Raw genomic sequence first — 57671 nt, 5'->3', positions numbered from 1 at the left:
GTGGTGCGATTATCACAAATTCTAGCGCAAAGGCAACGGTTGAGATTGAGGGCTTTGGGTATGATACAAATGGCAACAAAACTGCCACAAAAGAAAATACCATAATCCACGCAAGTGTGGGCAAAGCTGATTCTACAAGTCAAGCAAACCAAACAAATATCGACATTGTGTATAGTGGGGATAGAAGTGCGACAAATTCCCCCTTCCTTGCGGAGGGGGATAGAGGGGGTGGGTCAAATCCTAAAAACGCGAAATCTACCCTCCCCCAAACACCCCTCGTGCTAAGGGAGGAAGCATATCTAATCTTTGATGGTAATATCAACACACAGGGTAAAATGACTATAACTAACGGCAATGTAGCACTTCAAGGGCACGCCACTACTCACGCTACCATTAGCAATGACAAAATCCGTAGCCAAGTGGAAAATGCCGAGAATGGCACTCAAAAGGGAATGCCTAGCTATATGGATTTAAGCAAGCCCTCACACTTAGAGCAGCCTGATTGGGATAATCGCAGTTTTATATTTGGCAGCGGAATCAATCTAGCAAATTCAAATCTCACGCTCGGACGAAATGTGAGCCTAGAATCTAGCATTTCGCTAGATTCTAGCTCTAGCGTGGTATTTGGTGGTGGTGTCTTGCATTTTGTTGATAATTTGGATAGCAAAAATGTCATAGGTAATGGCTTTACCTATCAGCAAAGGGTAGAGAGTGGGAGTATCGGCACAGAGCAAGAAAAAATCGCAAATCACACGATAAGCTATCGCGGCAAGATTAGTGCAAATGGTGGCACGATAAATTCAAGCATTTTGGATTTTAATGCGAGTTTGGATTTGAAAAATAATGCAAAACTTAGGGCAGAATATTTGACTTTGAGCGATAAAGATTCGGTTTCATTAGCAAGTGGTGCAAGTGCAACGATACAAAATCTTATTTTAAAAAATGTGAGTGATATATCCCAAATCTTTCAAAACTCTAGCAGTGGCGAAAAACTTAAGGTAGAAAAATCATTTCGTTTTTATGATGTAAGTAGTTTTGATTTAAGCAAATTAGATTTGGCGCATATTGATAAAAGTGTAAATTACGATATTGTGGGTGTTAAATCTAGCATTACGGGCACGAATAGCACATTAAGCGCAAATGTTTGGCTAGAGGGTGGGAATCTAAGCCTAAAAAGCCTTACGCTAAAAAAGATAGATGATTCAACGATTAAAAATAAAATATATTTGCAGGGTGCTGAAAATAGCATAGCACAGCTAAAAATAAATGATAGCTTAAAAGTTGGCGATACTAATGGCTTGATAGAGGCAGGTTTGTCATTGTGGGATAATAGCATACTTGATACGCCGATGATTGAATTTAATAGCGTAGCAAATGGCACTTTTTTACTTGATAGTAAGGCAGAGATTAAAAACACAGCAAATGCCAACAAAACACAACTTAAAGGGGTAGATTCAACAATAGATATTTATATAGGTGGAAGCAAAGAATTTGACATAAATGCAAGTAGCACGAGCGATAAGCAAACAATAATCACGCTATTTGGCTTTGTGCCAGAGGATAAATCTACTCAAACTACGCCAAATCCGACATTTAGTGGCAAAATCACAGCAAGTGGCACAAGTAAGGTAGAGAGTTTGCTAGATAATATCACTGCAAGTGTGGATTTAAGTGGTAGTGCAAACCTTGTAGCAGAAAATATCACGCTTGATTCTACGCATAATTTGATTTCTATAAGCGATAGTGCAAGACTTAGTGCTGATACAATCACAGCAAAAAGCGTATCAAATCTTACGCTACAACAAAACGGTGGGGTGGCAAATGTTGGAGAATTTATCTTTGATAGTAGCACTACAAATCTAGTAGGAAATCTAATCGGCAGGAATATCAAGCTAAAATCTAGCACAATAAAAACGACAGATTTGACTTTTTGGCACAATGCGACACTTAGCCTTGATAATGATTCAAAACTAGAAGTAAAAAATCTAAATGTAGAAAACACAAATCTTACGCTAGATTTTGCAAACCATAGAGCAAGCGCGGAAAATCTAGCAAATATTACTTTAAGCAATGGTGCAAATCTAGCTATCAATTCGTGGGATTTTGGGAATGCTACAAACTTCAAAAGTGATGAAAAATCTCGCATAGATTTTGCAAATCTAGCCTATACCCAAAGCCCAAACACCGCGCCTAAAAATATCCAATCAAACACCACGATAAGTGGCACGCTTTTGCTTAGCAAAGTCGGTGCAAGTCTAAATAGTAACGATAGATTTGAAACCCTAACTTTCAAAAATCAAAATCTAACTCTTGGGGAAAATTCAAGCATAAGTGTGGCGTTTGATGATAGTGTAAAAAAGGGTGCAAATAACATAACGCTAGATAAATATTTCACACTTATAAGTGCGGGAAGTGTGAGTGATAATAGGGCTGATAAACGCATAGATTTTCGCTTCGCTCAAGGCGCAACGCCACTTTTTGTCGTAAGTAAATTTTATGAAAATAAGCTACTTGTGAAATTTTTGGAATCAAATCCCCGTAGCTTTGCCGAGCTAAGCAAGCATATTTCTAGCACACACACTAAGACACTTCTAGCCCTCACAGAGCATAATCCAAATGATGAAAATATCGACAAAGCTGCTAGCACAGAGGAATACTCCGCGCTAGAATCCACCCTAGCAAGCTATGAGGAGGCTATGCGTGAGATTGCCACACAATCAAGTGGGGAAAACCTAAGCGCGATTTTGCAAAACAATGATTTAAGCATTAAGATGCGGATTTTACAAGTGCGCTCAAAAACGCAAAATCTAGCCACACAAAAGCCACAAAATCTGCAAAAATTAAGGCTTGCCTCTGCTTTGTCATACTCAAGCGCAAACTCCACAAAAGCCACCGCTTACACAAGCCCAAATACCCCACAAAGCGACTATGATGACATATCTTTGCTGCTAGGAGTAGCACCAAAATCACCTCCCACACTTAGCCTAAATCCTTACCAAAATAGCGCGTGGGCTAGCGCACTTGGTGGATATGCGGGCACTTTGGGACTAAATCTAGCATTTTATGGCTCTAGCGTGGGATATGATAGGATAGTTGGTAGCACACTTTTGGGCGTAATGGCTAGCTTTGGTGGCTCACATTTGCTTCAAAAAAAGTCCAAGCAAAGCGGAATCATCGCTGGTGGTGGCGCATATTTGCATACGCATTTTGGCAAAAGTGAATTCCAATCAAGCCTATCTTTTGCATATAGCTCACTAGAATCAAGTGCATTTGGTGATAATATCAAAAGCTCGGTATTTGGGGGATTTTGGAGTAATTATTATAAATACAATATCACACTTATAGATGGAAATATCCTAAAGCCACTAGGCACGATTGGACTAGGGATTAGCAAGGCTAGTGATTGGCGTGGAGCGGAGTTTCGCGGTGGTGGATTTGACGATATGTTTGCTCATATCGGTGCGGGGCTAGAGTATGTGATTTTTGGCAAAAATGGATTTTATACACTTGGGCTTGTAGGAGTGCAAAAGCTACATTCTCAAGCAAAAGCACAAGTAAGCTTTGCAAACGCTAGCACGATGCTAGATTTTGTGGTAAATAACAACGCCTTTGAAGTGCAAGGCTACTTCATCGGCTCACACACCATAAAAGAGCGTCTAAACATAGAATACGCAATCCATATAAATGGCGATACTCGCAGATACTATGGCACAAAGGGAAGCGTGGGATTTCGCTATGCTTTTTAGAATCCCTGCGATGATGTTGCAAACCACTAGCGATAAAAATGCAAAGTCAAAAATATCTCAAAACATATAAGCCTACTAAAGAGTGAAATCTCGCTATAATTCTGCCTTAAGTTTTGCACAAAAAAGATTTTAGATTTTATTTGAAAGGATTGCTATGTCTTATACTTTTTCTCAAGCAAAAGAGATTTTTTACAAGCCTTTTATGGAGCTACTTTATGAAGCGCACAAAATCCACCTAGAGCACTTCAGTCCAAGCGTCATTCAAACAAGCACTCTGCTAAGCATAAAGACAGGTGCGTGTAGTGAGAACTGCGCTTATTGTGCACAGTCAAGCCACTACAAAACAGGCGTAGCAAAAGAAAAATTTATGGATAGAGAGGAAATCATCTCGCTTGCAAAGCAAGCCAAACAAGCAGGAAGCTCAAGATTTTGTATGGGGGCAAGTGGGAGAAGCCCAAGTGAAGAGGAGCTAGAGGAAGTCTGCCAAATCGTGCGTGAAATCAAAGAGCTAGGACTAGAAACCTGCGCTACTTTGGGGCTACTCTCAAGCAAGCAGGCAAGCAAGCTAAAAGAAGCTGGGCTAGATTTTTATAATCACAATGTCGATACTTCGCAGGAATTTTACAGTCAAATCATCTCTACGCGCTCATTTGAGGATAGGCTAGGCACGCTAAAAAATGTCCGCGAAGCAGGGCTAAAGCTATGTGTGGGTGGCATACTTGGTATGGGAGAAAGCAATGATGATAGAATCAAAATGCTACTTTTGCTTTCCCAGCTAGAAACCCCACCTGAATCCGTGCCGATAAATCAGCTAGTAAAAATCCCTGGCACACCTCTAGCAGACACGCCCGAAGTGGATAAATTTGACTTTGTCCGCACTATCGCTTTGGCTAGAATCCTTATGCCAACTTCTTATGTGCGACTATCTGCGGGGCGAAAGGCGATGAGTGAGGAACTACAAGCGTTGTGCTTTTTTGCGGGTGCAAACTCGGTGTTTTATGGGGACAAACTCCTAACTGCAGCAAATGCCACACCAAGCAATGATGATATGCTTTTTGAAAGGCTTAATTTGCAAAGAGAGGAGTTTCTAGAGATGAAAGCATAGGCTTGATAAGTGTGGCTATATATTTAGGTGTAGCAAAATCTAGCTTAAGTGATTTTGTTTTGAAGCACTACAAAGGCTTTGAGCGCGAAATAAAAAAATGTTTCAAATGAAGTTTTTAGAGAAGCACCTCGTTTGCTATTACACTTCTTTGAATCGTGCTTGTGATGATAGATAGCAAAAATTAAGCATTTTTGCTATACAATACTATTTTTTGACTATCTTTTGCTCGTTGCGTTTGGATTTGTCGTATTTGGGCGTGTCATATTTGCGTATCATATTTTGTTTGCACCACTAGCATAGTAAGCGCAAAAAATCTAAAATCCACAAACTTCACTTAAGGATAATTCGTGCAAAGTTTTTCAGATATTTTACTAGCATTGCAAGACTTTTGGAAAAGGCAAGGTTGCGTGATTTTGCAACCCTATGATATTCCTGCTGGAGCTGGGACTTTTCACCCTGCGACACTTTTGCGCAGCCTAGATTCTAGGCCGTGGAGTGTGGCTTATGTCGCTCCATCTCGCCGTCCCACAGATGGACGCTATGGGGAGAATCCAAACCGATTGGGCAGCTACTATCAATTTCAAGTGCTTATAAAACCAAGCCCTAGCAATATCCAAGAGCTGTATTTGGACTCGCTAAGCACGCTAGGCATTGATAGGACAAAGCACGACATTCGATTTATTGAGGATAATTGGGAATCTCCCACACTTGGTGCGTGGGGGCTAGGCTGGGAAGTGTGGCTAGATGGTATGGAGGTTACGCAATTTACTTATTTTCAGCAAGTGGGTGGGTTGCCCTGTGAGCCTGTCGCGGTAGAAATCACTTATGGTGTGGAGCGATTAGCTATGTATATCCAAGAGGTAGAATCTATCTTTGATATTGCGTGGAATTGTGAGGGTGCAAGCTATGCTGATGTGCATTTGCAAGGCGAGTATGAGTTCTCACGCTATCATTTTGAGGTGGCAGATAGTGCTATGCTTTTTAGCTCGTTTGATAGCGCACAAGGTGAGGCTAAGAGGTGCTTGGAGGCTAAGCTACCCTTGCCTGCTTATGACTTTGTGATGCTTTCAAGCCATTATTTCAATATCCTTGATGCACGCAAGGCGATTTCTGTGGCGCAAAGACAAAACTATATCCTAAAAATCCGTGAGCTAGCAAAAGCGTGCGCAATGCTATATAAAGAGCAAGAGGGCGAGCGCGAAGAAAGACTAGCGCAAGCAAAATCTAGCACAAAAAATCTCTAAAGACATAAAATGACAAAAACAAAACCACTAGCGCAAGCCAAAATCAAACCTAGTAAAATCTCGCTTGACAAAGCCCCGCTTGGCGAAATATCACTTGGGGAAGTCTATGAGATTTTGGATAGTATTAGCCCATTTAGCTTGCAAGAGTCTTGGGATAATAGCGGGATAAATCTAGGACATTCTAGCCAAAAAATCACACAAATCTTTCTCGCACTTGAAGCAGATTTGCAAATCGCACAAAATCTACCTCCAAATAGCTTGCTTATCACTCATCACCCGCTTATATTTTCCCCGCTTAAGTCATTTGACCCCACAGACTATCCTGCCAAAATCCTGCAAATCCTTATCCAAAAAAACTGCGCCCTAATCGCGATGCACACAAACTTTGATAAAACACATTTAAATGAATATTTTGCAAAAGAGATTTTGGGATTTGACTCACCCTCTTTGTGTAGCGATAATCTTAGTAGGTTTTGTGCTTTGCCACCCACTCCCATAGCCTCCCTAGCCCAAAGGGTAAAATCTAGCCTATCTCTAAAATCCCTCACTTACAGCGCACCAAATGAGGATTTTTTAGTCTCTCAAGTGTATTTTGTCTGCGGAAGCGGGGCTAGCTTTTGGCACAAAATCGCACAAGGACAAATAAGCCAAATACCACAAGAAAAAGAAGCAAAAGATGAGAAGTCTTCGCAAGCAAATTCTACCACCACTAGAGGAGGCGTAGCAGAGCAAAACACTAAGGGCGGAATCTGCCTAATTACTAGCGATATAAAATACCACGATGCAATGAGCGCAAAATGTGCCAATATCGCGCTTATTGACGCTACACATTACGCTAGTGAGCGACATTTTGCTCCTCTCTTGCACAATAATTTGCACAATAATTTGCAAATTAAGCACCTTAATTGTATAATGCTTGAGAATTTTTCCCCATTTTCTTACATTTGAAAGGAACACGATGAACAAAAATCTAACACAGCTTATCGCTATCGCTCAAATCGATAAAGAAGCAGACGCACTAGACCCTGTAATGCAAGATAAACAATCTGTGCTTGACAAACTCCTAGCCCAAAAAGCAAAGCAAGAAGCTAGACTTCGCGCACTAGATGAAATGCAAGAAGAAGCTAGGCTTACTATTGCGCGAAATGAGGGCATTATCCAAGCTAATTCCCAAAAAATCGAGGACATTCAGCAACGACTAATCGAGCCTCGCTCTGATAGAGAAGCGCGGACTTTGAGTATAGAGGAGGATTTGGCAAAGGAGCAGATTCGACACTCCAATAACGAAATCACTAGACTAAATAAAGAGCTAGAATCTAGAGATGCGCAGATAAGCGAGATAAATAGCGAGATTGAGACGCTTAAGACAAGTATCCAAACAACTAAAGAAATCTGTGAGAAAGAAATCTCTCAAATCAAAGCCCAACAACAAGAGATTTTTAAGAAAAAAGAAGTCTTTATCGCTGCTATTGACAATAAAGTCATCACATTTTATGAGAAAATCCGCCGATGGGCAAAAAACACAAGCGTAGTCCCTGTCAAAAAGCAGGCTTGCGGTGGTTGCTTTATCCGCTTAAATGACAAACTTTACTCTGATATTTTGCAAAGTAGTGAGATTATCAGCTGTCCGCATTGTGGGAGAATCCTCTATATCACACAAGATAGTGCTCTAGAGCCCACAGAGCCAAAAGAGAAAAAATCAAAAGGGACGAAAAAAGAAAAAGAAGCCTAAAAGGGCAGAGATTAGGCACAAGATAAGCAAAATCAAGTCAAAAATCATAAAATACTTTAAGGCGTGCTAGATTTCTAAATTAAAGGGATAGCGATGAGTTTTTTGCGACTTATAGGCTATGTCATCATTGTTATCGTGTTTAATCTAGCGGGGCTTGTGTTTGTGTGTTTTTTGGAGTCTAGGCGTGTGCAGCGTGAGGGTGGTAGCAGTTTTTTAGCAAGTCTATGGCACGCATTGGTTGGCTTACTAAAATTTATCATCGCCATAGCACTTATTGCCATAGCGATTTACTCATTTAAATATTGGAATAGCACAGAATCAAAAGACGCAAAGCCCACGCAAGCAAGTAAATCCACACAAAAGCCAAAACCTGCACAAAAATCAAATAAAGAAAATAAAACTCCACTTGACCCGCTTGAGAAGCTAAGCTCAAGCGAGCTTAGAGCTATGTGGGAAATAAACGCGCACGACCCAGAACTACGACAAAAAATCGATAATATTCTAAATAATAGAGCAAGAAAATAAGTAAAAAAAATGACAGGAAAATAAGTAGCAAAAGAAGTAAATCCAGACTTTTACTACTTTTAGACAAGCTAAAATCCAATCGCTAAGGGGTGTAAATTGCGTTTTATCTACTTTGTTGCTTGCTTTAGTTTATATATCATAAGCCTACCTCTACTTGTCATTACAAGTTTTAAACACAAGCATAGAGTATCGATTCCGCGTAGATTTTTTCCATTTGTATTCCCGCTCTTGCGTGCTTTTGGCAAAAAAACATATAGTGGATTTTGCAAGGATTTCTCTCCACAAATGTGGCTACACGCCTGCTCTTATGGCGAAGTAAAATCCCTGCAATTTATTATGTCGCATCTTTTAGACACAAATCAAGCGCAAAGTAAAGATTTCGCACAAAGCAAACAAAAAGATTCTAAGGATTGTGCCCAGCCTTTGCCAAGCCTATCAAACTCAATGCACTTGCCACATTCCCAAAACTCCCCACATCCCCCAAGCCCGACAATCTCGCCACACAAAAACTTGCAAATCCTGCTTACCACCATAACGCACACAGGCTACACCCTAGCAAAAGAAACTTATGCTGGCTACCCAAATGTCCGTGTGGAGTTTTTGCCTTTTGAAATCTTTTTGCCCTTTTATGCCAAGCGATTTTTTATTGATTCTAGCAAAATCTCTTGCCTAAAGCTACTTTGCGTATTTGAAGCTGAACTATGGCTAGGACTTTTTTCTCTAGCCAAATGCCTAAACTCCCACACAATGCTACTAAATGCTAGAATCTCATCTCGCTCCTACCCTCGTTATAAACGATTTAGCTTTTTTTATCGCCATATCTTTGCCCTTGTTGATAGTGTATTTGCTCAAAGCGATGAGGACAAATCCCGCTTAGAATCGCTAGGGGCGAAAAATATCCAAGCCATAGGAAATCTAAAGGCATATAATCCACCTACTATTACCAAAAATTATGACAAGCCAAAAGGCACTCTATTTCTCGCAGCCTCCACGCATAATGGCGAAGAAGAGCTTATCATTGATGCCTTTTTATCTGCCTTTGGCAAAGAGCGTTTTGGCAAAAAAGGTGATATATTTTTAGCCATTATCCCGCGACACCCAGAGCGATTTGGCGAAGTGGCAAAACTCATAGAATCCAAAAATCTAGCTTTTTCCTGCCTATCTCAAGGCTGTGAAAAGGCTTTTTGTGAAAGAATCTTGCTTATTGACACGCTAGGCGAGCTTAACAACTTCTATGCCATAGCAGATATAAGCATTTTGGGTGGTAGCTTTGCCAAAGAGGGTGGGCACAATCCCCTAGAACCAGCGCATTTCCAAAATGTGCTAATAAGTGGTGAGCATATTTTCAATCAAAAAGCACTTTTTGCTATGGTGCAAAATGCCTATATCATCAAGCAAGATGAGTTAGAATCTACCCTAAAAAACTACAAAAATCTAGCCAAAAGCTACATTGATAGCACGCACTCAAATTTGCCTCAACTGCTAGAATCTATTGATAAACATTTGGCATAGACATTAAAAAATCTTAAAGACAAAAAAATGCAAAAATCAAAACACACAAAAATAAAAAAAGCACAGCCCAAAAAAACACCCAAAGCCCCCAAAAAAACCCAAAATGCCACAACAAACAAAATAGCTAATACAAATCAATCCACCCAAAAAGCCTACAAACTCCTAAGCGAAAGCCTTAGCATTTCGCATAGCAAAGCAAAATCCCTAATCGATAGAGGGCTTGTAAGTGCTGATGGCAAAAAACTAACGCTAGCTAGAGTCCCCCTGCCAAAAGGCGTAAGATTTAGCATAAGGCAAGTCCAAGAAGTGCGGATTATCCACAAAGATGAGGATATAATGTGTGTGGATAAACCTGCGTTTATGGATAGCTATGAGGTAGAGAGAGAGTGCCAAGATAAGCAAGGCAAAGAATGGAAGCTACTCCATAGGCTAGATAAAGAAACAAGTGGTTGCTTGCTGCTAGTCAAGGAAAATAGTGATTTTGCCAAAAAGGCATTAGATGAGTTTGTCAAAAATCGTGTCTATAAACTTTATAATGCCCTAGTGAGTGGAATCATAAATGATGAGCAAGAAATCTCCCTGCCACTGCTTATCCACAAAGGCAAATCTGCAAAAACAATAGCTATCTCACAAAGCGCGGCGCAAAAAGCAAAAAACGCAAAATCTGCCACCACGCACATAGCACCCAGATTTATTCAAGGCAAAAAAACTCTCCTAGATGTGAGAATCCTAACAGGGCGCACTCATCAAATCCGCGCACACCTACAAGCCATAGGACACCCACTCATAGGCGACACGCTCTATGGCGGGCTAAATGCTTCAAGACTTATGCTTCACGCAAGTGAGATAAGGATTTTTGAATATGTTTTTACCTCAAAGTTGCCTAGTGAATTTGACTTTAGAAGCTAGCTTTGAGGGGCTAGAGCGTTGCTTAGAGCAGCTTTTGGGGCAAATATTTGGGCGAGAGGGAAGCCTAAAAAGAGATGATACATATCAGCTACTTTGGGAGCTAGGAAGCAATGTGCTAAAATATGGCATAAAAACAAAACCTAGCGCAAAAATAGACATAAATTCTAGCAAAAAATATGGCAAGAATCTTATCGCTAAATCTAGGCAAAATCTAGATTCTACCAAAATCTATATGCGAGCATTTGTCTGCGATGAGTTTATACAAATATCGCTACACTATCTTGTAGGCAAAAATCTAGCAAGCCTAAAAAGTAGCCAAAATAACAATGCCTTAGCCACAATCTTAGCCCCGATACAAATGCTACAAGTCCCACGAGTGTATGCCTTGCACTATGATGAGCTAAAATCTGCCAAAAATCTGCCTACAAAAAATTTATCTGCAAAGAAGCTGCCTGCCAAAAATCTATCAGCAAAATCAAACGACTTAGATTGCCAAAATCTCTTAGGCAACAAAGTCATTGCCTATCTTGTGGATAAAATCTGCTATGATACGCCCAAAATCTTTTTGCCAAACGCGAGAGAGCGGACACTGCGCGTAAGGCTAAAGCCCCTAAATCCAAAAATAACCAAAGGAACAAACGCGTGGTAAGTGTCGTGCTAAAAGATGAGAGGCTTTATATCTGCTGGGTGGGGAGAGTAAAGACAAATGAGGAATTTTTGCTTTTCAAATCCCAAGTCAATGGTGCGCTTGAAAAATTTATCGACAATCCACACACCCCGCCGATGCCAAAAAGCAAAGATAGCATAAAAAAAGACACTCAACCCCAAAATATCCAAAAATACAACTCTTTTAGACTTATGCTTGTGGATGCATATCCGTTTAACACCCACGCGCTAGGCTTTATCCTAAAGCTAAAGCAAAACAACAAATACGAGTTTGAAATCGCTACTGACCACTATCGCTTGCTAAGTATGCTAGAAAATATTGAGTTTGACAAAATCTTTGCTATTAGCATTGATAGCGACCCTAGACTTACCACAAAGGGCAAAGTCCTAGATTCTGTGATGAGCTAGATAAAATCTAGCCAAAAATATAAAAACACAAAATCAATAATCTAGCAAATCACATTTGCAATTCACATTTAAGGAGTATTTTTGGAATCGCATTTAAGTTTTTGGAATAGCATCTATTCGCAGTTTGACCCTGTGGCTTTTTCGCTTTTTGGGCTAAAGGTGCATTGGTATGGTATCGCTTATGCGTGTGCGCTTATTTTGGCGTTTTTTATTGCCAAATTTTTTATTCGCCATTTTCCGCAGAGATTTTCCATAGCACAAACTATGATTGATAGCTACTTTTTGTGGGCAGAAGCGGGTGTGATTTTGGGTGCTAGGCTTGGCTATGTGCTTATTTATGACCCAAATAGATTTTATTATTTGGCAAACCCTTTAGAGATTTTTAGCCCCTTTGATAGCTATGGCAATTTTGTAGGCATTAGCGGTATGAGCTTCCACGGTGGTGCGGTGGGATTTCTTTTTATGTCGTGGCTTTTTTGTAGATTTAAAAAACAAAGTTTTTTGCAGCTAATGGACTTACTAGCGATAAGTGTCCCGCTTGCATATATTTTTGGCAGAGTTGGCAATTTCTTAAACCAAGAGCTATATGGCAGAATCGTGCCAGATAATGATAGCTTCGGGCAAGTAGTGGGAATCCTAGTAAATGGCGAGCTGCGCTACCCAAGCCAGCTTTTGGAGAGCTTTTTAGAGGGATTTGTGCTTTTTATCGTGGTGGCGATTTGTGCTAGATTTTTGCACAAAAATGGCGCACTTATCGCGGTGTATGGCATAGGCTATGGTGTGGCGAGATTTGTAGCGGAGTATTGGAGGGAGCCAGACTCGCAAATGGGGCTTTATTTTGTCATTGATGGTGTGTTTGGTGGGCTTAGTATGGGGCAGATTTTATCTAGCCTTATGATACTTGCGGGCTGTGGGATTTTGGGCTATGTATATCTGCTTGATAACTCCCAAAAATCATCAAAATCCTCAAAAATCGCCAAACGCGCACAAAATCACAAGACATAATTTGACAAAAACTTAATATTTCTTTAATATTTCTAAAGATACCGCTTTTGTAAGCAAATAATATGAAATTTTCAAAACTTAAGCAAATTTTGTGAATGATTTTTGTGCAATCATAAAATATACTTAAGTTTATGCGTGCTACAATAGCACGGCTTAAATGATAAAATCTTAATTCTAGCGAAGCCAAAAAGGAGCAAAATGCACGCCAAAAGTCCACAAGTAGTAGAAATCGCACTATCAAATTTAGATGAACGATACAAACTCAACTATGTCGCCAAGCAAGCCTGCGGAAGCGTGTGGTATGAGTCCAAAAAAACAGTTATGCTAGCTACCGTAGCGGTGGATTATGAGGCTAGGCAAGAGGATTTTTTGCCCCTCACAGTGCAGTATATACACAAGTCTTACGCCATAGGTAAAATCCCGGGTGGGTTTATGAAGCGTGAGGGCAAGCCAAGTGAGTTTGAGATTTTAACCTCTAGGCTTATTGACCGCACACTTCGACCGCTTTTTCCCAAAGGCTATTATTATCCCACACAAATTACGATTTTCGCGCTAAGCTATGAGGGGGAGAGTGATTTGCAGGTATGTGCTTTGCACGCTGCGGCAAATGCTTTGCTCGTATCTGGATTAGAGTTTGTCCCTGCTGTAAGTGGCGTGCGCGTAGGCAGGATAGAAAATAAATTTGTGATAAACCCCACAAACACCCAAATGCAAGAATCCACGCTTGATTTGTTTGTATCAGGCAGTGGGCAAGATATACTGATGATAGAAATGAAAGGCAAAAAACAAGCTAGTGATTCTACCAAAAACCCTTACATTGATGAGGATTCTCTATGCCAAGCTATCACACTAGCACAAGGCGCAATCACAAAAGACTGCACCCAATATGAAAAACTCATAAAACCACACAAATCACCTACCCTAAACCTCCCACTAAAGCCTATCATATCAAATGAACCTCTATATAACCTCATCGCCAAAGACTACGCAAAGCCCGTGCTAGAAGCGATAAAGGCGATGAGCAAATCCGAGCGAAGTAGCGATATAGAATCTATCGCTAAACAAATCTTAGAGTCCAAAATATCACAAGATTCTAGCGAGCAAGAAATAAAAGAACTCCAATCCTCCATAAAAGAAATGCTAAATCTCTACAAAAAAAATGAAGTGCGAAAAATGATACTAGAATCTAGCCTAAGAGCTGATGGCAGGGGACTAAAGCAAGTGCGAAATATCAGCATTGAGACAAATATTTTGCCTTGTGTGCACGCTAGTGCGCTATTTACTCGTGGGGAGACTCAAGCACTTGTTACTTGCACGCTAGGAAGCGAAAATGATGCGCAAATCCTTGATGACTTTAGCGGAGTAAATGCAACAAATCAAACCACAAGCCCCGCTACAAACGCTCCTGTGAAAGAAAAATTTAGCTTTCATTATAATTTCCCTAGCTTCAGCGTGGGCGAAGCAAGTATGATAGGTGGCGTAGGCAGGCGAGAGCTAGGACACGGAAATCTTGCCAAAAAAGCCCTAGAATCTAGCCTCCCCACAAGCCACACAAATCGCCAAACTATCCGTCTAGTCTCTGAAATCCTAGAATCAAATGGAAGCTCATCTATGGCAAGTGTATGTGGTGGCTCTCTTGCACTTCGTGCGTGCGGGATAGAAAACGAGCTAGTAGCAGGTGTGGCTATGGGACTTGTGTGTGAGAACTCTAGCAATGAGGTGACAAAAGAATCCAAAAAAAGCTCTAGCAAAGATTCCAAATGCCAAAAATACGCGATTTTGACAGACATAATGGGACTAGAAGACCACGATGGAGATATGGATTTCAAAGTAGCAGGGAGTGCCAAAGGCATAAGTGCTATGCAAATGGATATAAAGCTAGGTGGGCTAGATTTTGGGATTTTAAAAGAAGCGTTGTATCAGGCAAAAGAAGCTAGGGAGCATATTTTAGGCATTATGGAGGAGGCTTGCAAAAATATCAAAATCCAAGATGAGATTTTGCCAAAAAGTGAAGTCTTTGCCGTGCCAAGTGCCAAAATCGCAGACATCATCGGGCAAGGTGGCAAAACCATAAAAGATATAACCGAGCGGTTTGGCGTGAGTATTGATATTTTTAGAGACAAAGGCGAAATCCAAATAAACGCCCTAGATTCTAGTGCTATCCACAATGCACGCGCCTTTATCCTCGCCCTCATCGCCCCTCAAGAGACTTATCAAAATGGCGAAGTGTTTGATGGTGTGATAAAAAGTGTGGCGGATTTTGGGCTGTTTATCGAGCTACCAAGAGGTGGAGATGGCTTGATACACATCAGCAAACTTCCACGCGAAAATGCGCCACTAAAAGAGCGATACACTCAAGGGCAGATTCTCAAATGCGTGGTTGTAGAAACTTTTCGAGGTAAAATCGGGCTAGCTTTAGCGTAATTTTAACTTTGTTTTGGCATAATTACTCCGCACATTCTAAAGCACGAGTAGGGGATAAATCCGAAAGGCTAGAAAGGAGAAAAGAATGAAAGCACTTGGAATTTTGTTTTTTGGACTTGTAGGTTTTGCGTTCGCTGGCGAGAGTGTGTTTAGCGGTAGTGATTTATCACTACTTATGGCACTATCAGTCGCAGGCGGTGTTGTAGGACTTGGTATCGCTGCACTTGGTGGTGCTATCGGTATGGGAAATGCTGCTGCTGCTACTATATCAGGCACTGCGCGAAATCCCGGCATCGGTGGTAAGCTACTAGGAACGATGTTTATCGCTCTAGCACTTATTGAAGCGCAAGTTATCTACACGCTTGTTTTTGCGATTATCGCTATTTATGGTAACCCATTCTTACCAGAATCAGGCGCAATCGTAAATGCCTTTAAAGCATTGCTAAGCTAGTGCTTTTTGCCCACCTTTTTTGGATTCTTATTTAGATTATCTAAATTTAGATTTCCTAAAAAGGTGGGTTTTTTATTTTTATAGTTTTTTGCTTTAGTTTTATTTTTGGGATTTTGATTTTTGATACGCGCTGGTGGTGGAATTGGTAGACACGCCATCTTGAGGGGGTGGTGGGGCAACTCGTGCGAGTTCAAGTCTCGCTCAGCGCACCATTTTGACTTGTGTCGTAAAAAATGTGGATTTTATGTTCTTTTTTGACTGTGTTATTGTGCTAAATGCCGAAGTGGTGAAACTGGTAGACGCGCTAGACTCAAAATCTAGTAGGGGCAACCCTGTGTCGGTTCAAGTCCGACCTTCGGCACCATAAAAATAGCAATATACAAACTTCTTTTATACCTCTTAAACTCCTTATATTTTAGATTGGCTTTAAGGATTGCTAAATGACTTCTATTGATTCTGCGGATTCTATGATTTCTCTACGCAAAATTTCAAAAACCTATCCAAACGGATTTTGCGCGATTAAGCCACTTGATTTGGAAGTGGCAAAGGGTGATATTATGGGAATCATAGGATATTCGGGTGCTGGCAAATCAACCCTTATCCGCCTAATAAATCGCTTAGAGAACCCAAGTAGTGGCGAGGTTTTCATAAATGGTGAAAATATCCTCACACTCTCTCAAGCCAAGCTACAAAAAAAACGCCAAAAAATCGGTATGATTTTTCAGCATTTCAATCTTTTGTCCTCTCGCTCCGTGTATGGCAATGTCGCATTTGCACTTGAAATCGCTAAGTGGGATAAGAAAAAAATAGATTCTAGGGTAAAAGAGCTACTAGAGATTGTCGGGCTTAGCGATAAGGCGGATTTTTATCCAAGTCAGCTTAGCGGTGGGCAAAAGCAGCGAGTGGCGATAGCTCGCGCCCTTAGCAACCACCCTGATATTTTGCTTTGTGATGAAGCCACGAGTGCACTTGATACCAAGACAACAAAATCTATCTTAGAATTGCTAAAGCGCATTCAAGCGGATTTGGGGCTTACTATCGTGCTTATCACACACCAAATCGAAGTCGTGCGACAAATCTGTAATAAAGCCTGCGTGATGAGTGCGGGGGAGATTATTGAGCGTGGAAGCGTGGAGGAGATTTTTAGCGCACCTAGAAATGAAGTTACGCGCGAACTACTCTCATATATGCCTACTCATCTTTTTGATGCGCAGTTTTTTAGCGGAAGCCTTAGCAATGGAGCAAACTCGCTTATCAAAAATCCAAGCAATGTCTATAAAATCTCCTTTGTGGGCGAGCATATAAATGAGCCTTTGATTTCAGAAATAGTCCAAAAATTTGGCGTAGAAATCAACATTTTAGCAGGCAATATCGAGCCACTTAGCACGACTAAAGTCGGACATTTGCTTGTAGAATTTAGTCAAGATAAGCAAAACGAGCTAGCCATAGACTACCTAAGGCAAAAGGGGTTAATTATACAAAATCTAGAAATCCTACAAACAAGCTAAAACTCGCTCAAATCCACCCCGCTCAATCAACCAAAAAAAGCACAGCAAAAACAAAAGGAAAAAGATACGAATGAAAAAAAAGCCTAAAAAACAAATTTTAGATTTTGCAAACCTTGCATTGATAGATTTTCTAGCAAATGCTTCTGCTAGTTTGGTGTTTAAAAAATCGCTTGCTTTTGTGCGCTTTTTGTTTATTGCGTTTGGGATTTTGGTGCTTTTTAGCCTAAGTGTTGCGCCATTTTTGCGCGATATAAGCACACTTAGCAATATCTGCTATGAGAAGCGATTAGCCACGCTAGAATCTGCCAAAGAGCAAAACTTAGCTAAAGATTCTTTGCAAAATCCCACCAAAGATTCTCCACAAAGGACGCAAGAATCGCCAAAGCATTTTTTGCGCGAAGTTGCTATATCGCTTGATTCTAGTGCACAAAAAATCGATTCTACTTTTGGGGATTATCTAGGCTTAGTTAGTCCATTTATCGCTACATATTTTGGTGGGTTTTTTATAGATTCTAGTGAGGCAGATTATCTAGAATCTGCTCTAGATGATTCTAGCCAAAATCTACAAAACCTAATCACGCAAAAACTCATCTACAACTACACGCAGATTTCACAGCCCACTTATGACACGCTTTATATGGTTAGCATTTCCACCCTCATTGCTGTGATTTTTGGGCTACCTTTGGGGGTGCTACTTTGCCTAACAAAAAGGGGGCGGATTTTTTCCTGCCAAAGTCTAAATGCTATCATCGGCTCGGTTGTAAATATTATCCGCTCTTTTCCTTTTATCATTTTGATTATCTTGCTTTTGCCACTATCTCGCCTTATTGTAGGGACTAGCATTGGCGCAAGTGCAGCGATTATCCCACTATCCATAGCGGCGATTCCTTTCATCGCTAGGCTATTTGAGGGGGGACTAGATGAAGTAGATAAAGGACTTATAGAGGCTAGCCTAAGTCTTGGTGCGTCAAAACTTGGCGTGATAAAAATGATGATAGCTGAAGCACTGCCTAGCATTTGCAATGCCGTAGTCATCACTATCATCGGGCTTATTGGCTACTCGGCTATGGGCGGTGCTGTTGGAGCTGGCGGACTTGGCGATACAGCGATACGACTAGGATTTCAAGGCTATCAGCCTGATATTTTGTTTAGCACTGTGATTGTCATCATTATCCTTGTGCAATGTGTGCAGGGCATAGGGGATTCTCTAGTAGCTCGTTTGCGAAAGTATCGCTAAGGCGTATTATGCAAAATCTTATCCGCAATTTTTCTATCATCGCACATATCGACCACGGCAAAAGCACGCTAGCAGATAGAATCCTCCAAGTTTGTGGCGCAGTAAGTGAGAGGGAAATGCACTCTCAAATGATGGATACAATGGATATAGAGCAAGAGCGCGGTATCACCATAAAAGCCCAAAGTGTTCGCTTAAATTACGCACACAAAGGCAAAACTTACACGCTCAATCTCATTGACACGCCCGGGCATGTGGATTTTAGCTATGAGGTTTCGCGCTCGCTTAGCTCGTGTGAGGGGGCTTTGCTCGTGGTTGATGCCACGCAGGGCGTAGAGGCGCAAACTATCGCAAATGTCTATGTCGCGCTTGATAACAACCTAGAGATTTTGCCCGTGATAAATAAAATCGACTTGCCCGCCGCAGACGCGCTAAAGGTAAGCATAGAGATTGAGGAGAGCATAGGGCTAGATTGTGCTAATGCCTTGCAAGTGAGTGCCAAAAGTGGCTTAGGCGTGCAAAATCTCATAGAAACCATAATAGAGAAAATCCCCCCGCCAAATGGAGATGAGGGCGCACCCACAAAGGCGTTAATCTATGATTCGTGGTTTGATAACTATCTTGGTGCGCTAGCCCTTGTGCGGCTAAAAGATGGCAATATCGCGCAAGGAAGCGAGGTGCTGATAATGAGCACGGGCAAAAAATACGAAGTGCTAAGCCTATACTACCCCCACCCTGTGCAAAAAATCCCAACAAAGCAAATCTCTTGTGGGGAAATCGGTATCGTGTGCTTGGGGCTAAAGTCGCTAGAAGATTTGCGCGTGGGTGATACTATCACGGATGCAAAAACGCCCACAAAAGAGCCAATAGAGGGCTTTATGCCTGCTAAGCCCTTTGTCTTTGCGGGGCTTTACCCCATAGAAACGGATAAATTTGAGGAATTGCGAGACGCGCTAAACAAACTCGCGCTTAATGACTCCGCACTAAGCTATGAGCCTGAAACCTCTGTGGCGTTGGGATTTGGATTTCGCGTGGGGTTTTTGGGACTGCTACATATGGAGGTGGTAAAGGAGCGATTGGAGCGGGAATTTGGCTTAAGCCTCATAGCTACTGCGCCAACGGTGGTGTATGAGGTGCATTGCACAGACGGAAATGTGCTTAATGTCCAAAATCCAAGCGAACTACCCGAAGTGCAAAAAATCGCGCTTATCAAAGAGCCCTATGTGCGGGCAAATATCATCACGCCTAGCGAGTTTGTCGGCAATATCATCACGCTACTTTCAAACCGCCGTGGCGTGCAAGAAAAAATGGACTACATAACCCAAAACCGCGTGCTACTCCAATACGCCCTGCCAAGCAATGAAATCGTAATGGACTTTTATGACAAGCTAAAATCTTGCACGAAAGGCTATGCGAGCTTTGATTATGAGCCCATAGAATCTAGAGAGGGGGATTTGGTGCGCTTAGACATTCGTGTGGCAAATGAGATAGTCGATGCGCTCTCAATCATCGTAGATAGGAGCAAAGCGCAAGAAAAGGGACGCGCACTTGTAGAAGCGATGAAAGGGCTAATCCCAAGACAGCTTTTTGAAGTGGCAATCCAAGCGAGCATAGGTAGCAAAATCATCGCACGAGAAACAGTAAAATCTATGGGCAAAAATGTAACGGCAAAGTGCTATGGAGGGGACATAACGCGCAAGCGAAAGCTCCTAGAAAAGCAAAAAGAGGGGAAAAAGCGAATGAAAGCTATCGGTAAGGTGGATTTGCCCCAAGAGGCATTCTTAGCGGTGCTTAAGATTGATTAGGCGGGGGTTTATAAGGTGGTTGGTGGTTAAAGGTGGTTAAAGGCTTCTTTACTTTACAAGTCCAAATAAGTCTAAAAAGTTTATAAAAAGTTTGCAAAATCAACCACACAAAATCAGTTTTTGATTTTGTGGGTTTTAAGCTATTTGGTAAAAAGCGCGAAAGTATGGAAAGATAAGATTTTTATCTTTCCATTAAAACTATTTTACGAAAGCTATTTTTTCCAAAACTCAATCACTTGGGATTTGTCTTGACGCTTTTTGCTGTGGTGTGGTTCGCTCGCTTTGTATCCAAGAGAGAGGACTACTGCTACGCCAAAGGGCTTTTTGATACCTAAAAACTCCTCGACTTTATCACGCTCAAATCCGCCAATCGCACAAGAATCAATGCCTCTAAAAATCGCGGCGTTCATCATTTGCATTAGCGGGAGGTAGCATTGGGTTTGGCTAAAGTGGAAAATCTCCTCATCGCTTAGCTTATCCGCCCAGCTTGTATAAACACCCAAAATCTGCTCAAAATGCGCATCATCAGTGGCAAATCGCCTTACCTGCGCCCTAGCAAACTCATCTTTGCTTTTTAAGTCCATTCGCCCTAAGATGACAATGTTGTAGCTTGCGGTGGCGACATTTTCTTGATTGTAGCAGCATTTTGCTAGCTGCGCGCTATACTCATTGCCCACCACGATGAATTTCCACGGCTCAAAGCCATAGCCACTAGGGGCAAGTCGCCCTGCCTCTAAGATGAAATCTAAATCCTTGCTTGAAATTGCTTTGTCGCTAAATTTTTTGCACGCGTGTCGTGCGTTTAGAGATTCTTCAAAAGTCATTTTTGCTCCTTTTTAACCTTTTGGGTCAGAATTTAAAAACGCAATGATAATGAAGTTTTGGTAAATTTTGCTCACACAAATAAATAAAAATTATTAAATAGTATTTTTATATCAAAATGTGCCAAACACAAGAAGTAACAAGGTGTGATAAAATCCCTAAAAACACACTTCAAAAATTTTGCAAAATACCCAAAAAGCGATAAAATACCACATACACAATCTTAAATCTCGCATAAGGAAAATCTCGCATTATGGATATAAAAAAACGGCTTATCGCTTATTTTGTCCCTCGCTTTGGGTTTTTTCTCACTTGGATTCTCTATGCGCTAAACAAAAATCGATTTTTTTTGCACGAAAATCTAGCAAATGATAATGTAGTCATCTGTTTTTGGCACGGAGAAATGCTGATGATGCCTTTTCTTTATCGCAAATTGCGCTCTAAGCCAAACACGCATAATGTCCATATCATCAGCTCAAGCCATTTTGATGGTGGGCTTATAGCTTCTATGTGTGAGCTCTTTGGTATGAAAACCATTCGTGGAAGCACGGATTCTGGTGGTAAGCGCGGTGGCGTGCTAGCCCTAATGCAATCCATAAAAGCCCTAAAAAGCGGTGCAGATATAGGCATAGCAATGGATGGACCACGCGGACCGTATCATCATATCGCTGATGGGCTGATAATGATGGCACAAAAAAGCGGAAAAAAAATCAATTTATGTCGTATCGTGCCTAGCCGATACTATGAGTTTAAAACTTGGGACAGATTTTGCTTGCCTCTTCCTTTTGGAGAGATATGCTATTATGGATTTGAGGGATTTAGGCTTGATTCTAGCCTAAGCATTGAAGAGGCAAGGCAAATCCTGCAAGACAAAGTCGCCAAAATTGATAAAATTTTGCAAGACAAGAGTCAATTTAGCCTAAATCTTTCTTAAGTCAAATCTTTAAAACCGTGCCAAAATAAATTTTGTGATAAGAGGCTTTAGCAAAATAGCAAAACACTAAAAAACCTCCAAAAAGGACACCAAATGGGATTGATACACTCACTTGTCTCGCCATTTTTTAGCAAAGTTTTTATATCTATAAATGTTGATGCGCTCTCTTGTGCTATCAAAGTCGTGCGCGTAAAAAAGGGGCGCACCATAGAATCTTTTGTGCGAGAGTTTAAAACGGGAGAAAACAAAATCCCAATGGACGCGGTAAAAATCGTGCGCAAATATCGCCGAAAATATCCTTTCACTTACATAAGCGTGCTACTTAAATCCCTCGCACAAGGTGTGGTAATCCAAAAAAATGGCAAGGATTTTTTCCTAGCGAATGTCCGCCCACAAGAATGCGAAATCATTACCGTTGGCACTTGTCGCGTGTTTGCCAAAAAAGCGTTGCTAAGGGATTATTTGCGAAAATATGACATTGTAAATGGTGTGGATTTTGTGTTTTCGCCATTTTTGCTTATCGCAGCAAATTCGCTAAGCTATCCCACACTTGGTAATAATCTATATGTGCTTTTGCAAAGGAGCAATATCGCTTTAATGGTTATCAATAGGCAGCAGATTTTGTTTTCTGGATTTTTTTTGGCACAGAGTGAGATAAGTGCGCTAAATCGCGAAGAACAGCAACGCCCGACCTTGCATTTGCGCAATTTTGAAGATTTCTCGCTTGATGATGACTTTGATAATTTTGAAAAAATGGAGAGCGAAACTTCTATGGAAAATCTCCAAACTGATATGTTTATCCCAAATCTTGAGGAGAAAAAAATCAACTATGATGATATGCCCCGCGCTATTGTCATAAGCAAAGTATTGCTTGATGGCATAAAAGAGTATTATCAAAATCCATTTTATAACGGCGAATTTATCGATAGAATCATATTTTTGGATGCGTGCAAGCTAAGTGATGAGGCTTATGACTTCATCACAAAAGAAGTGATGATAGAATCTGTGAAGCGCGATTTTGACTTGCCGACTTTGCTTGTGAATTTTGCCATAAGAGAACTTGGGCGAGAAGAATAAACCAAGCAAGGCAGAATTAAGGAGAAAAGAGCAATGAGGATTAGTTTTGTCCGTCCCAAGATAAAATATATCATCGCCAAAGTAACCAAGATTTGGTGGTTTTATTTTTTGGTTACTGCTTTTATCCTCGTAGCGTTTTATATGTTTCTAAAGCAAGAAATCATCAATTCCAATATCCGCACAGAGGAATACAGAGAAAATCAAAAAATCTTGCGGGCTCGCATAGGGCTCACTGATGAATACTTCGAGCGACTTGTATTTGAAGCTACTTTGGTGCATAATCGAGCAGATAAAAACAATATCCGCCGCGATAAGCTAGCAGACTTGCTTCATCTAATCCCTGATAAAATCACACTGCATTCTGTGGAGCTAGATGAAAACTCCCTGACTTTAAAAGGCGTAACCCCTTCTAAAGAGTTTTTTTATTTTGCTTTGCAAGACCCACTAAAAGCGAATTTTGGACGCTCAAATGTGAGCTTTTATGCGCTCTCAAATGGCTGGTATGAGTTTATATCTATTAGCACAAGTGTCCCATTGCCAAGCCAAAGCACCCAAGTAGCCGCCCCATAAACGCGACATAAAGGATAAAAATGCCACCCAAAAAATTCCCTCCCAAGCAATCAAAGCAAGAAATATCACAAAGCTTTAGCCCCGACCTTGTTATTAGGAATCTTATCTTTACGACATTGTATGTGATAGGGATTTTGTGGTTTTTTAGTAGCTATATTCTCCCTACAATGAAATCTTTTAAATCCCAATACATTATCGAGCGCAAAGAAAGGCTTATCTATGAGGAAATCGCTAGAGGATATAGCGCAGCAAAACAGCGACTTGATGACTTTGCAAACCTCAACACAAACGCTCTATCCAAACTCCAAAATGCCGACCCACAAGCAGAGACAAAAGCACTTGTTGCGAAATTTTTGACTATAAAAGAAATGCGCAGAGTAAGCCAAAGTGAGATTCCAAATGAGGGCACAAGAAGCATAACCTTTGCTTTTAAAACACAAACAAAAAGCGTGGATAACATTTGGAAGCTCATTGACAAGCTTGACTCTCTTAGCTCAAGTGCGGTGATAAACCTCCCCATACAGATAAAAAAAGTCAGTATGCAATCTCAAGTCTATGACATTCTTTTGCACATAGAAGTGAGACAAAATACATTTATACCAAATGATGAGACAAAAGCAATCCTCCAAGAGATAAAAGCCCAAAGTCGCTACTAAAGCCAAATAGTGCGTTTATCTCACATATTTGGCGCATACTTGACACACAAAGACAAAGCATAAGGACAAAGATTTTGAAAAAAAGATTTTACTCCGCTTTTTTTAAGTCCATTCATCAAGCACGAGAGAACAACTACAAGGCAAAAGACTTGCTTTTATTTGCCTGCTATGTAGTTATTTTGCTTATCGCGCTACCTAGCTCCATAGAGCATATTTCTAGCTCAAGTGTCGCAGAATCTAGCTCTGTGCTAAATTATATAATGATTGTTTTTGTGCCTTTGGTGCGGTTAGTGGTGGAATTTGGTGCAAATCTTTTGGGGATTTGCGCTCTATTTGTATGTGCGGTTTTGAGTGTGCGCTATAAGATTTTGCAAAACTATGCTCTGCTTTTTGTGCTGTATTTGGCGTGTGCTTATCCTAGCTTCTTGCTTTTGGGTGTTTGGAGTGATATGCCTGCCAATCTTTTAAGCATCGCAAATAGCGATTTTTTGGAATTGTTGCGACTTGTTTTTGTCAAAAAGGCATATTATATGGCGATTTTTATCTATGCTAAGCGCGTGTGCTATGTATTTTTGTTTTTCGCGCTTTTTGATATGGTGTTTTTCGCGCTAAAAAATCATAGCAAGCGTGGTTTTGTCCGCAACATATATCACTCCATACCCAAAATCGTTTGGTGGAATCTACTTTTTTCACTCACCCTTTGTGTGGCTACGATTTTGGCATATTTGCTTTGTGTGGGCGAGCTAGTGTGGCACTCTTGGCTAGGTAGTGTGGCTTTTATATTTGGATTTTAGACTTATAAGGAGATGATATGTGCCTAGCGATATTAAAAATCCCTTGCAAAATCGCTCTATGCGCTTTAGGTGCATTAGTGCTATGCGTGATAAATGCAGAGGCTTATCAAAGCATACTAGGGATAAATGCCTACTCACTCATATCGCAAAAAAAATGGGAAATAGACTCTATGCGAGTAGGAGAGTATGAAATCATTATTCCAAACGACATAGAAAACGCATATCTAGTTTTCAACGGAAGTAGCGTATCAGGCATAGCGGGGTGCAATAATTTTTTTGCTAGCTTTCAAATAGCAGGTGGTGGCAAAATGATAGTAGTAGAGGGAGGAGGGGTTACAAAAAAAGCGTGTGATTCTATGCAGGCAGAGCGGATTGAGGCGATTTTTATCAAAAACTTTATCGGTAAATTTATGGTGCAAGGAAATGATGAATATATCGAGCTTTTGGGAGAATCTGGATTTTCTATCCGCCTATTTCCCTCAATCACACTTGAGCCTTAATCTAGTTTGCATCGCTAGCGTGTGCCTAAAATCACAAATTGCTTATGTGCTTATTTAGCGATTGCGTATTATTGATTCTACGCTACAATATTAGGCATTTGGTTAAAGGCTTTTGGCTATGGCGATTAGGCTTGGCTAACTAGCAAAAATCTACTTACAAAATCCAAAAAGGGGTTGTCATAATGTTGCTTGAAGTGCTAAAATCCAATGACTACGAAGCGATACAAAAAGAAATATCCGTGCGTTTTGCAAAAAATATGGAGTATTTCCAAAAAACCTCGCCCGAGCTTTTTGACGCACTAAAAGAGCCCCCCACAGAATATAACCTCCTCATAAATAAGCAGGGCTTAAATATCATAAACCTCGCCACTAGCGAGCTTTCATATCCATTGGCTGATTCTCTCTCCACTATGGTAAGCGTAAATGAAGCCCTAAGCCTCTCTCCACTCAAAAATGATAAATGGACGATTCACTCTAATGGCATTTTTTTGGACAAAATGGATACGAGCAAATTCCCTATCACAGGGCAAGCGTGCAATGATTTTATAGAGCTATTATTTAAGCACGATGGAATCAAAGAGTATTTTTTAAGCAAAGATTTTATGCCCTCAACTTGCATTTTTGGGCTACTTGGTGGAATGTTTTTGGAGTTTATCATTGAGAGGGGAGTGTTTTTTCACTCACTTTTGATTTTTGAAGAAAACCTTGATATGTTCCGCGTGAGTTGCTACTTCGTGGATTATCCTAGACTTTTTAGTCGCGTAAGTGATGGAGCGTGCTATCTTTTTGTCAAAGACTTGGTAAATCGCTTTTTTATCCGCAACTTTTTTGCTCGCCAAAAAATCACAAATAATTTCTTGCGCGCACAAATCAATCTCTACAAAAGCCCAAAAATAGAATCAGCTATGCAAATCGTAAATGAAGAATACGCTAGCAATGCGCGAGGTTGGGGGAGCTTTGAAGATGAGATGATAGGCATAGAAAACACGCTAAAAAATATCGCCAAACCAAAAAGTCGCAAAGAAAAGCAAAATCTATTTCTTGTAAATCCTAAGCGCGTGGATATGCCTATTTGCGTGGTAGGAAATGGTGCTAGCCTAGATTCTAGCTTGGAGTTTTTGCGCGAAAATCAAGCAAATATGATAATTTTTAGCTGTGGGACAGCGATAAAACCACTAAAAGAAGCGGGAATAGAGCCAGATTTCCAAATCGAAATTGAACGCGTGGATTATCTAGAAAAATATCTCTCCCCAATACTTGGCAAAACCCCTTTGCTGTGTGGAAATATGGTAAATCCTAGTGCGCTAAATCTAGCAAGTGAAAAATATCTATTTATGCGTGGGGGAAGTGCCAGCGGGTATATGTTTAAAAGCCCTTTTGTTATGGAGTTTTGCGCTCCATTTGTGGGAAATGCGGGATTTGCACTTGCTTGTCAGCTAGGGAATGAAGTGCTTATGTGTGGGCTTGATTGTGGCTACATAAAGGGGAGGACTAAGCACGCTAGCAACTCCGCTTATGGCGATGAGGATACAAACTTACCTAGTAATGCTTTGCGCGTGCGAGGGAACTTCGACCACGAAGTGTATAGCGACTCAATCTTTTTGCTATCAAGCCAAATGATAACAAACGCGATAAAAACCCTAAAGCCAAAAATGGTGCTAAATCTAGGTGAGGGTGCTTATATAGAGGGTGCGCGTCCTAGCAAGATAAGTGAATTTAGCTTGAAAAAAAATAAAAAATCAACATTTGTAAAGCAGATAAAGGGCTATTTCAAAGAGGATAAAAAACTTATTTTTAGCGATTTTAGGGAGGATTTTTATCTACAAGAAATACAGGAGTTTAAATCCAAACTTTCAAACGCTCTAAACACCACTATTACCACCAAACAAGAGCTATTTCAGTGGGTGGATATGATATTTGCCATAAACGCCAAAAAGTCGATAAACTCGCCATTTGTTGGGATTCTCTTTGAGGGAAGTCTAGCCCATATCTGCCAAAATCTAATGATAGCGGCACTGCATTTGCCGCATAATGACATTAGCGCGTTTTTTGATGAAGCAAAAGATAGTATCCAAAATGCGTTTGATAAAATGCTACTGCGCTATAAAATGCTCGCCTCAAAGTATCAAAACTAGCTCAAGGGCTATATGCAAGAGTTGCCAAAATTACTTTGTGAAATGGTTGCGTTTTTGCAAAGACAAAATCTACATTTAAGCAGAAGTAGCCGAGATGGGCGCATAAATTCTGCATTTAACGAAGATGAGATTTTTAATCTGCTAGAAGCAAACTTTGCGATAAATCGCCCTAATATGCGCGATTGGGTGGATTTTAGTTTTGAGGTGGAGGGTGCGTTTTATCCTGTCAATATCAAGGTAAGCACCACGCAAACAACGGATAATCTCAACTGCAAACTTGGAATCTACTACGCGCTTACGGGGCAGATTCCGCCTTTTAGCAATGGTGTGGATTGGGAGACTTACTTTCGCACATTACGCGAAAATCTGCAAGAAAATTCCAAAGATTATTACTTTCTCATTGTAAATAAAGAGGATTCGCGTGATATTTTTGCCACCTCACTAAAGAGCCTAAGGCACATTATCCCAAATGGCAATAATTTGCCATTTCAGGCAAAATGGGAGGCGAATCGTGAGATAATACAGCGCGATTTTAATGAGGCAAAGGACTTTTTGCTAGGCACATTTGAAAAGTCGCTAAAACTCCGTGCAGACGCATATCTATCATACAAAAGGTATTTTTGTGAATCGTGATTTAGAGCTTGACATTACGCATTTAGGGCAGGTTTTTACCCCGCAACATATCGTTAGCGATATGCTTAGTCTTGTGCGAAGCGTGAAGCGCGAGCAAAATCCGCGATTTTTAGAGCCAAGCTGTGGCAATGGGGCGTTTTGGCAAAATCTGCCAAGCAACAAAGTCGGCATAGAGATTGACACAAACGCGCTTAAGCAAGTCGCGAATCTAGATTTTAAAACGCAAAATAAACTCTTAAACATAGACTTTTTTAGCTACCCCGTGAGTGAGAAATTTGACACCATTATCGGCAATCCGCCTTATGTGCGCTACCAAGACATACTTGATTCGACAAAAGCCCTGCTAAAGCCATTTAGCGCGATATTTGATATGCGAACCAATCTCTATCTCTTTTTTATTTACAAATGCGTGTTGCACCTAAAAGAGCACGGTGAGCTTATTTTCATCACGCCACGCGATTTCTTAAAAAGCACGGCGAGTGTGAAACTAAATGAGTTTCTTTTCGCACAAGGCAGTATCACGGACTTTGTTGAGCTGGGGGACAAAAGGATTTTTGATAAAGCACAGCCAAATTGTGTGATTTGGCGGTTTGAGAAGGGCGACTTTTCGCGCAAAGTAAATCTAGCGCGTAATTTTAGCTGTGTCAATGGACAGCTAATGCTAACTAAAAATCGCTACACAATTCCATTTAACGCGCTATTTTTTGTCAAGGTGGGCGCGGTGAGTGGTGCGGATAAAATCTATGCAAATGATGAGTTTGGCAATGTGGAGTTTGTGTGCTCCCACAGCGCAAAAAGTGGCAAAACAAAAAAGATGATTTATGGCGAATTTGGCAAAGATAGCGCGTATTTGCAAGGCTTTAAACCGCAGCTTTTGAAGCGCAAAATCAAAAAATTTGATGAAAATAATTGGTGGGAATGGGGGCGCGACTACCACAAAAGCGATGAAGCGCGAATCTATGTAAATGCTAAAACGCGCAATAAAAAGCCCTTTTTCTTGCACCATTGCAAGGCTTATGATGGCTCTGTGCTAGCGGTTTTCCCGCGCTTTAAGGTGGATTTGGCAGATTTGCAAAAGCTGTGTGAAATGCTAAATAATGTGGATTGGGAGGAGCTAGGATTTGTCTGCGATGGGCGGTTTTTATTTTCACAGCGCAGTTTGGAGAATTGCCTGCTTGGCAGTGAATTTAGGGAGGTTTATAAGCAAGGGCAACATAGACTAAATACAAAATCAAAGCACACAAATGCCACACAAAAAATCGCGCTAAATGCTTAGAATAAATAGATTTTGCTAAAGTGGCGACAAAAGGGATTTAGTCATTTGACAAAAACAAATATAGGGAAATCTAGTATAATTACGCAAAATATCTAAAAGGGCGTAAATGACTTTGGTTTCACACACAAATAGCAATGTTATCGAATCTAGCACAGATTCGGTAGTGGTTGCAAAAAAAATAAAATCAACGAATTTAAAAAAAACAAAGCCACAGAAACTAACGCCATTTTTTAACCACAAAAATATCGCTCTGTATGAGAGTTCTGTGCTTAGACGCTCACTTTTAGTTCCGCAAAGCCTTGATTTAATTATCACTTCCCCACCCTATAATGTCGGTATAGAATATAACTCAAATGACGATAGGGGCGAGTATGAGGTTTATTTGGCTTTTTGTGAAAAATGGCTTAAAAATTGTTATCTTTGGGCAAAAGATGGTGGTAGATTTTGCCTTAATATCCCGCTTGATAAAAACAAAGGCGGACAGCAAAGCGTGGGCGCGGATTTGACAAATCTTGCCAAAAAAATCGGGTGGAAATACCACAGCACAATCGTGTGGAATGAGGGCAATATCTCGCGCCGCACGGCTTGGGGGAGTTGGCTTAGCGCGTCTGCACCTTATGTCATCGCGCCTGTGGAGCTAATCCTCGTGCTTTATAAAGGCGAGTGGAAAAAATCCCAAAAAGGCATAAGCGATATAAACAAAGATGAGTTTATGGCTTGGACAAATGGACTTTGGAGTTTTAATGGCGAATCCAAAAAACGCGTAGGACACCCCGCGCCTTTCCCACGCGAACTACCAAAGCGGTGTATAAAGCTTTTTTCTTTTGTAGGTGATGTCATTTGCGACCCATTTAGTGGCTCTGGCACAACTATGATAGAAAGCTACCTCAACAAACGCGCATTTGTAGGAATCGAGATAGACAAAAGCTACTGCGAACTTGCCAAAAATCGCTTTTTGCAAACGATTCAAAAAGAAAAAGGATTGTTTTAATGAGTGATAAAAAGCACATTTCACAGCTTGATTTGATAATGGAATTTTTTAAGGCAAATCCTAAGCGCGACATTTCGCACCCTGAAGTTGTGGATTGGGTAACAAATGAGTGGCAAAAACGAACGGGTAAGGTGTTTCGCGACCCTGATAGAGGCATAAGGAGTTTGCACCAAAAAGGGTATTTGCAAAAAATCGCCAAAGGTGTGTATCGCTATGAGCCTGAAATGGTGCATTTAAGGGAGGATTTGGAGGATTTTAGCTCCGCTTTGAAAAAGCAGATTTTAGAGAGGGATAATTACAAATGCGTGATTTGTGGGCTTGGTAAAAAAGAGGGCGTGGAGCTACATATAGACCACATAAAGCCAAAAGATTTGGGCGGTAAAGCGACTTTGCAAAATGAGCAAACGCTGTGTGCTAGGCATAATTTTTTAAAGAAAAATTTAAAGCAAACCGAAACGGGCAAGAAAATGTTTATACAAATGCTTGAAACGGCAAAGGAAAATGATGATAAAGGGCTAGTTGCCTTTCTAAAAGAAGTGCTTGAAGTGTATGAAAAGCACAATATCAATGGGCATATTGTGTGGAAAAAGTAGGCAAATAATTCTTGTGTGAAAAGTATGCCAAACAACAATATAAATCCTTGCCAAAATCACATCAATGCGACAAAATACAACACAGCTTAAAAAAACAAAAACAACAAACCACAAAAGGAGCGATGAATGGTAGAGCGATATGCAAGAGAGCAGATGAAAGCACTATGGAGCACAGAGGCGAAGTATGGCGCGTGGCTAGAGGTAGAAAAAGCCCTCGTGCGCGGGTGGAACAAGCTAGGGCTTATCCCTGATAGCGATTGTGAGAAAATCTGTGCGAACGCGAAGTTTGACATAGCGCGTATTGATGAGATTGAGGCGGTTACCAAGCACGATTTAATCGCCTTTACTACGAGTGTAGCGGAGTCTTTGGGCGAGGAGTCGCGGTGGTTTCACTATGGCATTACTAGCAGTGATTGTATCGACACAGCTGTGGCACTGCAGATGAGGGATTCTCTAAAGCTCATTATGCAGGGTGTGCGCGATTTACGCGAAGTGATAAAGAAAAAAGCCTATCAGCACAAAGACACGCTTATGGTGGGGCGAAGCCACGGCATTCACGGCGAGCCTATCACATTTGGGCTTGTGTGCGCGGTGTGGTATGATGAGATGGGGCGACATTTGCATTCCTTAGAATCTAGCCTTGAGACTATCAGCGTGGGGCAGCTAAGCGGTGCTATGGGAAATCTCGCCCACACGCCGATAGAACTCGAAGAGCTCGTGTGTGCAGAGCTAGGGCTAAAGCCCGCCCCTGTGAGCAATCAAGTAATCCAGCGCGATAGATACGCACGAGTAATCACGGATTTAGCCCTGCTAGCAAGCAGTTGTGAGAAAGTCGCTGTGGAGATTCGGCATTTGCAGCGCACGGAAGTGTATGAAGCGGAGGAGTTTTTCGAGGAGGGGCAAAAGGGCAGTAGTGCTATGCCTCACAAGCGCAATCCCGTGCTAAGCGAGAATATCACGGGGCTTTGTCGCGTGATTAGGGGGTTTGCCCTGCCTGCTATGGAGAATGTCGCGCTGTGGCACGAGCGCGATATAAGCCACTCTAGCGTGGAGCGATTTATCCTGCCAGATAGCTTCATCACCACAGATTTTATGCTCGCTCGGCTTAGTAGCCTACTTGATAAACTTCTCATCTACCCCAAAAATATGCTAAAAAATCTAAATCTCACAGGTGGGCTTGTTTTCTCACAGCGTGTGCTACTAGAGCTACCCAAAAAGGGAATCTCGCGTGAAAATGCTTACAAAATCGTGCAAAGAAACGCGATGAAAGTATGGCAAGATTTGCAAGAGGGAAGAAGCGCGCTCAATGAGCGTGGGGAATCGCTATATTTGCAATATTTACTTTCAGATTCCGAGCTTGTCAGTGCGATAGGGCAGGAGGCAATCAAAGAGTGCTTTGATTTTGGCTACTACACAAAAAGTGTAGATTCTATCTTTAAGCGTGTATTTGGGGAGTAGTCTTTGGTAGTTTTTTATAAAAATCTAGTGTATTTTTTTGGCATATTTAGATTTTGCTTTGCTTGGCATATTTAAGGCTTTTTGTTGGGGTTTTTTTTGGAACTTAAAAAAGCCAAAATAATTCCACTAGATTTTGCATTATGCTTAAGATACTTTGGTTTCTTAAAAACTTCAGTAATCTCAAATTGTGGATTTTTTCGGTTGTCTTAAATCGATTTAATTTATAAAATCTTGCCAAAAGAAATCCATAATCTTTTTGCGAAAAAATATTGTTTTCACTAAATTTTTCAAATTTTTACAATTTTCCCAAAATTTTTCACTCCCACTTCACAAATTTCATTTACCAAAGTAAAAATTATCGATATGTTCCGCAAATTTGGGGAATCTAAGGGCGATATTTCTATCTTTTGACTAGCAAAAATAGCACAAAATCTTTTCTAAAAAATACTTACCAAAATCTAACTTTTTGCAAAATCACACCTACGCATTCCCATAAAAGCGAATCTCTCTCATTATGATATTCATTTTGGGAGTGTAGTGAGAATTAAGCGCAGTTTTATTTTAAATGATTATAATGCGCGAGTTTTATCTAGCACTAGCAAATAAAACTTAAAAAATTTATTTAAGATAAGGAGCATTTATGAACGAAGTAACATTACCAATCCAAAATCCTAGCAAGACTAGAGGAAAGTCTAGAGAAAAGAGAATCTCTAGCAAAGCATTTGCATTCACACTAAGCCTTAGCCTAGCTACTTCCCTCGCTCTAGCTGATAACGAGAGAGAGAGAGAGAGAGTAACTCCCGCGCAACAAACTGCTAAAGATTCTGCTTTAAATTCTACCCACCCCCTAGCCCCCTCCGCACAGGGAGGGGGGACAAAGATAGATTCCTCCGCACAGGGAGGGGGAATAAAAGTGGATTCCTCCGCGCTAGAAAAGGGAAAAATACAATCCTCCATAAAAGCAGGGGAAACAAAAATGCGATTATCACTAAATGAAGTAGGAGCAAATTCTACTAAAGATTCTAGTTTGGAATCTAGCAAAGAATCTAACTCAAACCCTAGCCAAGAATCTAGTGCAGAATCTAATAAAGATTCTAGCTTAGATTCAAATTCTAATGCGGATTCTAGCTCTAGCGTAGGTTCTAGCCAAAGCACCACTTCACAAAAATCCTCACAACACCAAAGCTCACAGCACCAAAACTCTAAGCGATATGACAAACTCATAAAGCACGACAAACAATACGACACCCTAGAAGCAAAGCAGTTGCAAAAAGTTGTCGTAACCGCAGGTGGGTTTGAGCAAGACTACACGCTAGCACCAGCGAGTATCAGCACAGTAAGCCCAAAAGAAGTGATGAGCCGTCCTGTGCGGGATTTGGGCGAGGCGATACAGTATGTGCCCGGGGTGTCCATAGATAGCGGTGTCTCAAAGACAAGCGGGTATAATATCTCTATTCGCGGTAGCACCGATGTGCTTACCCTCATTGATGGCAAGCGCTCCAGCACAGGCGGAGACGCGCTTTTCCCCAATGGCTTTGGAAGCGCGGTAAATTACTTTATCCCGCCGATGAGTGCTATTGAGCGAATCGAAGTCATACGCGGTCCTGCTAGCACGCTCTATGGAAGCGATGCTATGGGTGGTGTGGTAAATATCATCACTAAGAAAAGTTTTGATAAATGGGGTGCGAGCTTGCAACTAAACACCACTTTGCAAGAGGAAAAGCGATTTGGACATCAACAAGGCTTTAATTTCTACACTGCAGGTCCGCTAAATAGCGCAAAAAATTGGGGGCTTACTTTGAGAGGCTCTCAATACGCGAGGTTTGGCGTGCCTTTGCAAAATCTTGTTTTGCCGCATTTGAGCGCAAATAGTGCGCAAGCTAGCACGCTTGTGGGGATTGCGCCCGGTCAAATGTATAATATCGGCGGACGCTTGCAGTGGAACTCTCTAGAATCTGTGGGGAGTTCTCCTCGAGATAGCGTGTATTTGGATTTAAACTATGGCGCACAGCTTTTTGATAACTCTGATGGACTGCTGCTCTCAAACTGGTCGCAAGGCTGGCGTCCGGGTAATCCTGCGGAAAATCTAAGGAGAAACAATGGCTATGATACAAACTACAACATTTATCAGGCAAATGCGATTCTCTCTCATCAGGGGAATTACTATCGTAATGAGGGAGGGATTTTTGAATCCTATAAAATGGATAATACCGTGCAGTATAATCTCACAGAAAATGACGGGCGCACTGTGCCACAAAATACAAGTGTCCCCAATGGCACGCTTGCCACAGGTCCTTTTAATGGCGTAAGTGCGGGCGATGATAGGGACTTGCGTGCGCAAGATGTGATTGCCGAGCACAAAAGCAAAATGTTTTTTAACTTCGGGCGAAATGTCGGGCTTAATCTGGGTGTAGGTGCGCGCTATTGGTATAACACATTTAATGATAATCTCCTAGCAGTAGTCGCGCAAGGTGCAAGCTCTCTAAAAGAGCAACATATCGGTGCGGTGTATGCTGAAGGCGAGTTCGCGCTCTTTAATCGCGTGTTTTTGACACTTGGTGGGCGAGGGAATTTTAACTCCATTTTTGGGAGCAATTTCTCTCCTCGCGCCTATATTGCTTATAATATTATTGATGGCTGGCTTACGCTAAAGGGCGGTGTAAGCACAGGCTATAAATCCCCCGCACTTAATCAGCTTGTAAATGGGATTGTGAGCTTTTCTGCCTCTGGAGCACAGCCAACCTATGGGAATCCAAACCTTACTCCACAAACAAGCGTAACCTATGAGCTTTCTCTACTCACTGATAATGACTTTTTTAATCTAAGCGTTACGGGATTTTACACAGATTTTAAAGACAGAATCACGAGCGTTGGAGGATTTGCGCAAGGCACGGTGGTAGGCACTACGGGGCAAATTTGTGGTGCGACAGGGAACTACACCTGCTCATATTACGCAAACTTGGGCGAGGCGAAATCCTATGGTGCGGAAGTGGCACTAGGACTTAGACCTATTGAGGTGGGGTATGGCGAGATAAGTCTAAATGGGGCTTACACATTTAATCACACCTACATTTCTCGCACCGCAGCTGGCGCGACAGGGAGCACAGACCAACGACTTACTAATGTCCCGCTTCATAGTGTGAATGCGAGCCTAAACTATGATAGTAAATACTTCGGTGCATACATAAGACAGGAGGTAAAAACGCATCTCTATCGCGGCAATCCAAACACGCCAAATACCGCTGCAGCCACACTTGGCGAATACTATAAGCCGATATATCTCACGCATTTAGGCGTGTATGGCAAGCCTACGGAGAATCTGCGCATAACCTTTGCAGTGTATAACTTGCTTAATCGTAATTTTGTGGATTATCAAAGCTATATGGGTGGCAATGCTGGGATGACATTGACTTGGGCAAACCACTATAACTATATCCGCGAGGGCAGGAGATATTATATTTCCTTGCAGTATGATTTTTAGTGTAAATCCCACGCTTTTCATCTAATGCTATCTGCTATGAGAATCTTAAAATTCTCATAGCCTTATGTAAAAAGATTTTGTGCTAGTCATTAGCGATGCAAATTTATTATGTTTTTAAATGTGAGATAGCTTATTTGCGATAAAGGCAAAATCTAAATATTATTATTTTGGGCTATTTTATAAGGTTTTCTAGCTAAATTAGGAAATCTCATTACTAGCAATACTTAAATGTTTATTGCCTAAACGCAAATGCTCGCAGTTTGGCACTGCGTGAGCGGGGATTTGAGTTTATTTCTTTTTCGCTGGCTATGAGTGGCTTTTTGGTCAGAATCTCTCCTTTAGCATTATCCCCACCACATACGCATTTCATCACGCTTGCTTCACACACACACGGCCTAGCCCACTGCCTAAAAGTCTCTTTGACTATCCTATCCTCAAGTGAGTGAAAGCTGATAATCCCTACCCTCGCGCCACGCATAGCATTGCTTTGATTTTCTAGCACAAAGAGTGCGTTTTTTAGCTCATCTAGCTCGTTATTTACCTCCATTCGCACCGCTTGAAATGCAAGTGTAGCTGGGTGGATTTTGCCTCCTTTGTGGTTGCTATGTGAGCGCAAAAACTCGCTAAACTCCCTCGCACTTTCAAAATCCCCACTAGATTTTATACGCGCTTTGATAGACTTGGCTAGCTTTTTATACTCTTTTATCTCGCCATACTCGCGCAATACACGCCCTAGCTCAAACTCACTATATGTGTTTATCACATATTTTGCGTCCTTGCTTTGAGCCAAATCCATACGCATATCAAGTGCGTGAGAGCCAAACCCAAACCCACGCTCGCTACTATCTAGCTGCATAGAGCTAACCCCTATATCTGCCAAAACCCCTACTATGCGTCTATCTAGCGATTTTGCTAACCCAAACGCCCTCTCAATCCCAAGCGAAAAAGGCGCGTTTATGGTGTGAAGCTTTTGGCTTAGTCCCGCTTCTTTGGCATAAGCTGTGGCTATGTCTATGGCTTGCGTGTCTTTATCTATGGCGATGATTTCTAAAGAGGGAAATTCTCTTAAAAATTCTAGGGTATGCCCTCCTAGCCCCAAAGTGCAATCAATTATCACGGGATTGTTATTTGCATTTGCTACGCATACAGGCGCAAATATATCAAGCACTTCGCGCAACAAAACAGGGATATGTTTTTGCATAAAAATCCTTATCTTGTAATTATTTGTTTTTCTTTTTTTTTTGGGGAGGGGCAAGAAAAATGTGCAGTTATAAAATCAACAAGTCTAAAAAGTGAAATCTAGTGTAAATTTAGCAGTTGTAGCACTCGCTCGGCACGGATACCTCTGCCACCCTGCGCGGCTTTGAACTCCTCGCTTAGCAACATATCTCTATTTAGCTTCTCATAGCTTTTATCGGTTTTTGCTAGCTCGTCCATTTCACTTTGTGCGCGTTTGTAGAGGATTTTGCGTGCGGTTTTTACTTGTGCTTTTTGCTCTTTTAGCAAGCTAGCGTATTCTATCACGGCATCGCTATTTTTGATTTCTAGCGTGTTTGGATTTACCTTTTTGCCCGAGATAGCGACTTCTGGGACGAGGTTTGTATAGGTTTTTTCAAAGACATTTTTGCCACCAAAGTTTGCGAGATTGTAGGCTTCTTGCATTTTTTCATAGACTTTTTGGGCTTCTTGCTCAATAGCCTGCATAGCTTCATCATCTTGCTCCTCTGTGGCTTGGTCTAGCTTTAGAGCGAGCTTTTCATAGACTTTTTGGTGCTTTTGGAGGGTGTTTAGGGACTTTGTCATCACTTCTAGTTCGCCTAGAGCGGTGTTTATAGCGTTTAGGTTGTGGCTTGGAGTGTTGCTTGGATTTTGGAGGGAATCTAGCTTTTGCAGTGGGGTGGGCTTAGTTTTTATCGATTCTGCTGATAGTAGGTGGCTAGGAGGTATCTCTTTAGCCGTGTCTATATTGTCATTATTTTTGGCAGTGTCTTTTGACTTGGGCGTGGCTTTTTTTTCATCATTTATATGTAGTGGCTTTAGTTTAGAATCTATCTGCATTTGCTATCTCTTTTGTGGATTTTGACTAAATTTTGCTTAAAAAGTCTAGCAAAATCTATATCACAAATCTAAAATCCTCTTATAAAACTCCTAAAACATTAGGCAAATCCTCACCAAAAATCAACACAGATTTTTAGATTTTTGCTTTTTTGGCTTTTTGCAAAGACTATTCCATATCCTGCTCTAGGTATTTGGTGTGGATTTTGGATTTTAGGAAATCTGCATTGCTCATCATTTTTATGTGAAATGGAATCGTGCTTTTGATTCCCTCAATTTTAAACTCTTTTAGCGCACGCTTCATTTTGGCAATGGCTTTGTTTCTATCCTCGCCCCACACGATTAGCTTGCCAATCATCGAGTCATAAAACATAGGCACGACATATCCTGCATACGCGTGGCTATCAAGTCGCACATTTGCGCCACCGGGCGTTATCCACTGCGTGATTTTGCCTGCACTTGGGTAGAATTTCACAGGGTCTTCTGCTGTGATTCTGCACTCTATGCTGTGTCCTTTGAACTCTATCTCATCTTGGCTAGGTAGCTTATCGCCCTCTGCTATGCGTATCATCCATTCTACCAAGTCAAGTCCGCTTACCATTTCACTAACTGTATGCTCTACTTGCAAGCGGGTATTCATCTCCATAAAGAAAAAATCTTTGTTGTTGGAATCTAGCAAAAACTCAAATGTCCCGGCTCCCACATAGCCGATATGTTTGGCGGCTTTGACAGCGGTTTTTAGGAGGTTTGCCCTCACTTCTTGGCTAAGAACAACAGCTGGAGTCTCTTCGATTAGCTTTTGCTGTCTGCGCTGGGCAGAGCAGTCGCGCTCACCTATGTGAAGCACATTGCCGTGTTTATCAGCGAGAATCTGCACTTCAATGTGCTTGGGTTTGTTTATGAATTTTTCCATATAAATCGTGCCATCTCCAAACGCGCTTAAAGCCTCACTCTCTGCGGCAAGGTAGAGGTTTTTTAGTAGGCTTTCATCTTCTACGATACGCATACCGCGTCCACCACCACCTGCAGCGGCTTTTAGGATTACAGGGTAGCCGATTTTTTTGGCGACTTCGTAGGCTTGGTTGTAGTCTTTGAGTGCGCCATCACTCCCCTCTATGACAGGCACACCCGCGTCTTTCATCACATCTTTTGCTTTGGATTTATCGCTCATTAGCACCATTACATCGCTACTTGGTCCTATGAACTCTACGCCGTGATGAGCGCAAATCTCCACAAAATGCTGATTTTCACTCAAAAATCCATACCCCGGGAAAATCGCGTCCGCATCGACTAAAGAAGCTGTGCTCATAATCGCAGGGATATTTAGGTAGCTCTCACTAGATTTTGCCCCACCTATGCAGATTTTGACATCGGCAACATCAAGATAGTGAGTGTCTTTATCCGCAGTAGAATAGATAGCTATTGCCTGCTTGCCCATCTCTTGAATCGTGCGAATGGCTCGCAGGGCGATTTCGCCACGATTGGCTATGAGAATGCGCTCTAGTTTTTTTGGCTTTGGCTGTGATTTTGCGCCTTGTGCTTTTGTGGCGTTTGATTTTGGGGATTTTGCGCTGTCTTGGTTATTTGCCAAAGTGTTGGCTTGCTTTGCTGGCTTCATTTAGAGTTTTTCCACTTTTATGAGATTGCTACCGTATTCCACAGGCTGCCCATCATCAGTCTCTATGCTTAAGATTTTGCAGTCAAATTCTGCTTCGATTTCATTCATTATTTTCATTGCTTCGATTATGCCGATAGTTTGTCCCTTTTTGACGGTATCGCCCACAGCGACATAAGGAGCAGCCTCTGGGCTAGGACGATGATAAAATGTCCCAACCATAGGCGAAGTGATAAAATCTCCGCTCTTTGTAGCGGGCGGTGTGGGTGCGCTTGGGGTGGGTGTAGCACTTGCTGTGCTTGTGGAAGCATCTTGGGCAAGTGGTGTGCTAGGAAGTGGAGGAAGTGTGGCGGGTGTAGCTGGAGCAGTGGGAGCGTAGCTTTTGTCAAGCTTTAGCTCAAAATTATCTTCTCTTAGGCTTAGTTTTGCTATTTGGCTGTTGTTGAATATTTCAATAAGCCGTTTGATGTCTGCTAAATTCATCAAAAATCCTTTTTCAAGCAAATTAAATCTTGTATAATAGCACATTTAGCAAAAACAAAAGCTAAAACAATCTTTAAACTCCAAAATATCAAACGCAAAAAGGAGCACCAAATGGGGCTAAAATCGGATAAATGGATACGAAAAATGAGCTTAGAACACGGAATGATAGAGCCATTTTGCGAAAAGCAAGTGGGGAAAAATATTGTTTCTTTTGGGCTTTCAAGCTATGGCTATGATATTCGCGTGGGAAGTAAGTTTATGATATTTAGCAATGTGGATTCTATGGTGGTAGACCCCAAAAATTTCCACGAAAACAATGTCATCACCAAAGAGGCAAAAGACGGATTTTGCATAGTCCCGCCCAACTCCTTTGCGCTAGCACACACGGTGGAGTATTTTAAAATGCCGCGTGATACACTTGCAATATGTCTAGGCAAAAGCACTTATGCGCGGTGTGGCATTATTGTCAATGTTACGCCCTTTGAGCCAGAATTTGAGGGGCATATCACTATTGAGATTTCTAATACCACACCACTTCCTGCCAAAATCTATGCAAATGAGGGCATAGCCCAAGTGTTATTTTTTCAAGGAGATGAAATGTGTGAGGTAAGTTATAAAGATAGAGGCGGGAAGTATCAAGGACAAAGGGGAATTACACTTCCTAGAATCTTAGAAAAATAAGCATTTGTTTGAGTGCTGTGTAAAGGTTTTATTAAGTTGTAATTAAACAACTCCTAGTGGAGTGGGACACAAGATGTATTAAGATAGTGAAATAGAGTGGGGGCAACAAAAGAAAAAGGAGGGCTTTAGATTTTTGCTTAAGATTTTCGTGTGGCAAAAACCCGCTTAAAGATTCTCGCTGATTTGCTAAAAAAGCATAAGCAAATCTCGTCCAAGTGGCAACGAACACTAAAAAACTAGCACCAAAACCTAGCAATGCCAAAACCTTAGAAAAAACCTCTAGACAAACTTTGGACTTATCTAAGATTTCAGTGTAGCTAATGTGTCAAATCTCAAAAACGATTTGAAAGCCATTGGCTTCAAATCGTTGTCATATCTCCAAAGCCTTATAGCTTTAAGATTTTCTTAGTTTCTTAAGTTTTGCTTTGCCTTTTTTGGCAGTCTTTTTGATATGTTTTAGGACTGCTTCTTCGATAAACGCGCTTTTGTCCTCTGCTTTTTTGGCAAATTCTTTGAAAAACGCTTCAATTTTTGCTAGCGATTTCTCATTTACGCGGAAAGACAAGTCTTTTTTGATTCCTTTTGCCACTTTTTTGATAGCTTGTTTTGCTGTGGTTTTTGCTTTAGTCAAGGTGCGTGGCTTTTTTGCCTTTGCTTTTGTAGCTACTTTTGAAGTCCTTGTAGATGACTTAGTCTTGCTTGAGCTTGTTTGTGGTGCTTTTGCAATGATTTTTTGCGCTTTTTGGCTACCTTCTATTTTAGCAATCTTGCTGATTTTGTCCTTTGGGCTTTGAGTCTTTTCCATTTGTGTCTCCTTAGTGAATTTAGTGGGGATTGAAGCCTAGCACTTAAGCTATTTCTTCTTTTTAGAGTTTGATGATTTCAAAGCCTGCAAATCCCCAATCTTTGCAAACTCTGCAAAAAACTCCTCAAACTCGCCTCTAGCTTTCGCATCGCTGTATTCAGAGATACCAAGCCCCTCGCTGATAGCTCTTTTGTATGCGATACGCTCTTTTAGCACACTCTCTAAAAGATAAAAACCATCTTTTACACCAAGATTCTTTTGAATCTTTTCAATGGTTTTTTTGTATTCTAGCAAATCCTTGCCAAGAAATACATTCGTGCTAATCTTATTCATCAAAATCAAAATCTTTACTTCATCATTTATGTCTTTTATCTCTGTGAGAGTTTGTAGCATTGTCTGCAACACATCGACATCAAGCTGTGATGGCGTGGTAGGCAAAATAATAGAATCAGCATAAAGCATAGCTTTGCGCGACTCTTGGCTGTCTATGCCTCCTGTGTCGATAATGATATACTCATAGAGTTCAAGGAATTGTTTTAGGGATTCTGCGATATTGCCTGTGCGATTTGAAAGCGTGAAGTATCGTAGATTTTTTTTAGAATTTGACTCGCTTTCGCGGATATTTGTGAAAGTCTCGATGCTTTTTTGTGGGTCGGTATCCATAACGAGCACTTTGCTAGAAAACTCTAGCAATTTCACAGCTAGGTTAATCGTTATAGTGCTTTTGCCCGAGCCACCCTTTTGGTTGGCTACGGTAATGATATTGGCTTGGTGTTTATTGTCCTTGCTCATCTTGTTTGCCTCCTTATTTCAAACTCCATTTAGCGCAAACTTTGTGATAATATAGCGTTTTTATATTAAAAATGCAATATTTGCGCTCAAAAAAAAAAAAAACAAAGTTATGAGGTAACAATAAGTAACAAATAATAGGCAAATAAACAAAAAATAAACACAAAAATAGGCAAAATCCCACATTTATCAAAATTGCCAAAAGCAATAACTCAATTTAGCTCTTTATAATGCTCCAAATACACTTCTTGCATCACTTTTTCTAGTTCTTTATACCAATCATTTTTATCAGCCCTAGTAGCCTCGTTTGTTTGCTGCGCTTCATCTGTGCTAGCTACATACTTTTGGCTAGATTTTGCTTGGCTAAAAAATACATTTTTAGTTGGCATTTCATTGATATAAAAAGGCTTTAGAAGCACCATTCTAGCGACACTGCTTCGCGCTTCAAAAGGCGAAGTGTTGTAGATTTTGCGCGTATTTATTAGCACGATTGGCTGGATTTTTAGGTTGTATTTTTCTGCGATGATTTTTGCCCCTGCTTTAAATGGCAAAAATCTCCCCCCCCCCCTGCCTCGCGTGCCTTCAGGGAATATAACAATGGGGCGATTTTGGCTAAGCTTTTCTTTCACTACCTTTAGTAGCAATGCCAATCCACGCTTATCCTCCCTATCTATCAAAATCATCTGTGGACCTCGCAGGGCAAATCCATAAAAGGGAATCTCTCCGAGCTCTTTTTTTGCCACCCAGCATATATTTCGCGGGTGGTATGCCTCAAGGCAGAGTATATCTGCGACACTTTGATGATTCATAATGATTAGCTCCGCGCTTTCATCAAATTCGCCGACTTTTTCTAGTCGTATGCGAGATAGCCAAAAAAAGATTTTGCAAGTCCTGCGCGCCCCAAAGGCATTGTCTTTGTGCTTTGTGAAATAAATCCCCACCATAATGCACGCAAGCCCCACAGCTATGACGATTGTTTCGTATATGCCTTTTGCTTTGTAGAAAATCTCTTTTATAAGCATTTTATCCCTTTTGGCTTTTATTTTTCGCTTTTGGGTAGGTTGGATTTTGGATTGCTAGATTTTAGCTTACTCGACATCGTCTTGCTTTACCCATCCGACTTTTTCTTCAGGGGTAATGATTTTATAATACCCACTATATTCGCCTATGATTTTGACTTCAATAGGTTTTGTGGTGGTTTCTAGCAAAGTGGAATTGTGAGTAGGGAGAATCCAAATATGCTTATTTGGGCTTACAATGCCGTTTTTGGTATAAAGCAGATAATGTAGCAAATAGGCAAAAATCGCCACTGCCAAAGCCCAAAAAACATACCTAAGCGGTGCTTTGAAAGCAAAGCCTAAGCCCACACATATAAGCCCTAGCGTGCAAATCCCTAGCGCAGTGTAGAGTAAGTAAGTGTTTTTTGGCTTTAAGTCCTCTTGAAATTCTGTGCTTTGTGCATTTGGAATCGCAGGAAATCTAATCTCCTCAAAGCGATTATTGCTTAAAGAAAAATACTCAAAACTCACTGATTGGATATTTTTGGGGATAAGTGCATAAAAAATCGCACTAGATTCTAGGGTTGAAAAATTTGACCTCTCAATGCCCTGCTTTTCCAAACTTGGGAGCTTGAAATCCTCTAGATTTGCATTGCTAGCACTTATCTCAAACGCCACTAGATTGTTCTCATCATCATAGCTTCGTGCCTTGTAAGCACCTAGCTCCAATCTATCTGCCACCACGCCCACATATCGCTTGTTTTGATACAAGTCAAGCGCGTTTATCGCGATAGATTCTACCAAAAACGAATCGATAATCCCTCCGTCTTGGCTTATCGCACTTACTTCAAATGACGGGATTATCGCGTTGGCGGATTTGATTTTAAACACATAAGTGATAGTGTAGACATCTTCGCCTTTTTGGGCAGATTCTAAATCTTTTTGCCAAGTCTCAAGCGGATTTTGTAGTGCGATTTTGTTTGTGGCTGTTTTGTCTTGGAATGCACTTTGACTAAGGCTTGCACCATTGAAAAATAGCGCGTTGTAAGTGATAGGGATTTTTTGCCCAACATAAATAGTTTTATTTAGCAGGGCTTCTTGTGTGGCGTTTCGCACAAAGAGTAGCTTTTCATCGGGGCTTGCATAGATGGCTTGAGAGTTTAGGGGATTTTGTGGGGCGTTTATATTTCCCTCATCATTGCCAAACCCTAGCGCACTCTCATCGGGCAAGGATTCTTGTGGGAAATTCTGCAAAGCCTCCAAATTCTGCTGCATATTTTGCAAGGCATTGTTTGGTATATCTTGCTCGATGATTTGCTCCAAAGTCTGTGGGATTTGGCTAGCTTGTGGAGAATCTAGATTTTGTGGGGGCTGTGTATTTGGCTCTGCATTAGAGGGGGTGGCAAAAAATCCAACAAAAGCACAAAATAGAGTGAGAGATAAACTAGGCAATATCTTTTTTTTGCGTATTTGTGTGTAAAATCGTATTTTTGATTGCGGCGTCATTTTTTCCCCTTTTTAGATTCTAGGCTTTTTTGGGTTTTTAGATTTGTGGGCTTTTAGTGAAAATCTAGTATGGATTTTAGCATAGCTAGCCCGCTTTGTAAGCCAAGCAGCTTCTCACACGCTCTCTCTGGGTGTGGCATAAGTCCAAAGACATTTTTATCCTCGTTGCAAATCCCCGCGATTTGTCCCACAGAGCCATTTATATCACTCTCATACTTTAGCAAAATCTGCTCATTTTTTTCTAGCTTCTCTAGCTCTTGTGTGGTGCAATAATAGCTCCCATCAGCGTGTGCTATGGGCAAAGTGATTACTTCGCCTTTTTTGTAGTCGCGCAAAAAGGCATTGTGGGTGTTTGTGATGATTAGGTTTTGGTTTTTGGATATGAAGTGCAAGTCTTTGTTTCGCTTTAGAGCACCGGGCAAAAGATTTGCCTCTGTTAGGATTTGGAATCCATTGCAAATGCCAAGCACTCTTCCGCCATTTTTTGCAAAATCTTTTATCGCGCTCATTATGGGCGCAAATCTCGCTATCGCTCCACTTCTTAGATAATCTCCATAGCTAAATCCACCTGCTAACACCACTAAGCGTGTCCCACTTGGCAAGTGCGTTTGCTTATGCCAGACAATCTTGCAGGGCACACCCAAAATCTTTTCATACACATATTGCATATCAAATTCGCAATTTGTCCCAGCAAAACGCGCTATTGCTACCATTTCTATCCTCTTTTTGATTCTATTTTAGCATTTCTATCGCATAATCCTCAATCACAGGATTTGCTAGCAAATCTTTGGCAATTTTTTGGGCTAGATTTTGTGCGCTGTCTTTATCACAAGAGCCAAAATCTAGCGTTATTTGCTTTGCTATGCTGACTTGTTTTATTTCATCAATATTAAAGGATTTTATGGCGTTGTGGATTGCTTTTGCTTGAGGGTCTAGCACGCCCTCTTTTAGGTAGATAGTTACCTTTGCTTTCATTGTCATTCCTTGAAGTTAGATTTGCGGATTTGTTTTTAAGTTTTTGCTAGCCTTGAATGCGCTTTAGGATTTCCTCATAAGCCTCTTTTAGATTGCCCAAATCTTGGCGGAATCTATCTTTGTCAAGTTTTTTATTTGTCGCCTTATCCCATAGCCTGCAGCTATCAGGGGAAATCTCATCAGCTAGCAAAATCTCTCCTGTGCCACCTTGCGCTTCTCGTCCAAATTCTAGCTTGAAATCCACAAGATTTACCCCTCTCTCATCAAAAAATGAACGCAAAATCTTATTTACTTCCAAAGCCTTTTGTCGCAAAATCTCCAAATCGTTTTTGTCTTTTATGATTCCTAGTAGCTCGCAGTGCTCGTCATTTACAAGTGGGTCGCCTAGTAAATCATCTTTGTAATAAAACTCCACAAGGCTAAAGGGTAGCACTTTGCCATCTTCTATGCCAAGTCGCTTGCTAAGCGAGCCTGTGGCGATATTTCGCACGACTACTTCAAGCGGAATGATAGAAACTTTTTTGCAAAGCATATTGCTCTCATCTAGCCTAGCGACAAAATGGCTAGCAACACCATTTTTTGCCAAAATCTCAAAAATCGCAGAACTAATAAGGCAATTTAGCGAGCCTTTGCCCTCTTGCGTGCTTTTTTTGAGCGCGTTAAATGCCGTTAAGTCGTCTTTAAACTCTGCGATGATGAGATTTGCATCTTGTGTGGCATAGAGCTTTTTGCCTTTGCCCTCATAGAGTAGATTTTGTTTTTGTAGATTTTGTGGGGTTTGCATTTTGCTTCCTTTGATTTTTGTGATTTTGCTTGATTTGTGCTTGGTTGCGTGCTTTATATTGTGATTGCCTTTTTAGGAATAGCTGAAGTTTGGGATTTGTGCAATCTTGCTTAGCGACAATATAGACGCTTAATTTTACACAAAAAATAAAAACGAGATTCTAGCGATTTTTTGATAGCGTTTTGCTTAAAAGTGTATTTTTGGTATTTTGTAAGTCGGTGCTAATCATTGCTTTCATAAAAATACGATTGCTCTATGCCTTTGAAAATCGATTCTATATCATTGATATTTGCACTTAAGTTTGGGTAAATCAAAGATTTTAGCTCCAAATCATTCACGGGGCTTCGCTCCATAGCTTGTAAGTATTTATGCTTGTCGATATTTTGCCACGCCACCACGACACCCAAATTTTTCCTAAAAATCATATCAAGCCAGATTCTAGTAGCCCTGCCATTGCCCTCCATAAACGGATGGGCGATATTCATCTCCACATACTTAGTGATAATGCTTTCAAAATCTCTCTCACTCATCGTATCTATGACTTTTAGCACTTCTTTTAGATAAAGTGCATTTGCAAAGCGAAAATTGCCTTTTGAGATATTTTGCACTCTTATTTTTCCTGCAAAGTCATATAAGCCATCAAAAAGGTATTTGTGAATCGCTTTAAGCCCTTGTGTTGTGCCTACTTCGATTTTGTCTATATCCGCGCTTTCAAAAAGCCTTTTGGCATTTTGCAGGCTTTGCTTGTCAATCTCTGTCATTGTAAAATCCTATTTTTAAGGTTTTGATTTTATGGGACTGATTTGTGTAAAATTATAACACGATAAAATCTTAAAAACCCTCTTTGCAAGGCGACACTTGACAAAATATTCCTAGAAAAACTGTTCTTTTTAAAATATCGCACAATTTTTGCAAAACAAATGCCTACACAAACTAAATATGCTACAATCACAAATTTTAGCGCAAAAGTAAGCAACACATAGCAAAACAAAAAGGCTAGATAAATGCCACATAAGCAGCCCACACATTCTCATACACACTCTAGTATTTCTGCTAGTAAGCCCACAGATATTAGTCCCTCTAGCAAGCAAAGCAAACAAAGAGAAAAATTATGGCAGGATTTTTGTGCTGTTTTTTATCCAAGTAGCCAAAACAGCACAAACCACAGCGCAAAATCCATACAAATCACCCAAAACGCGCAAGAATTAGCCATTATCCTAAGTGCAAATACTGATAATTTTGATACATTTTGCCAAAGCAAGATTTTTATAAATCTTATTCAAAATTTTTGGCAAGAAACTGATTTTAAGAGAGATTTTGAGCTAGATTTTGACACATTGCAAGCCACCCAAAAGCACATTTTATTTGAGCTAAGTGCTGTGCGATTAGTGGCACTTGCCCCGCATTTTTTGCGACTAAATAGCGCAAATCTTTTAAGCACTACCCACACTCGCACACTTCTAGCACTTTTTGAAAACTTTGCCAAAGAGCAAAACAACGCCACCAAAGAAGCGACACAAAGTCCAGCAAAAACACTAAATCTAAAAGCCCTGCAAAATGAGCTAGATTCTCTCATAAAGCAGCTAAATACTATCGGTATTTCTAACCCCACCGCCCTATCTCAAATCCAACAAAAAAGTGCTAATCAATCATTTTCTATCGGTATCACAGGCGTGCTAAGTGCGGGTAAAAGCACCTTTCTAAACGCGCTTTTGGGTAGAGAGATTTTGGGCACTAGCACGATTCCAGAGACGGCAAATCTTAGTATTTTGCGCCCGATTTTTGAAAATGCAGATAAAAAAGAGGGGAATAGCACAAAAGATTTTGCAAGGGTTCATTTTTGGAGTAAGCAGGAGTGGGGAGGGTTTGAAAATGATTTGAGTGATAAAAATATGAGCGAATTTGTAAAATCTACAAAAGAGGCTTTTGGCAATGAGCTAGAATCCCTTTTGGAGCAAGGAAGCAAAGATATAGATTTGGGAGAATTGCGTGATTATACTTCGGCAAATAGCTCTACAAAATATTGCAACCTCATCAAAAAAGTCGAGCTTTTTATCGCACTACCATTTTTACAAAACAAACGCTTAGATGCTGATTCTAGCAAATCTAGCAATGGCGTAGAGATAGTCGATACACCGGGACTAGATGACCCTATACGCGCTAGAGAAAAAATCACACGAGAATTTATCACTCATTGTGATTTGCTTATACACATTATGAATGCGAGCTGTGCGGCTACTGAAGTGGATATGGATTTTATCTTGGAGTGCCTTTTGCGCTCAAATGTCGCTAGACTTTTGGTTGTGCTAAGTAGGGCTGATTTGCTAAGCCCAAAAGAGCTAGAATCTAGCCTATATTATACCCGCGCTTCACTAGCAAAAGAGCTTACAAAAGCGCGCTTTGATGGCGATATAGACGCGCTTTTATCTCGCATAGATTTTATCCCCATATCAAGCTACTTCGCACTAGGCTACACAAGCAACAACGCCCAAATCATAGCCCAAGCCAGCGCAAAAGGCTATGACAAAGAAAAAACAGGAATCCTAGCCGTCCAAGACTACTTAGACAACGCGCTTCTAGGTGAAAATAGCCAAAAGCAACGAGATATTTTGTATCGTGCTTATAGGGCTGTGGGTGGGATTGTCAAAGAGGAGATTGAAAAAGTCGGTATAGAGCTGTGCTTAAGCTACGCTTCAAAAGATGAGCTAGAATCCGTCATAAAAGACACAAAAGCAAAACAAGAAGCCATAATGCAGGGCTATGAAGCGCAAAAAGCCGAGTTTAGCGCACTTGGCAGTGAGCTAGAATCCTACCTAGCAGGACTACAAAAAATCATAACAACAAATCTAAATATGCACAAAAACCGACTAAATAGCCTAGTGTATGATGATATGCTCTATGAAATCTCTCGTGGCAGTGTGCCAAAAAAAGAGCGCGTAAGCCAGCTACTAGAAGTAGGTATCGATGATATAAGTGCGGATTTGCTTCGCGAATATCGCTACAAGAGTGCCCAAAAAATCGCTAGCCTAAAAGCAAGTATCCAAATGATAGATTTTATGAGTGCACAAACACTGCTTGTGGATTCTAAAAGTGGTGTAGATTCTGCGGATTATAGTGCAGATTCTACGATAAAATCTAGGGTAGAATCTAAGCAAAAGCCCAAATTTGATTCTAGCGATTTGTTTTCTTTAAATGCAAAAGAGCATTTATCTCATATCAAATCTACTCTTATCTCTAGTGTCTATGCTGTGATTAGCTCTTATAAATCCGCTTCAAAATCTACTTTGGAAGTGGATTTTAGAAATGCGCTAGATAGTGCGCTTAAAAGTGGATTTGCAAGTCTTAGTGAGATTATTTTAGAAAACAATGCAGCGATAAAATCCGCATTTTTAAGCGAGTTTGAGGAGATTTTGGAAGCAAGTCTAAAGGCTACCAAAGCTAAAGTAGCTTTGATTGAGGAAACGATTGCCAAAAGCCTAGAAGCGATAAAAAACACCGACATAGAGAGCCTAAAATCAGCTTGTGCAAATAAAGATAAAGCCCTAAAAGACATTCAAAATGAATTAGAGATTATCATAAAGGCATTGCAATGAGTGAGATACAATCCCAAAATGCGCTAGATTCTTTGCTAGAATCATTTATCCAAGAATGCCTAAAGGCAAATGCAAACAATCCATTGCAGCAGGCTATAAATAACACAAGATACGCACTAAATCAAAGTCGATTTTTGAGTGGGGCTAGCACACAAAAAGATTGTGCGCAAGAAAAAGTATTGCAAAATCTAGAGCTAGAAACGCGCTCAAAAGAGCAAATCTCTCATCTAAAAATCGCTATTGTGGGGCAATTCTCAAGTGGCAAAAGTAGCTTTATAAACGCGCTTTTGGGGGGCGAGATTCTCCCTAGTGGTGTTACGCCTGTTACTGCGAAAGTATGTGAAATCTCTTATGGAGAGAATTTGGGCACTGCCATAAGCCAAAACAATCCACAAGATACAAATCATCTGCAAAATGCTTCACAAAATATTTTGCAAAATTTATCGCAAAATCCACCTAAAAACTCATCTCAAAATTTGCCTAAAAACTTGCTTCAAAATCTGCTTATAGAAGTGCATTACAAAGATTCTAGCATAAAGCTAAAACCTCTAGCATATCTCCACCAAGTCGATAGTATAGAAAACGCCACGATTTCGCACTTCAAGCTACAAGCCCCCATAGAACTACTAAAAAACATTACATTTTTAGACACCCCGGGGTTTAACTCCCAAAATCAAATCGACACGGATACGACCAATGCGATTTTGCGCGAAGTCGATGGTATCATTTGGCTTTCCCTCATCGACAATGTCGGTAAGCAAAGTGAAAAAGACATATTGCAAGAACACCTAAAGCAATACTCTGCCAAAAGCCTATGTATCCTAAACCAAAAAGATAGGCTAAAAGATAGCCAAGAAATTAGCACAAGTCTAGCCTATGCAAATAGCGCATTTAGCGGGTTTTTTGCCGAGATTATCCCTATTTCTGCAAAGCAAGCACTAGATTCTTACAAAAGCGATAGCTCAAAAAATAGTCCAAATGGTAGTCCAAAAAACGCGCTTTGGGAAAGCTCAAATATCCAAGCTGTCCTAGATTTTATCCAAAAAGAGCTACGAACAAAAAGCACACAGATAAAAACCAAAAAGATTTTGCGCTCGCTAAAATCTTTGCTAATAAGTGAGGCATTTAGGGTGCATAAAAGCCTGCGCTTAAGGCTATCACTCGCACAATCCCTAAAAACAAAAGCAGCATTTGTGAGGTTTAATGCTAATCAAAGCGGGCTAAGTATGAAGTTTGACACGCTTTTCCCACAGCTAAATGCCAAACTTGATAGCCTCGCACAATACATTTTCAACGCCCAAGAAAGCCGACAAATCCCTTACCACACCACGCGCAAAAACGCACTAGGGCTAAAAAAATCAACCACACAAGAAAAAACTATCACAATGCTTCCAAAAGACACGCTAAAAAGTGAGCTAACAAAAAGCGAAAACACTTACTTGCGAGATTTACGGAAAATAGGCTTTATGATAAGTGATTTTGGGCAAGATTTTAGAGAGTTTCTCATCACACAAGAGCGTGAGTTTATCGCTATGCTAGAGGAGTGGAAATCTAGGCTTTGTGCTTATGAGGATATTTACCAAAACTTAGGGCAAAATGTAGTGCAAAATCTATCAAGCAATGCACTAGGTTCTACAAATCCTACAAATGCAAATTCTGCAAATTCTACACTCTCTACAAGCTACGCAGAATCTGCAAAATCTATCAATTCACTGCTAGATTCTTTTGTGAGGGAGTATGCACTACTGCAGGAGAGGGCACTTAGCAGGCTTGAAGTCGAGCTAGCTAGTCTAAAAAATATCCTAATCTTAGAGTATCAAAACACCATAGAATTTACTCTAGAAAGCCTTGATAACAAAATGACTTACGCACTAAAAAAGCACCTGGAAAATCCAAGTGAGTTTGAGCCATTTCACTTAAGCCTAGAAAATGTGCGCGAATGCCTAAATCAGGGGCTACATTTTCTTGCATTTCAAGATAAGCTATTGCTTACAAACGCGCTTTATAAAACCACGCTTTTTAGCCTAAGTGAAGCGATAAACGATTTTTATGAGCAAAAAGAGGTGATTTTGCAAGCCCAAATACAGAGCCTAAAAGAATCCAAACTCCTACTACTTAGCCAAGCAAAATCACTAAAAAACATAGATTGAATCAATAATACTTAAAGCAAAATCAGCACTAAAGCTACCGCACGATTTTGCGTTATATTTTTGTGATATTTTTTTGATTTTAAATCCCGCAGATTTTTATGGCTTTTTTAGGGATTTTTGAAAGATTTTAGATTTAAGCGCAAAAATCATAAAACTTCTGCCTTGCCACCTCGCACTACTACCAAATCCTCTATCCGCACGCCATAGTGCTGTGGGATATAGATTCCGGGCTCGATAGAAAACACCATATTATCCTCTATGATAGTCTCACTTCGTGCAGAGATGAAAGGCTGCTCGTGTATGTCAAGCCCTATGCCGTGTCCTGTGCTGTGTGAAAAATACTTGCCAAATCCAGCCTTTTCTATTACTCCTCGTGCGAGTGCGTCTATTTGCTTTCCGCTCATTCCTGCGCGTAAGTTTTTTATGCAGTTTTCTTGTGCTTTTAGCACGGTATCATAGATTTTTTGTAGCTCTTTGTTGGCAAATGTTTGTGATTTGTCAAAATGTGTGCCACTAGATTTTGCCTCGCTAGATTCTTGCTTGCTACCATTTTTGCACCCAAAGTTCCCACACTCAAAATTATCGCGTGCAAAATCCTCGCACTCAAAGTTAATTCTAGTCGTGCGCGTCATATCTGAACAATATCGTTTATACTTGATTCCTGCGTCAAACAAAAGCAAATCTCCATTTTGCAGTTTTTTATCACTTGGCAGAGCGTGAGGCTTAGCGGCGTTTTGGTTTATCGCTAGTATGGGGCAAAAGCTCAAATCATACTTCCCGCCGTTTTCTAGCACTACTTTGGCTATGGCAAAAAGCTCTTTTTCGCTTAAAGAGTGGCTATCATCTAAAAACACTTTTTGATACGCACTATTTTTGTCGCTACATATTTCATCTATGATTTTGGCAAATCTTTTATAAGCCTCTTTGTTTAGTCGCTGGGATTCTTTGATGAGAGAGATTTCTTGCTCGCTTTTGCAGATTCGTAGCATTTGATGAAAGTTTGGAGTAGGTTTTAGCTCGATTTGGAGGGTGGATTTTAGCTTCTCAAACGCACTTACGCTAAGCTGTGTGCTATCAAAGCTAAGGGATTTTATGGCAGATTTTGAAAGAATGTTTATGGCAGATTCTAGCAAGTTATTACTTTGGACTAGCTCTACGCCACTAGATAGATTTTCGCTTGCTTCTGTGGTATAGCGCGCATCTGTGATAAATACGCGCTCATCTCCTAGACACAGCAAAATCGCATTATCACAGCTATACCCCACCTCAAAATACTGCGCACTTTCATCTTGGGTAATGAAGTGTGAGAATTTAGAACGCTTTTGGCTCGTCATAGATTTTGGCTAGTTATTTTGGTTTTGGGCATTTTTGGCTTGAGCTTCTTGGCTTGCTTTGAAAGCCTCTAGCTCGCTTATTATCTGCCCAAGTGCTATAAGCCCGATATGATAGCCATACGCGCCAAAGCCTGTTATCACACCTGCACAAACTCCACCACTATAACTTACCTTGCGATAATCCTCTCTAGCAAAAATATTGCTGATATGCACCTCCACCACAGGCACACCACAAGACATTATCGCATCAGCTATGCCTATGGAAGTGTGTGCATAAGCAGCGGGGTTGATAAGCACTCCGCTATATTCGCCACCTACGCATTCTTGAAGTTTGTCGATGATTTCGCCCTCAAAGTTGCTTTGGAAAAAGTCTAGCTCAAAGTTGTTTTGCTTGGCAAAAGTGCGCATATTTTCGTGGATTTGCTCTAGTGTGAGTGGTCCATAGATTCTAGGGTCTCGGTGTCCTAGCAGGTTTAGATTTGGTCCTTGCACGACAAGTATTTTCATTTTCTACTCCTTAAAGTTTTGTTTGAGCGATTTTTGCAAATTCAAAATTCAGCTGATTTTAGCATATTTTTGTGCCAAAGCGCAAAATCTAGCACACAAAAATGGCACAACACTACGAACATAGCACACAAAACCAACACTAAGCAAAATAAATCCAATGCCAAAAGCTAGCAAACAGCACTCTGCCATAGTGCCAAATTTCACACTTGGGAGCAGATACCACCCTTGCGAATATGCCTCGATAAAATACTCACGCAATGGGGCTAAAACCATATCACTAGGTGGCAAAGCAAAGTCTTGCCCGCAATCGCCTGTGGGAGCAAAAACACTTGGTAGCCACTCATCTAAAGGCAAGCCAAAATCAAATCTAGGCTTCATAGAGCACCCCTGCAAGCCAAAAATAACTTCTTCAATCTCTTCGCTAGATTCTACAAATTCACTAGAATCACTAAACACGCTTGAATTTAGCGCACGATGAACCTTTAGCAAAAAAGCACTATAAATAATCCCACGAATGCTTCCATAAAACGCCACCAAAAAGCCTAAAATATTGGCTAAAACCCCAACTATGAAAAACATACCACTTGCTAGATTTTGCTTTTTTTGGACTTGAAATCCAAATCCTAAAATCGCCCCACCAAGTCCAAGAGTAACAAAAGCATAGCGGATATATACGCACTGCTCACAAGGGCGCATAAACAAATAATTTTGGAAAAATAAATGTGAGATTCCAACCAAAGCAAAGCAACAAAGTGCGCAAGCCCACCAAAAATATGCTAGCTTTTGTGAAATAAGCTGCTTTTGTGGATTTTGCGTCATTTTTGTGCTTTTGTGTTGTTTGCGTTGCTATATTTTGCTACTTTTTTAGAAGCTCATCTATTTTGTATTCCAAATCTTTTAGCGAAGCGATAGACTTGGTATAAATCAAATATTTACCATTTACCACAAATGCTGGCACACCTTGAATGATAGCAACCTCATAGCCCGCCTCCCAAGAGCGCAAAATCTCTTGCACGCCACTTTCTTGCAATGCTGCATAAAACTCCTCTATCTTTACTCCTGCTGCATCTAGCCCTGTGTGCAAAAATGCTTGAAGATTTTTGCCCTGCCCCCACCGCTCTTTTTTTATGTTGTATTCGCTGAAGTAGGCATTTTGCGCTTTGAGAAAGGCAGATTTGCTATCTTTGGTAGTGATATTTGACTTTTTGTCCTTATCTAGCAATACTGCAAAAACTTGGGAAGCCACCTTGCCATAATCCCCCATTTTTTCTAAATGATAGGGCTTAAACTCGACATTTTTTGGCAAAGACTCAATGACTTTAGGCAAGATTTTGGAATACCGATAGCAAAACGGGCAGGCATAGCTAAAAATCTCTATCACGGAGTTTTGTGCATTTGGCAGTGGCTCTTTTAGCACAACAAAATCTCTACCCTCTTTTAGCTCATATCGCTTAAAATCGCTTTTGGGATTTTGTGCCAAATTTTGCGCTGTGCCTTGTGTGTAAGCTACACTAAGAGATAAAAGCCCCGCCAAAAGCGACACAACAGCTATTTTTGCTTTTATGACATTTGCAAAATCATCTCTCACATTTTGTGCAAAAGACTTTACAAAAATCTTTATTTGGTTTTTGGATTTTCTTGTATTTTTTGGATTTTCTTGTGTTTTTTGGATTTCTTGTGCGAAATGATTCTTGCTCATTTTTACTCCTTTGTTTATTAGATTTTGTAGTTTTTGGCGTTTTTGCACTTTTAAATACCTTGATAATCCTCGTTTTTATCAAAATCTATCACAATAAAATCCAAAATATTTCTAGTCTCTAAAAGCCGCGATATATTTTTCATATCGTTTCTCTAGTTTTTCGCGCATTTGTTGTAGCTCCTCTAGTGCTTCCTCGCAGTCTTTTCCTGCGAAGCTATCGCCATTTTCTTTTTGCGCTTCGCGCAATGCTTTTTCTTGCTCTAAGATTTCGATTCGCTCTAGCAGGTATAAAAACGCGCTTTTGCTGACATCGGGCAGTTTTGTTCGTGTATCGTTATTTTGCTCCAAAATCTCACCAAAATCCGTGCTAGGTTTTGCCTTGTGTTGCGCTTCATCTGTGAAACTATCGCTTGCCCCCTCATCTGCCTTGCTCTGTGGTGTCAAAATCCTAGCAGGTATCCCCACTGCTGTGCATCCCTTTGGCACATCTTTTACCACGACAGAATTTGCCCCGATTTTAGCGTTTGCCCCTATGGTTATATCGCCTAGCACTTTTGCGCCTGCTCCTACTACTACGCCTGATTCTAGTGTGGGGTGTCGCTTGGTGCGCTTTAGGCTTACTCCTCCTAAGCTTACCCCTTGATAAATCGTTACTTCATCGCCAATGATAGCAGTCTCGCCTATGACTACGCCTATGCCGTGGTCGATAAACACTCTCCTGCCGATACGAGCGGCGGGGTGAATGTCAATATTTGTGAGGAATTGAGCAAAGCCCATAATGATACGAGCTAAAATCTTCCAATCTCTTGTGTGGAGGAAATGCGCAAATCGATAGTGAAACAATGCCACAACACCCGGGTAATTAAAAAACAATTCGATAGGGTTTTTTAGTGCGGGGTCTTTGATTTCGGGTGTGGCAAAATCCTCTCTAATGATTTCCCAAAATCCTGCTTGGAGGGGAGAGGGCGTCATATCCTCGCCTTGCGGATTTTGTGTGTCTTGTGGATTTTGCCCACCTTGCGCATCTTGTGCATTTGGCATATCTTTAAGTGTTTGGGTAGCTTTGGTGGTTTTTTTGTGTGGCATTTTATTCCTTAGGTAGAGGAGCTTTTCTTTTGCTAGTGCTTGCTTTATTCATCATTTTCATCGGTATTTTTGATAGTTCGCAAGTAGCCATTTTCACTTAGCATCACATAGAGCTGTCCTAGCACTTCTTTTTTGTCCTCATCACTGATTTTTGCTTCATCGATTCTCTGTTTTAGTATCCGCTCAATTTCTTTGGTGTCATAGTCCAAATCATCAAGCACATCAAGCACATTTTGTGCTTCAAGTAGATTTTGGATTTCATAGCCTTTGTTTAAATCCTCATCAAACACCACGCTAAACTCTGTGGGGTGAGTGAAAAGATTGTGCCGCATTCCTAGCACTTCTTGATAAGCACCCACAAGGAAAAATCCCAAAAAATACTCCTCACGCGTTACATCGACATCGTGTAGATAAAGT

At 40.8% G+C, this 57671-nt stretch carries 51 protein-coding genes and 2 tRNA genes (2 of these 53 cut by a window edge); 34 read left to right on the top strand and 19 right to left on the bottom strand.

Annotation, left to right across the window (positions count from 1 at the left end; all coding sequences use genetic code 11):
• The 18 genes from HMPREF2086_RS09020 to lepA form a co-directional block, all read left to right on the top strand.
• Positions 1–3746, top strand: the 3' portion of a protein-coding gene (locus HMPREF2086_RS09020) for a S6 family peptidase (protein WP_023928499.1). 1612 nt of this gene lie to the left of the window's left edge; 3746 of the gene's 5358 nt are visible here — the last part of the coding sequence; the start codon falls outside the window, past its left edge; it ends in the stop codon at positions 3744–3746.
• A gap of 154 nt (positions 3747–3900) precedes the next feature.
• Complete coding sequence (gene bioB / locus HMPREF2086_RS09015) at positions 3901–4851, top strand: biotin synthase BioB (protein WP_023928497.1); 951 nt, start codon at positions 3901–3903, stop codon at positions 4849–4851.
• 347 nt (positions 4852–5198) lie between these two features.
• Positions 5199–6095, top strand: coding sequence for a glycine--tRNA ligase subunit alpha (glyQ, locus tag HMPREF2086_RS09010; RefSeq protein WP_023928496.1), 897 nt, complete (start codon positions 5199–5201; stop codon positions 6093–6095).
• 9 nt (positions 6096–6104) lie between these two features.
• Positions 6105–7043, top strand: coding sequence for a Nif3-like dinuclear metal center hexameric protein (locus HMPREF2086_RS12200; protein ID WP_023928494.1), 939 nt, complete (start codon positions 6105–6107; stop codon positions 7041–7043).
• A 10-nt stretch (positions 7044–7053) separates the two neighbouring features.
• Positions 7054–7827, top strand: coding sequence for a zinc ribbon domain-containing protein (locus HMPREF2086_RS09000; protein WP_023928492.1), 774 nt, complete (start codon positions 7054–7056; stop codon positions 7825–7827).
• A gap of 93 nt (positions 7828–7920) precedes the next feature.
• A complete protein-coding gene (locus HMPREF2086_RS08995; protein ID WP_023928490.1) occupies positions 7921–8352 on the top strand; it encodes a hypothetical protein in 432 nt (143 codons plus the stop codon).
• Positions 8353–8448: 96 nt separating this feature from the next.
• Entirely contained in the window at positions 8449–9864 is a 1416-nt protein-coding gene (locus HMPREF2086_RS08990; protein WP_051397679.1) for a 3-deoxy-D-manno-octulosonic acid transferase, read from the top strand.
• Positions 9865–9891: 27 nt separating this feature from the next.
• Positions 9892–10773: an RluA family pseudouridine synthase gene (locus HMPREF2086_RS08985; RefSeq protein WP_023928486.1), complete on the top strand. Its 882-nt coding sequence runs from the start codon at positions 9892–9894 to the stop codon at positions 10771–10773.
• Positions 10751–11422 (top strand): hypothetical protein, encoded by a 672-nt coding sequence (locus tag HMPREF2086_RS08980; RefSeq protein ID WP_187367110.1) that lies wholly within the window; start codon positions 10751–10753, stop codon positions 11420–11422. The genes HMPREF2086_RS08985 and HMPREF2086_RS08980 overlap by 23 nt, the downstream gene beginning before the upstream one ends.
• Entirely contained in the window at positions 11416–11847 is a 432-nt protein-coding gene (locus HMPREF2086_RS08975; protein WP_023928484.1) for a hypothetical protein, read from the top strand. Before HMPREF2086_RS08980 ends, HMPREF2086_RS08975 begins: the two co-directional genes overlap by 7 nt.
• Before the next feature lie 81 nt (positions 11848–11928).
• Complete coding sequence (gene lgt, locus HMPREF2086_RS08970) at positions 11929–12852, top strand: prolipoprotein diacylglyceryl transferase (RefSeq protein ID WP_023928482.1); 924 nt, start codon at positions 11929–11931, stop codon at positions 12850–12852.
• Between the two features lie 198 nt (positions 12853–13050).
• Positions 13051–15276, top strand: coding sequence for a polyribonucleotide nucleotidyltransferase (locus HMPREF2086_RS08965; protein ID WP_023928481.1), 2226 nt, complete (start codon positions 13051–13053; stop codon positions 15274–15276).
• Between the two features lie 85 nt (positions 15277–15361).
• The gene (locus HMPREF2086_RS08960; RefSeq protein ID WP_023928480.1) at positions 15362–15727 is read left to right on the top strand and encodes a F0F1 ATP synthase subunit C; all 366 of its coding nucleotides are present in this window, start codon (positions 15362–15364) and stop codon (positions 15725–15727) included.
• Positions 15728–15854: 127 nt separating this feature from the next.
• Positions 15855–15939: transfer RNA gene (locus HMPREF2086_RS08955), tRNA-Leu, on the top strand.
• 65 nt (positions 15940–16004) lie between these two features.
• Positions 16005–16091: transfer RNA gene (locus tag HMPREF2086_RS08950), tRNA-Leu, on the top strand.
• A gap of 76 nt (positions 16092–16167) precedes the next feature.
• Positions 16168–17235, top strand: a complete 1068-nt coding sequence (locus HMPREF2086_RS08945) for a methionine ABC transporter ATP-binding protein (protein WP_023928479.1) — start codon at positions 16168–16170, stop codon at positions 17233–17235.
• Positions 17236–17872: 637 nt separating this feature from the next.
• The gene (locus HMPREF2086_RS08940; RefSeq protein ID WP_084330407.1) at positions 17873–18472 is read left to right on the top strand and encodes a methionine ABC transporter permease; all 600 of its coding nucleotides are present in this window, start codon (positions 17873–17875) and stop codon (positions 18470–18472) included.
• A gap of 8 nt (positions 18473–18480) precedes the next feature.
• Positions 18481–20274 carry a translation elongation factor 4 gene (lepA, locus tag HMPREF2086_RS08935; RefSeq protein WP_023928477.1) on the top strand — a complete coding sequence of 598 codons (1794 nt, stop codon included), beginning with the start codon at positions 18481–18483 and terminating at the stop codon, positions 20272–20274.
• A gap of 212 nt (positions 20275–20486) precedes the next feature.
• Here the strand turns inward: lepA and HMPREF2086_RS08930 are convergent, their stop codons facing one another.
• A complete protein-coding gene (locus tag HMPREF2086_RS08930) occupies positions 20487–21098 on the bottom strand; it encodes an NAD(P)H-dependent oxidoreductase (RefSeq protein WP_023928475.1) in 612 nt (203 codons plus the stop codon).
• 251 nt (positions 21099–21349) lie between these two features.
• On the opposite strand from HMPREF2086_RS08930, the gene HMPREF2086_RS08925 reads away from it, so the two are divergent.
• From HMPREF2086_RS08925 to HMPREF2086_RS08865, 13 genes are all read left to right on the top strand, one after another.
• On the top strand, positions 21350–22030 hold the full coding sequence (locus tag HMPREF2086_RS08925; RefSeq protein WP_023928474.1) for a lysophospholipid acyltransferase family protein: 681 nt from the start codon (positions 21350–21352) through the stop codon (positions 22028–22030).
• Positions 22031–22123: 93 nt separating this feature from the next.
• Entirely contained in the window at positions 22124–23107 is a 984-nt protein-coding gene (locus HMPREF2086_RS08920) for a hypothetical protein (protein ID WP_023928472.1), read from the top strand.
• A gap of 33 nt (positions 23108–23140) precedes the next feature.
• A complete protein-coding gene (locus tag HMPREF2086_RS08915; protein WP_023928471.1) occupies positions 23141–23677 on the top strand; it encodes a hypothetical protein in 537 nt (178 codons plus the stop codon).
• A 20-nt stretch (positions 23678–23697) separates the two neighbouring features.
• Positions 23698–24333, top strand: a complete 636-nt coding sequence (locus HMPREF2086_RS08910) for a hypothetical protein (RefSeq protein ID WP_023928470.1) — start codon at positions 23698–23700, stop codon at positions 24331–24333.
• A gap of 74 nt (positions 24334–24407) precedes the next feature.
• Complete coding sequence (locus HMPREF2086_RS08905; RefSeq protein WP_023928469.1) at positions 24408–25127, top strand: hypothetical protein; 720 nt, start codon at positions 24408–24410, stop codon at positions 25125–25127.
• 17 nt (positions 25128–25144) lie between these two features.
• The gene (locus HMPREF2086_RS08900) at positions 25145–25627 is read left to right on the top strand and encodes an META domain-containing protein (RefSeq protein WP_023928468.1); all 483 of its coding nucleotides are present in this window, start codon (positions 25145–25147) and stop codon (positions 25625–25627) included.
• 182 nt (positions 25628–25809) lie between these two features.
• Positions 25810–27762, top strand: a complete 1953-nt coding sequence (locus HMPREF2086_RS08895; protein ID WP_023928467.1) for a motility associated factor glycosyltransferase family protein — start codon at positions 25810–25812, stop codon at positions 27760–27762.
• 12 nt (positions 27763–27774) lie between these two features.
• Positions 27775–28395, top strand: a complete 621-nt coding sequence (locus HMPREF2086_RS08890; RefSeq protein WP_023928466.1) for a hypothetical protein — start codon at positions 27775–27777, stop codon at positions 28393–28395.
• The gene (locus tag HMPREF2086_RS08885; protein ID WP_023928464.1) at positions 28385–29671 is read left to right on the top strand and encodes an Eco57I restriction-modification methylase domain-containing protein; all 1287 of its coding nucleotides are present in this window, start codon (positions 28385–28387) and stop codon (positions 29669–29671) included. The genes HMPREF2086_RS08890 and HMPREF2086_RS08885 overlap by 11 nt, the downstream gene beginning before the upstream one ends.
• A 106-nt stretch (positions 29672–29777) precedes the next feature.
• Positions 29778–30662: a DNA-methyltransferase gene (locus HMPREF2086_RS08880; RefSeq protein WP_023928463.1), complete on the top strand. Its 885-nt coding sequence runs from the start codon at positions 29778–29780 to the stop codon at positions 30660–30662.
• Positions 30662–31255 (top strand): HNH endonuclease, encoded by a 594-nt coding sequence (locus HMPREF2086_RS08875; RefSeq protein WP_023928462.1) that lies wholly within the window; start codon positions 30662–30664, stop codon positions 31253–31255. Before HMPREF2086_RS08880 ends, HMPREF2086_RS08875 begins: the two co-directional genes overlap by 1 nt.
• A gap of 126 nt (positions 31256–31381) precedes the next feature.
• Positions 31382–32713 carry an adenylosuccinate lyase gene (gene purB, locus HMPREF2086_RS08870; protein ID WP_023928461.1) on the top strand — a complete coding sequence of 444 codons (1332 nt, stop codon included), beginning with the start codon at positions 31382–31384 and terminating at the stop codon, positions 32711–32713.
• Positions 32714–33353: 640 nt separating this feature from the next.
• A complete protein-coding gene (locus HMPREF2086_RS08865; protein ID WP_023928460.1) occupies positions 33354–36194 on the top strand; it encodes a TonB-dependent receptor domain-containing protein in 2841 nt (946 codons plus the stop codon).
• 232 nt (positions 36195–36426) lie between these two features.
• Here HMPREF2086_RS08865 and rsmH read toward each other — a convergent pair whose 3' ends face one another.
• The 4 genes from rsmH to accB form a co-directional block, all read right to left on the bottom strand.
• Positions 36427–37395 (bottom strand): 16S rRNA (cytosine(1402)-N(4))-methyltransferase RsmH, encoded by a 969-nt coding sequence (gene rsmH / locus HMPREF2086_RS08860; protein WP_023928459.1) that lies wholly within the window; start codon positions 37393–37395, stop codon positions 36427–36429.
• Positions 37396–37493: 98 nt separating this feature from the next.
• Entirely contained in the window at positions 37494–38252 is a 759-nt protein-coding gene (locus HMPREF2086_RS08855; RefSeq protein ID WP_023928458.1) for a hypothetical protein, read from the bottom strand.
• A gap of 166 nt (positions 38253–38418) precedes the next feature.
• Positions 38419–39867: an acetyl-CoA carboxylase biotin carboxylase subunit gene (locus HMPREF2086_RS08850; RefSeq protein WP_023928457.1), complete on the bottom strand. Its 1449-nt coding sequence runs from the start codon at positions 39865–39867 to the stop codon at positions 38419–38421.
• Positions 39868–40347, bottom strand: a complete 480-nt coding sequence (accB, locus tag HMPREF2086_RS08845; RefSeq protein WP_023928456.1) for an acetyl-CoA carboxylase biotin carboxyl carrier protein — start codon at positions 40345–40347, stop codon at positions 39868–39870. It abuts the gene before it with no gap.
• Positions 40348–40458: 111 nt separating this feature from the next.
• On the opposite strand from accB, the gene dcd reads away from it, so the two are divergent.
• A complete protein-coding gene (gene dcd / locus HMPREF2086_RS08840) occupies positions 40459–41028 on the top strand; it encodes a dCTP deaminase (protein WP_023928455.1) in 570 nt (189 codons plus the stop codon).
• A 394-nt stretch (positions 41029–41422) separates the two neighbouring features.
• Here the strand turns inward: dcd and HMPREF2086_RS08830 are convergent, their stop codons facing one another.
• The 8 genes from HMPREF2086_RS08830 to fic all read right to left on the bottom strand — a co-directional run bounded on the left by HMPREF2086_RS08830 (position 41423) and on the right by fic (position 47646).
• Positions 41423–41833, bottom strand: coding sequence for a hypothetical protein (locus tag HMPREF2086_RS08830; protein ID WP_023928454.1), 411 nt, complete (start codon positions 41831–41833; stop codon positions 41423–41425).
• 48 nt (positions 41834–41881) lie between these two features.
• Entirely contained in the window at positions 41882–42625 is a 744-nt protein-coding gene (locus tag HMPREF2086_RS08825; RefSeq protein ID WP_023928453.1) for a ParA family protein, read from the bottom strand.
• A 209-nt stretch (positions 42626–42834) separates the two neighbouring features.
• Positions 42835–43644 carry a 1-acylglycerol-3-phosphate O-acyltransferase gene (locus HMPREF2086_RS08820; RefSeq protein WP_023928452.1) on the bottom strand — a complete coding sequence of 270 codons (810 nt, stop codon included), beginning with the start codon at positions 43642–43644 and terminating at the stop codon, positions 42835–42837.
• 66 nt (positions 43645–43710) lie between these two features.
• Complete coding sequence (locus HMPREF2086_RS08815) at positions 43711–45126, bottom strand: SH3 domain-containing protein (RefSeq protein WP_023928451.1); 1416 nt, start codon at positions 45124–45126, stop codon at positions 43711–43713.
• A 53-nt stretch (positions 45127–45179) separates the two neighbouring features.
• Positions 45180–45839 carry a phosphoribosylformylglycinamidine synthase subunit PurQ gene (gene purQ, locus HMPREF2086_RS08810; protein WP_023928450.1) on the bottom strand — a complete coding sequence of 220 codons (660 nt, stop codon included), beginning with the start codon at positions 45837–45839 and terminating at the stop codon, positions 45180–45182.
• A gap of 19 nt (positions 45840–45858) precedes the next feature.
• Positions 45859–46101: a phosphoribosylformylglycinamidine synthase subunit PurS gene (gene purS / locus HMPREF2086_RS08805; RefSeq protein WP_023928448.1), complete on the bottom strand. Its 243-nt coding sequence runs from the start codon at positions 46099–46101 to the stop codon at positions 45859–45861.
• Positions 46102–46147: 46 nt separating this feature from the next.
• Positions 46148–46885 (bottom strand): phosphoribosylaminoimidazolesuccinocarboxamide synthase, encoded by a 738-nt coding sequence (gene purC, locus HMPREF2086_RS08800; protein WP_023928447.1) that lies wholly within the window; start codon positions 46883–46885, stop codon positions 46148–46150.
• 221 nt (positions 46886–47106) lie between these two features.
• The gene (fic, locus tag HMPREF2086_RS08795) at positions 47107–47646 is read right to left on the bottom strand and encodes a protein adenylyltransferase Fic (protein ID WP_023928445.1); all 540 of its coding nucleotides are present in this window, start codon (positions 47644–47646) and stop codon (positions 47107–47109) included.
• A gap of 243 nt (positions 47647–47889) precedes the next feature.
• Here fic and HMPREF2086_RS08785 point away from each other — a divergent pair, with 243 nt between their 5' ends.
• Positions 47890–50478, top strand: coding sequence for a dynamin family protein (locus tag HMPREF2086_RS08785; RefSeq protein WP_023928443.1), 2589 nt, complete (start codon positions 47890–47892; stop codon positions 50476–50478).
• Complete coding sequence (locus HMPREF2086_RS08780) at positions 50475–52628, top strand: dynamin family protein (protein ID WP_023928442.1); 2154 nt, start codon at positions 50475–50477, stop codon at positions 52626–52628. Before HMPREF2086_RS08785 ends, HMPREF2086_RS08780 begins: the two co-directional genes overlap by 4 nt.
• A 146-nt stretch (positions 52629–52774) precedes the next feature.
• Here HMPREF2086_RS08780 and HMPREF2086_RS08775 read toward each other — a convergent pair whose 3' ends face one another.
• The 6 genes from HMPREF2086_RS08775 to speA all read right to left on the bottom strand — a co-directional run.
• Entirely contained in the window at positions 52775–53962 is a 1188-nt protein-coding gene (locus HMPREF2086_RS08775; RefSeq protein WP_023928440.1) for a M24 family metallopeptidase, read from the bottom strand.
• 9 nt (positions 53963–53971) lie between these two features.
• Entirely contained in the window at positions 53972–54469 is a 498-nt protein-coding gene (gene aroQ, locus HMPREF2086_RS08770; RefSeq protein WP_023928439.1) for a type II 3-dehydroquinate dehydratase, read from the bottom strand.
• Between the two features lie 48 nt (positions 54470–54517).
• Positions 54518–55288: a disulfide bond formation protein B gene (locus tag HMPREF2086_RS08765; protein WP_023928436.1), complete on the bottom strand. Its 771-nt coding sequence runs from the start codon at positions 55286–55288 to the stop codon at positions 54518–54520.
• Positions 55289–55325: 37 nt separating this feature from the next.
• A complete protein-coding gene (locus HMPREF2086_RS08760) occupies positions 55326–56168 on the bottom strand; it encodes a thiol:disulfide interchange protein DsbA/DsbL (protein ID WP_023928434.1) in 843 nt (280 codons plus the stop codon).
• Positions 56169–56279: 111 nt separating this feature from the next.
• Positions 56280–57140, bottom strand: coding sequence for a serine O-acetyltransferase (cysE, locus tag HMPREF2086_RS08755; RefSeq protein ID WP_034561770.1), 861 nt, complete (start codon positions 57138–57140; stop codon positions 56280–56282).
• Positions 57141–57298: 158 nt separating this feature from the next.
• On the bottom strand, positions 57299–57671 hold the 3' end of the coding sequence (speA, locus tag HMPREF2086_RS08750) for an arginine decarboxylase (RefSeq protein ID WP_023928432.1). 1484 nt of this gene lie beyond the right edge of the window; the window shows 373 of its 1857 coding nt (coding positions 1485–1857); its start codon lies beyond the right edge, outside the window; its stop codon occupies positions 57299–57301.

Source organism: Helicobacter macacae MIT 99-5501 (genome assembly GCF_000507845.1).
In the GTDB taxonomy this organism is placed as follows: Bacteria; Campylobacterota; Campylobacteria; order Campylobacterales; family Helicobacteraceae; genus Helicobacter_B; species Helicobacter_B macacae.
The sequence above is the reverse complement of the archived record's forward strand: the minus strand, read 5'-3'. Positions and strand labels throughout refer to the sequence as shown.

What these genes read in the sequence shown, in the direction of transcription:
- bioB (WP_023928497.1), top strand. Translation starts at nt 3,901, where the DNA reads ATGTCTTATACTTTTTCTCAAGCAAAAGAGATTTTTTACAAGCCTTTT.
- HMPREF2086_RS08760 (WP_023928434.1), bottom strand. Translation starts at nt 56,168, where the DNA reads ATGAGCAAGAATCATTTCGCACAAGAAATCCAAAAAACACAAGAAAAT.
- HMPREF2086_RS08890 (WP_023928466.1), top strand. Translation starts at nt 27,775, where the DNA reads ATGCAAGAGTTGCCAAAATTACTTTGTGAAATGGTTGCGTTTTTGCAA.
- HMPREF2086_RS08830 (WP_023928454.1), bottom strand. Translation starts at nt 41,833, where the DNA reads ATGGAAAAGACTCAAAGCCCAAAGGACAAAATCAGCAAGATTGCTAAA.
- HMPREF2086_RS08915 (WP_023928471.1), top strand. Translation starts at nt 23,141, where the DNA reads ATGAGGATTAGTTTTGTCCGTCCCAAGATAAAATATATCATCGCCAAA.
- cysE (WP_034561770.1), bottom strand. Translation starts at nt 57,140, where the DNA reads ATGACGCCCTCTCCCCTCCAAGCAGGATTTTGGGAAATCATTAGAGAG.
- aroQ (WP_023928439.1), bottom strand. Translation starts at nt 54,469, where the DNA reads ATGAAAATACTTGTCGTGCAAGGACCAAATCTAAACCTGCTAGGACAC.
- HMPREF2086_RS08945 (WP_023928479.1), top strand. Translation starts at nt 16,168, where the DNA reads ATGACTTCTATTGATTCTGCGGATTCTATGATTTCTCTACGCAAAATT.
- HMPREF2086_RS08880 (WP_023928463.1), top strand. Translation starts at nt 29,778, where the DNA reads ATGACTTTGGTTTCACACACAAATAGCAATGTTATCGAATCTAGCACA.
- HMPREF2086_RS08775 (WP_023928440.1), bottom strand. Translation starts at nt 53,962, where the DNA reads ATGACGAGCCAAAAGCGTTCTAAATTCTCACACTTCATTACCCAAGAT.
- fic (WP_023928445.1), bottom strand. Translation starts at nt 47,646, where the DNA reads ATGACAGAGATTGACAAGCAAAGCCTGCAAAATGCCAAAAGGCTTTTT.
- HMPREF2086_RS08920 (WP_023928472.1), top strand. Translation starts at nt 22,124, where the DNA reads ATGGGATTGATACACTCACTTGTCTCGCCATTTTTTAGCAAAGTTTTT.
- HMPREF2086_RS08865 (WP_023928460.1), top strand. Translation starts at nt 33,354, where the DNA reads ATGAACGAAGTAACATTACCAATCCAAAATCCTAGCAAGACTAGAGGA.
- HMPREF2086_RS08820 (WP_023928452.1), bottom strand. Translation starts at nt 43,644, where the DNA reads ATGCTTATAAAAGAGATTTTCTACAAAGCAAAAGGCATATACGAAACA.
- purQ (WP_023928450.1), bottom strand. Translation starts at nt 45,839, where the DNA reads ATGGTAGCAATAGCGCGTTTTGCTGGGACAAATTGCGAATTTGATATG.
- HMPREF2086_RS08985 (WP_023928486.1), top strand. Translation starts at nt 9,892, where the DNA reads ATGCAAAAATCAAAACACACAAAAATAAAAAAAGCACAGCCCAAAAAA.
- HMPREF2086_RS08815 (WP_023928451.1), bottom strand. Translation starts at nt 45,126, where the DNA reads ATGACGCCGCAATCAAAAATACGATTTTACACACAAATACGCAAAAAA.
- lepA (WP_023928477.1), top strand. Translation starts at nt 18,481, where the DNA reads ATGCAAAATCTTATCCGCAATTTTTCTATCATCGCACATATCGACCAC.
- HMPREF2086_RS09000 (WP_023928492.1), top strand. Translation starts at nt 7,054, where the DNA reads ATGAACAAAAATCTAACACAGCTTATCGCTATCGCTCAAATCGATAAA.
- HMPREF2086_RS08875 (WP_023928462.1), top strand. Translation starts at nt 30,662, where the DNA reads ATGAGTGATAAAAAGCACATTTCACAGCTTGATTTGATAATGGAATTT.
- accB (WP_023928456.1), bottom strand. Translation starts at nt 40,347, where the DNA reads ATGAATTTAGCAGACATCAAACGGCTTATTGAAATATTCAACAACAGC.
- dcd (WP_023928455.1), top strand. Translation starts at nt 40,459, where the DNA reads ATGGGGCTAAAATCGGATAAATGGATACGAAAAATGAGCTTAGAACAC.
- HMPREF2086_RS08785 (WP_023928443.1), top strand. Translation starts at nt 47,890, where the DNA reads ATGCCACATAAGCAGCCCACACATTCTCATACACACTCTAGTATTTCT.
- HMPREF2086_RS12200 (WP_023928494.1), top strand. Translation starts at nt 6,105, where the DNA reads ATGACAAAAACAAAACCACTAGCGCAAGCCAAAATCAAACCTAGTAAA.
- HMPREF2086_RS08925 (WP_023928474.1), top strand. Translation starts at nt 21,350, where the DNA reads ATGGATATAAAAAAACGGCTTATCGCTTATTTTGTCCCTCGCTTTGGG.
- HMPREF2086_RS08960 (WP_023928480.1), top strand. Translation starts at nt 15,362, where the DNA reads ATGAAAGCACTTGGAATTTTGTTTTTTGGACTTGTAGGTTTTGCGTTC.
- HMPREF2086_RS08765 (WP_023928436.1), bottom strand. Translation starts at nt 55,288, where the DNA reads ATGACGCAAAATCCACAAAAGCAGCTTATTTCACAAAAGCTAGCATAT.
- purB (WP_023928461.1), top strand. Translation starts at nt 31,382, where the DNA reads ATGGTAGAGCGATATGCAAGAGAGCAGATGAAAGCACTATGGAGCACA.
- HMPREF2086_RS08940 (WP_084330407.1), top strand. Translation starts at nt 17,873, where the DNA reads ATGGTTAGCATTTCCACCCTCATTGCTGTGATTTTTGGGCTACCTTTG.
- HMPREF2086_RS08825 (WP_023928453.1), bottom strand. Translation starts at nt 42,625, where the DNA reads ATGAGCAAGGACAATAAACACCAAGCCAATATCATTACCGTAGCCAAC.
- HMPREF2086_RS08855 (WP_023928458.1), bottom strand. Translation starts at nt 38,252, where the DNA reads ATGCAGATAGATTCTAAACTAAAGCCACTACATATAAATGATGAAAAA.
- HMPREF2086_RS08900 (WP_023928468.1), top strand. Translation starts at nt 25,145, where the DNA reads ATGTGCCTAGCGATATTAAAAATCCCTTGCAAAATCGCTCTATGCGCT.
- purC (WP_023928447.1), bottom strand. Translation starts at nt 46,885, where the DNA reads ATGCAAACCCCACAAAATCTACAAAAACAAAATCTACTCTATGAGGGC.
- rsmH (WP_023928459.1), bottom strand. Translation starts at nt 37,395, where the DNA reads ATGCAAAAACATATCCCTGTTTTGTTGCGCGAAGTGCTTGATATATTT.
- HMPREF2086_RS08895 (WP_023928467.1), top strand. Translation starts at nt 25,810, where the DNA reads ATGTTGCTTGAAGTGCTAAAATCCAATGACTACGAAGCGATACAAAAA.
- HMPREF2086_RS08850 (WP_023928457.1), bottom strand. Translation starts at nt 39,867, where the DNA reads ATGAAGCCAGCAAAGCAAGCCAACACTTTGGCAAATAACCAAGACAGC.
- purS (WP_023928448.1), bottom strand. Translation starts at nt 46,101, where the DNA reads ATGAAAGCAAAGGTAACTATCTACCTAAAAGAGGGCGTGCTAGACCCT.
- HMPREF2086_RS08965 (WP_023928481.1), top strand. Translation starts at nt 13,051, where the DNA reads ATGCACGCCAAAAGTCCACAAGTAGTAGAAATCGCACTATCAAATTTA.
- HMPREF2086_RS08930 (WP_023928475.1), bottom strand. Translation starts at nt 21,098, where the DNA reads ATGACTTTTGAAGAATCTCTAAACGCACGACACGCGTGCAAAAAATTT.
- HMPREF2086_RS08910 (WP_023928470.1), top strand. Translation starts at nt 23,698, where the DNA reads ATGCCACCCAAAAAATTCCCTCCCAAGCAATCAAAGCAAGAAATATCA.
- HMPREF2086_RS08995 (WP_023928490.1), top strand. Translation starts at nt 7,921, where the DNA reads ATGAGTTTTTTGCGACTTATAGGCTATGTCATCATTGTTATCGTGTTT.
- HMPREF2086_RS08780 (WP_023928442.1), top strand. Translation starts at nt 50,475, where the DNA reads ATGAGTGAGATACAATCCCAAAATGCGCTAGATTCTTTGCTAGAATCA.